The sequence below is a fragment of the Mycobacterium sp. Root265 genome, assembly GCF_001428895.1.
GTDB lineage: Bacteria > Actinomycetota > Actinomycetes > Mycobacteriales > Mycobacteriaceae > Mycobacterium.
Genome location: NZ_LMJA01000015.1, coordinates 1 through 56,923 on the forward strand (window position 1 = coordinate 1; position 56,923 = coordinate 56,923).

Here is a 56,923-nt window from a genome sequence, read left to right on the forward strand (position 1 = left end):
CACGGTGCCGCGCCGCGACAGCGGGACCAACGCCAGGGTGTCGCTGTCACAGGCCGGGTTGGGGCAGTTGTTCTCCCGCGGCGGGAACACATAGGTCGCGCACGCGGTGCATTTGCCGCCGATCAGATGGGTGTCACCGTCGTCATCGGTGGCGAACCACCCTTCGAACGCGGGCTCTGTGGTTGCTGCTGGCACGAGGGTCAGACTACCCAGTTCGAGGGCAAAACTGAAACGTGTTGCAGTTTGACCGCGCGCCGCGGTCAGTGAGCGTCGAGCAGGATGCGCAGCAGGTCGTCGGGATTGTCGCGCATCAGGTTGTGCTTGCCGTCGAGTTCGTGGGTCACCCAGGCCGGATCGTTGCGCACCCGGTCATAGGACGGCCGCAGCGGCGACTCACCGGGCCAGTCCAGCGCGTAGACGAAGATGCGCTGACGGAATCTGCTCAGGTCGCCTTGCACGCGCAACGGTTGCAGCACGGTGGCCAACGGGTGCGCGGTGGCGCGCTCGTCGAAGAACGGCATCGGCGGGACCCCGAACCCGGTGTCGTCGACCTCGACGTACCACTGGCGTTCCTCGTCGTTCACCAGATCCCAACAGGCCTCGCCATCGTGGGGTACCACTGCGTCGAGGTAGACCAGCGAGTCCACCCGTTGTGGGATACGGTCGGCGACCCCGGTGATCACCATGCCGCCGTAGCTGTGCCCGACCAGAACCAGATGGTCGTCACCGGCGGCATCGGCGTCGATCGCGGCCAGCACATCGGTGATGTGGGTGTCGAGGTTGACCCCACCGGGCAACAGGTGGGCACGTTCGGCGACGCCGGTCAGTGTCAGTGCGAGAACGCGGTGCCCCTGGGCGCGCAGTGCGGCGGCGAGATCGTCGAAGCACCAAGCGCCGTGGCACATTCCGGGAATCAGGACGTAGGTGGTCATCAGCGGTTGCTCCTTGCGGTGTCGTTGCGGTACTTGGTGGTGACACGGTCGAGATCTGCGGCGGTGCGGGCAGACGTACGGTGCATGTCGCGGTTGGCGGCCACCACCTCGGCGGTCTCGGCCCGGCGCTGGTCCTCGTAGCGGCGAAGCCCGGTCACTCCGCCGGTTGCGTACTCCTCGGCCAGTACCCGGGCATCGACGACAGCCTGCGAACCGCCGTTCGCGCCGACCGGGTACATCGGGTGCGCGGCGTCGCCGAGTAGGGTCACCCGACCGGTTCCCCAGTGCGGCAGCGGGTCTCGATCCACCATCGGATAGCAGAAGATCTGTCCGGTCTGCTCGATCAGCGCGACCGGATCCAGCCAATCCAGGTTCCACTGCCCGACGTGAGAGCGGATCTCGGGAGCAGTGGCCGGCGCATTCCACCGGGCGTCGCCGTCGAGCACGCCCGCGGTGCCGGTCGGCACCTGCAGCACCCAATTCACCAGGCCATCGCCGATCGGATAGATCACCAGATCGACACCGCCGTCATCCTGCACGATCGCCATGGTGTGCCCGTCCAGGAATGGCGGCATCGGGGTGGCCCCGCGGTACATGGTGATCCCCGACCACATCAGTGGATCGGGTCCGGGATGCAGTGTGGCGCGCACCGTGGAGCCGATACCGTCGGCGCCGATCAGTGCCGCGCCGGTGAACGTGCCTGCGCCGACACGTACTTGCACGCCGTCGGCGTTCTGGTCGAAGCTGTCGACTCCTGCACCGGTACGTACCGCGTGGCCGCCGATGCGGTCGAGGACGTTGTCCAGCAGCAGCATCTGCAGCCGGCCGCGGTGCACCGAGAGTTGCGGATGTGCATCCCCGGCCGCCAGTCCGCGCGGCTCGCGGAACAACAGCTCTCCGCCGGAGGTGTAGAAACAGATCGTGTCCGGCGCGACGGCGATATCGCGCAGCGCCGTACCCAGTCCCAGGGCGGTGAGCTCACGGACCGCGTGCGGCAGCAGGTTGATGCCGACACCGAGCGGGCGCAGCGACGCCGTGCGTTCCAGGTTCGCGGTCTCAATACCCCGCGCATGTAGCGCGAGCGCTGTGGTGAGGCCGCCGATACCTGCGCCGGCGATCAGAACGGTTGATGACTCCATTCCTCCACCGTGTTCGAACTGCATGAATAAGTCCAATATCATCTGTGTCTGAGATCTATAATCAACCCTTATGGAGGTACGTCAGCTGGAGTATTTCGTCGCAGTCGTCGAAGAATGCAGTTTCACCAAGGCGGCGCAGCGGGAGCGGGTGGCGCAACCGGCGGTGAGTGCGCAGATCCGGCGCCTCGAGCGCCAGGTCGGGCAGTCCTTGCTGACGCGATCGAGTCGCGAGGTGCGGTTGACGCAGGCCGGTGCCGCGTTTCTGCCTCATGCCCGTGCCGCGCTCGCCGCCATTCGGGACGCACAACGTGCCGTCGACGAGGTCGCCGATCTGGTCCGGGGTTCGGTCGCCATCGGCACGGTGACTCTGCACCCGGTCGATGTGGCCGGATTGATGGCCGATTTCCACGCCGACCACCCGTCCGTCGAGATCACCTTGGGCACAGACAATTCCGATGTCCTGCTGGACAAGCTCGCCGACGGCCGGCTTGATATCGCCATCGTGTCGATCGGCGCGGACGAAGAACCGGCTGATCTCGACGTGCACGTGATCACCGATGAGGCCATCGAGGCAGCCGTGGCGCTCGATCACCCGCTGGCGCGTCGTCGGTCACTTCCGCTGGACGTGCTGTGTACGCATCCGCTGATCTCACTCCCGGTGGGCACCGGACTGCGGACCCGCCTCGATACCGCCTGTGCGGCAATCGGTGTGACCCCGCGAATCGCCTTCGAGGCGACCAGCCCGCGCGAGCTCGCGGAGTTGGCCGGGCATGGTCTGGGGGTCGCGATCCTGCCCACGTCGATGGCACGCAACGATCCGAAACTGCACGTCCTGCGTCTGGTGCCGGCGCTGCGCGGGCGGCTGGTGTGGGCCTGGCGGCGGGATATCACCAGCCCGGCCGCTCGGCTGCTGCGCGAGCGGGCGACCGCGCGGCTCCCGGGTCAGACGGCCGGCGGGACCGTCACCCTGACGTAATGCTGGGCGCGGGCGTAGCCGTACGCGTCGTACTTCGGGTACTGGAACCTGTTCTGCGGCACCAAATAGTTCATCAACTGCAGCAGCGGGTCGAAGAGCTTGGCGGTGAACTCGTTGAGCCCGTGCAGATGCGTGCCGACGTTGGCTTCCGTGGCGTGGATGTAGAAGGTGACCGTGCCGCCGCCGGCGGCCAGTTCGGCGTCGGGAATGTAGGTGTAGTTGCCGGCCGCGTCGACGCTGGCGGTACCGCGCGCCGGCGCGGTGCCGATCGAGTACGTCAACGGATCGTCGTCGACATCGGCCCCGATCACCTGCCCGGTGAAGCTGCCGTCGCTGTTGCGGATCGGACCGGATGACCCGGCGATCGTCGGGGCCGTGTTGATGAACGACTTCCGGAAGGCCTTCTCCAGCGCGGCGAACGGGTTGAAGCCTGCGGAGGCGGTGGTGCTCGCTTGCGCGGCCGTCAGGCTTCGTGCCGACGGGGTCAGATCGGTCGTGTCCGGCTTCGGTGATGAGGTGCCGTGGGTCCGGGCCGTGGCCACGGTGCGCGGGGCGGTGCGTCGGGCGGTCGGTCCGGCCGCGTTACCCGTGGACTGCGACGAACTCTTCGTCCCGCCCGCGTCGCCGGTGTCGGCGTTTGCCACCGCGGTGCCGGTGGTCAGCGCGGCGCCGATGCCCAGCGCGACGGCACCGGTGCCCAGCCAGACCGTCACCGCGGGCGCAGGTGTCTTGGCACGATGCTGTCCGGGCATGGAGGTTCCCCTTTGTCTGGACCATACGACTGAATTGTCGCCAGTGATAGTTAGCATGCGAAAGCCAGGCTTGCGCTGCTCCGCGCGCGAAATCTCGCCGAAGCAGCGGATATCCGTACGATCGGCCGACAGCGTGGCCCACCTGTCGGGGTGGGTGCCTAGAGTTGGGTGCGTGAGCCCCGCCAAGACTGCCGCCGCGGCACCCGAGAAGAAGCCCGGCACTGACGAGAAACCCACGTTGATGCTGCTGGACGGCAACTCGCTGGCCTTCCGCGCGTTCTACGCGCTGCCCGCCGAGAACTTCAAGACCCAGGGCGGGCTGACCACCAACGCCGTGTACGGCTTCACCGCCATGCTGATCAACCTGCTGCGCGATGAGCAGCCCAGCCACATTGCCGCCGCCTTCGACGTCTCGCGGCAGACCTTCCGCAAGGAGAAGTACCCCGAGTACAAGGAAGGCCGGTCCGCGACGCCGGACGAGTTCCGCGGCCAGATCGACATCACCAAAGAGGTGCTGGTTGCGCTGGGCATCACCGTGCTCGCCGAGGACGGTTTCGAGGCCGACGACATCATCGCCACGTTGGCGACCCAGGCCGAGGACGCCGGCTACCGCGTGCTCGTGGTGACCGGTGACCGGGATTCGCTGCAGTTGGTCAGCGATGACGTCACCGTGCTGTATCCCGTCAAGGGGGTCAGCGAGCTGACCCGCTTCACCCCGGAGGCCGTGCAGGCCAAGTATGGCCTCACGCCGGAGCAGTACCCGGATTTCGCGGCCCTGCGGGGGGACCCCAGTGACAACCTGCCGGGCATCCCGGGGGTGGGGGAGAAGACCGCCACCAAGTGGATCGTCGAGCACGGCTCGCTGCAGGCGCTGGTCGACAATGTCGACACCGTCAAGGGCAAGGTCGGAGATGCCTTGCGCGCCAACCTGTCCTCGGTGGTGCTCAACCGCGAACTCACCGAGTTGGTGAAGAACGTGCCGCTGCCGCAGACGCCCGACACGCTGCGCATGCTGCCCTGGGATCGCGACCACATCCACCGGCTGTTCGACGACCTCGAGTTCCGGGTGCTGCGCGACCGGCTGTTCGACACCCTCGCCTCGGCCGACCCCGAGGTGGATCAGGGTTTCGATGTGCGCGGCGGTGCACTGCAACCCGGTGAACTCGCGGCCTGGCTGTCCGAACACAGCCTGGGCAACCGGTTCGGCATCGCGGTCGTCGGTACCCACCTGGCCTTCGACGGCGACGCGACGGCACTGGCCATCGTCGCCAACGACGGTGACGGCCGCTATATCGACACCACCACCCTGCACCCCGATGACGAGGCTGCGCTGGCGTCCTGGCTGGCCGATCCCGGCCCGCCCAAGGCGCTGCATGAGGCCAAGCTGGCCATGCATGATCTGGAGGGCCGCGGCTGGAAGCTGGCCGGCGTCACCTCCGACACTGCGCTGGCGGCGTACCTGGTGCGGCCGGGGCAGCGCAGCTTCGCCCTCGACGACCTGTCCCTGCGGTACCTCAAGCGTGAACTGCGAGCGGACAATCCCGAGCAGCAACAGCTTTCACTGCTGGATGACAACGACGGGGTCGATGAACAGGCCGTGCAGGCGGTGCTGCTGCGGGCCGGCGCGGTGATGGACCTCGCCGACGCGCTGGATGAGGAACTGGCCCGCATCGACTCCTCCTCGCTGCTCGGCCGGATGGAACTTCCGGTGCAGCGGGTGCTCGCCGAACTCGAAAGCACCGGTATCGCGGTCGATGTGGCGTTCCTGCAGGAGCTGCAGAGCGAATTCGGGGATCTGATCCGCGACGCCGCCGAGGCCGCGTACGGCGTCATCGGCAAGCAGATCAACCTCGGCTCGCCCAAGCAGCTGCAGGTGGTGCTCTTCGACGAGTTGGAGATGCCGAAGACCAAGAAGACCAAGACCGGCTACACCACCGATGCCGATGCGCTGCAAGGTCTTTTCGACAAGACCGGGCACCCGTTCCTGCAGCACATGCTGGCCCACCGCGATGCCACTCGCCTGAAGGTCACCGTCGACGGCCTGCTGAACTCGGTGGCCTCCGATGGCCGTATCCATACCACCTTCAATCAGACCATCGCCGCGACCGGGCGACTCTCGTCGACCGAGCCCAACCTGCAGAACATCCCGATCCGCACCGAGGCCGGCCGCCGCATCCGCGACGGATTTGTGGTCGGCGCGGGTTACGCAGAACTGATGACGGCGGACTACAGCCAGATCGAGATGCGCATCATGGCGCACCTGTCCCGCGACGAGGGCCTGATCGAGGCCTTCAACACCGGTGAGGATCTGCACTCGTTCGTGGCGTCGCGGGCGTTCGACGTGCCCATCGACGAGGTCAACGCCGAACTGCGCCGCCGGGTCAAGGCGATGTCCTACGGCCTGGCCTACGGTCTGAGCGCCTACGGTCTGTCGGCTCAGCTGAAGATCAGCACCGAAGAGGCCAAGAACCAGATGGAGCAGTACTTCGACCGTTTCGGCGGAATCCGTGACTACCTGCGTGATGTCGTGGACCAGGCCCGCAAAGACGGTTACACCTCAACGGTTCTCGGTCGCCGGCGCTATCTGCCCGAGCTGGACAGCAGCAACCGTAACGTCCGTGAGGCCGCCGAGCGCGCCGCCCTCAATGCCCCCATCCAGGGCAGTGCCGCCGACATCATCAAGGTCGCGATGATCAACGTCGACGACGCGATCAAAGCCGCCGGCCTGAGATCGCGGATGCTGCTGCAGGTGCATGATGAACTGCTGTTCGAGGTGGCCGAGGGGGAGCGCGACACCCTCGAGGCGTTGGTGCGCGAGCACATGGGCAATGCCTACCCGCTCGACGTGCCGTTGGAGGTGTCGGTCGGGTACGGGCGCAGCTGGGACGCCGCGGCGCACTAGCGACGCGGATGATCCCGGACGCACTGACCTCATGACCGAAACCAGCGATCAGCAGATCCGGTTTCTGGCTCGGCTGGGTGCCGCCATGTGCGCGGCCAACTATCCGGTGACCCTGGTGCGGCAGATGCTGGACCGGACGGCAGCGCATTACGGCGTCCGGAACGACGGCATCGCCCTGCCGAACCACGTGCAGGTGGTGGGACCCGCCACCGCCGACGGCACCGTGGTGCGCGGCGCCCGCGTCGACGCCGACCTGCGGTTCGACCAGATCTTCCCGCTTGCGCGGCTGGTGTCCGCCGCGATGGCCGGGCGGATATCGGCGCAGGACGGCGAAAGCAGCCTGGATGACATCCAAGGCGCCGCCCGCCGCTACCCGGCCTGGGTGACGGTCATCGGCTACGGAATCCAAAGTGCCGGACTGTCACTGGTGCTGGAGCCGACCCTGTTGAACGTGCTGGCGGCGCTGTTGCTGGGCGCGATGGTCGGCGGATTCCTGGTAGCGAGCCAGCGCGTACCGGCGCTCGCCCAGTTGGTGCCCGCGATCAGCGCCTTCGCGGTCGCCTCGATCTGCATCGTGGCGGCATTGAGGCTGGACCTCGATCACGTCGGGCTGCGTGCGCTGATACCGCCGTTGGCCGTCTTCCTGCCGGGCGCGGCGATCACGCTGGCCGTCATCGAATTGACCTCACGCGACGTGATCGCCGGGACCAGCCGCCTGATCGCGGGGTTCGTGCAGATCATCCAGTTGGCATTCGGGATCCTGATCGCGTCCCAGCTGCTCGGCCTCAGCGAGGATCAGCTCAGCTCGGAGGCGGTCAATCGCATCGGGCCGTGGGCACCCTGGTTGGGCGTTGCGGTGTACGCCGTCGGAGTGATGCTCTTCCTGGCGCCGCCGGTGTCGTTTCTGCCGTGGCTGGTGCTGATCACCTTCACCGCGTACACGGCGCAGTATCTGGGCGACCTGGTGCTGGGCAGCTATGCCAGCGGTTTCTGTGGCGGGTTGGCACTGACGCTGGTGGCGCTGGCTGCGTCGCGCATGCGCACCGCCCCGCCTGCGATCACCATGATCCTGCCGGGGTTCTGGCTACTGGTCCCGGGATCGATGGGGTTGATCGGTGTCACCGAATTGTTCGGGGCAGACGGTGATTCGGCGTTGCCGGCGACCTTGATCTCGATGATCTCGGTCGCGTTCGGGCTGCAGGCAGGCCTGGTGCTCTGGCAGGTGATCAGACGGAGGCCCGCCCGGTGACCGCCGAGCATCTGGGCCAGATCGCCGATGCCGTGGTCCTGCTGGCCGACGGTCAGCCCGGGATCCGGTAACCGGCCAGGTACTGCAAGGTCGGCGCGGCCGCTTCCCGCGCCGCGTACACCCGGTAGGACTCCTCGGTCAGTAGCGCCTGCACCCGGTCGTCGCCGAAGCCGCGGTCGATGCGATCACGGATGAAGGCCAGCTCGACCACCTGGGTCGCGAACGCCTTGACGTTCTTGCCGGCGGCCTTGCCGCCATGCCGGGACGCTTCGCCGATCGCCAGCTTGCGGTTGCGAATGCTGCCCAACCAGCTCGCCTCGTTGGCGGTGATCAGGTTCGCGGCCACCATGGTCGGCAGCTTGGCGGCGACCACCTGCTGCTCCCGACGCCGGCTGCGCACCGCCAGCCAGATCGCCAACCCGAAGATCGGCATCATCCACACCAGGTAGACCAGGAAGTAGGCCTCGATACCGATCACCGAGGACCCGTTCCACAATGCGTGCATGATGACCGCCGCGGCATAGCCGGCGACGATGCAGGCGATCCTGCCGATCAGGTGGCGCTGCTTGAGCGCGAAGTAGACCCCGACCGCGAGCATCGACAGGAACAGCGAGTGGGCGAAGGGCGCCATGATCAGGCGCAGGGCCGCGGTGAACAGGGACGCGGCCAGGTCCTCGCCGTTGGCGATGTAGAGAATGTCCTCGAACCAGGCGAAACCCGCGCCGACGAGGCCCGCGTACACCAGGCAGTCGGTCAGGGAGTTCAGTTCATAGCGGCGCCTGCCGGTCATCATGATCAGCAGGAACAGCCCCTTGGCCGCCTCCTCGATCAGCGGGGCCCGCAGCGCGGTCGATTCGAAGCCCTCCGGCAGCCCCGGGGTGGGCAGGAAGACCGCGTCGGCCCACAGCTCGAGGGCCAGCGAGAGAATGATCGCGACGGACGCGCCCCACAGGAAGGCCAGGATCAGCAGCCGGGGAGGTTCGGGCTCCCAGCGGTCCAGCCACAGATAACAGGCCACGACCACCGCGATCGCGACGCTGGAGAGCACGAATCCGATGGTGGTGCCGACCGGATTCGTCGCGGTCAGCAGGATCATCAGCAGGCCGACAATGACGCTGAGACCGATGATCACCGCCAGGGGCGCCCCGACCTTGCGGACGGTCGGCGGCCAGGTCGGCAGCTGGGGGTGCGGAGGTGGCGGCATCGCGGACACCTGAGGAGGGTAACCAGGGACGGGCTTCGGGGACCGGGTTTGTCCAGCGTGTACCCGTTCTAGTACCCTTGAGCAGTACCTGTGTGCCCAGTCTTGATCCGGGCCCCGCGGGCACACCGCACTTCGGGGCACTCATGCTGAACAGCCCTGTGTGCAGCACAAATACACACTCTGTCCCTACGATTAAAACTGTCCGGAGCAACCCACCACATGCCAAGTCCCTCCGTTACGTCCCCGCAAGTTGCCGTCAACGACATCGGCTCTGCGGAGGATTTCCTCGCCGCCATCGACAAGACGATCAAGTACTTCAACGATGGCGACATCGTCGAAGGGACCATCGTCAAGGTGGACCGCGATGAGGTCCTGCTCGACATCGGCTACAAGACCGAAGGTGTCATTCCTTCGCGCGAACTCTCCATCAAACACGACGTCGACCCCAATGAGGTCGTTTCCGTGGGCGATGAGGTCGAGGCCCTCGTTCTCACCAAGGAGGACAAAGAAGGCCGCTTGATCCTGTCCAAGAAGCGCGCTCAGTACGAGCGCGCCTGGGGCACCATCGAGGAGCTCAAGGAGAAGGACGAGGCCGTCAAGGGCACCGTCATCGAGGTCGTCAAGGGCGGCCTGATCCTGGACATCGGCCTGCGCGGCTTCCTGCCCGCGTCGCTGGTCGAGATGCGCCGGGTCCGCGATCTGCAGCCGTACATCGGCAAGGAGATCGAGGCCAAGATCATCGAGCTCGACAAGAACCGCAACAACGTGGTGCTCTCGCGCCGCGCGTGGCTGGAGCAGACCCAGTCCGAGGTTCGCAGCGAGTTCCTCAACCAGCTCACCAAGGGTGCCATCCGCAAGGGTGTCGTGTCCTCGATCGTCAACTTCGGCGCCTTCGTCGATCTCGGCGGCGTCGACGGCCTGGTGCACGTCTCCGAGCTGTCCTGGAAGCACATCGACCACCCGTCCGAGGTCGTCACCGTCGGCGACGAGGTCACCGTCGAGGTGCTCGACGTCGACATGGATCGCGAGCGGGTTTCGCTGTCGCTCAAGGCGACTCAGGAAGATCCGTGGCGCCACTTCGCCCGCACCCACGCCATCGGCCAGATCGTGCCGGGCAAGGTCACCAAGCTGGTGCCGTTCGGTGCGTTCGTGCGCGTCGAAGAGGGCATCGAGGGTCTGGTGCACATCTCGGAGCTGTCCGAGCGCCACGTCGAGGTCCCGGACCAGGTGGTCCAGGTCGGCGACGACGCCATGGTCAAGGTCATCGACATCGACCTCGAGCGCCGCCGCATCTCGCTGAGCCTCAAGCAGGCCAACGAGGATTACACCGAGGAATTCGATCCCTCGAAGTACGGCATGGCCGACAGCTACGACGACGCGGGGAACTACATCTTCCCCGAGGGCTTCGACGCCGACACCAACGAATGGCTCGAGGGCTTCGACAAGCAGCGCACCGAATGGGAGGCCCGGTACGCCGAGGCCGAGCGTCGGCACAAGATGCACACCGCGCAGATGGAGAAGTTCGCCGCAGCCGAGGCAGAGGAAGCGGCCCGTCCGTCGACCTCCAGCAGCTCGTCTCGCCCGGAGGGTGAGTCCGCTGGTGGCTCGCTGGCCAGCGACGCTCAGCTCGCCGCACTGCGCGAGAAGCTCGCGGGCAACGCGTAACAAAGACACTCAAACGCCCGAGTGAAGCCGCGCAGCACGTCCTCACGGATGTGCTGCGCGGTTCTTTTGGTACCTGCTAGGGGAGCGGCATGCTGAGGATCGGACTGACCGGAGGAATCGGGGCAGGCAAGTCGACGGTGTCGTCGACGTTCAGTGACCTCGGCGGCATCGTCGTCGACGGCGACGTCATCGCCCGCGAGGTGGTCGAACCAGGTACCGAAGGCCTGGCCAAACTCGTCGACGCGTTCGGGCGGGACATCCTGCAGGAAGACGGTGCGCTCAACCGCCCCGCGCTGGCGGCCGTCGCGTTCAGCGACGACGAGAAGCGCCAGACGCTGAACGGCATCGTGCATCCCCTGGTCGCGCACCGTCGTTCCGAACTGATCGAACGCGCGGCCATGGACCAGGAAAGTCCAGTGATCATCGAGGACATCCCGCTGCTGGTCGAGTCGCAGATGGCGCCGATGTTCCCGCTGGTCATCGTCGTCAACGCTGATGCCGAACTGCGCGTCAAGCGGCTCATCGAGTACCGCGGTTTCACCGAGCAGGATGCCCGGGCCCGTATCGCCGCGCAGGCCACCGAGGAACAGCGCCGCGCCGTCGCCGATGTGTGGCTGGACAACTCGGGCAGCGCCGGCGCGCTGGTGGAGCAGGCCCGCGGCCTGTGGCACGACCGCATTCTGCCGTTCGCGCACAACGTCCGGCTCGAGCGACCGGTGCATGTCGCCCCCGCCGTGGTGCCGTCCGATCCCAGCTGGCCGGATCAGGCCCGCCGGATCGTGGCCCGGCTGCAGACCACCTGCGGGCACCGGGCCGTCCGCGTCGACCACATCGGTTCCACCGCGGTGCCCGGATTGGACGCCAAAGATGTCATCGATGTCCAGGTGACCGTCGCGTCGCTGGAGGTTGCCGACGAACTCGCCGACGGGTTACTGGCCGCGGGGTATCCGCGGGTGGCCGCCATCACCGCGGACAACCCCCATTCGGCCGACACCGCCGTGTGGCACAAGAGGTTCCACGCTTCGGCTGATCCCGGTCGACCGACCAACGTGCACATCCGGGTCGACGGCTGGCCGAATCAGCAATTCGCGTTGTTGTGCGTGGACTGGCTGAAAGCCAATCCCGGTGTGCGGCAAGACTATCTGGCGGTCAAGCGGGCCGCCCTGGGCACGCCCGATTATGCCGACGCCAAGGAACCGTGGTTCCTCGATGCGTATCACCGCGCCTGGGAATGGGCCGAAACCACCGGTTGGCGTCCCTGACGCCGACCCGTCACGTCGCGGGCACGGCCTCAGAGGCGGGCTGCGGCGGGTAGTCGGGCGTGCCGGTCTCCGGCACCGGCAGGCCGCTCGCCGGATTGTCCAGTGGCGCACCGCATTGCAGCACTCCATACAGCGGGTCATCCTTGGCGCGGAACAGCCGTGGCGCGATGAACTGGTCGGCCTGCGCGACGATCTGATCGTCGACCAGGATCTCGCAGTGCAGGTTCGAACCGTACGGCCACTGGATGGAGAGCTCCATCCCGGCCAGATTCGGATCGGACATCACCGTGTTCACCTCGAATGTCTGACCGGGCAACATCGTCGGCTGTTCGCTGTTGACGTTGTGATCATCGGCCTTGTAGGCGACGATGGCGCCGCGTGAGGTGCCGTCCGCGCGCGCCCGGTAGGTGACGTTGTGCAGCAAGCCGGGTGCCTGCTCGGACACTTCGGGCTGAGCGGGTTCGACATCGGGTTCGGCGTAAGCGGGTGCGGCGACCGTCTGGGCCGCGAACAGCAATGCGGCTGCCACGGCAGCCGTCACCCCTGCGCGCCTGGCGACACTCATGATCGTGACTTTACGCCCGCCAGGTCAGCGCCACATCATGCACGGTCAGCCAGCGATCAAGGTCATAGTCGTGCCGGGCCAGGCCGTCCACTGTGGCAACGGCCGTCGCGACGGCCCGTTCGGCGCTGGCGGCATCCAGCAGACCCTCCGAGACCGCGGCGAACAGTTCGTCGACATCGGTGAGTTCCACGTCGCGGCCGGTGCGCAGCACCAGATCCAGGTAGTGGTCCTCGGAGTGCCAGCGTTCGGCACCCGCGGTGTAGCGCCCGATGTCGAGGTAGAAGTCCTGATCACGCTCGTAGCCCGGGTTGAAGTGGAAGACCGTGGCCCGCAGGTTCAGCGTGGGCAGCAGCCAGGTCTCCAGATAGTGGAACTGCGCCCGCCCGGGTGCCGGCCGGGCCATATAGAGGCCCCAGGGATACACGGTGAATTCCTCGACATCGCGCACGACGCCCTTGGGGTCGGTGTTGGTGCGGGCTCCGAGATCGAATGTCTCGCGTTTCGGTGGGTGCATGTCACCGCTGCCTGCGCAGGTCGAGCACCCGCGGCCCCTTGCCGGCCGGCCGCGTCATCAATCGCAGCACGGCGCCGATTACGATGCTCACCCAGCAGCCGGTCCACATCAGGTCGGCGGCCTCGAACCAACTGCATTGATGCGAAGGCCTCAGTCCGCCGTCGCCACACGTGGCGCCCATCCGTGCGGCGATCTCGGCGGGACCCGGCCACACCAGCAGGACCGCGCACGCCAGCCCCGCGACCAGCAGGATCAGCCCCAGCAGGCGTAATGCGATGCGCGCGGGTTCGGGCACGGCGTCACCGTAACGTGCCCGCGGCGCCGGCGGGGAATGAACTTGTCGGACCACGCGCTTAATCTGGAGACCATGGCTTTCGCGACCGAACACCCCGTGCTGGCGCAGTCGGAGTATCGACCTGCCGCCGATGCCGTCGACGGCGTGGTGCGTGCCGGTGGGCACTTCGAGGTGGTCAGCGAGTACCAGCCGGCCGGGGACCAGCCCGCCGCCATCGCCGACCTGGAACGCCGGGTACGTGCCGGGGAGCGGGACGTCGTGCTGCTGGGCGCCACCGGTACCGGTAAGTCGGCCACCACGGCCTGGCTCATCGAGAAGCTGCAGCGCCCAACCCTGGTGATGGCCCCCAACAAGACACTTGCCGCGCAGCTGGCCAACGAACTGCGGGAGATGTTGCCGCACAACGCCGTCGAATACTTCGTGTCCTACTACGACTACTACCAGCCGGAAGCGTACATCGCGCAGACCGACACCTATATCGAGAAGGACAGCTCGATCAACGACGATGTCGAGCGGCTGCGGCACTCGGCGACCTCGAGTCTGCTGTCCCGCCGCGACGTCGTGGTGGTCGCCTCGGTGTCGTGCATCTACGGCCTGGGCACCCCGCAGTCGTACCTGGACCGGTCAGTCGAGCTGAAGGTGGGCGACGACGTGCCGCGCGACGGGCTGCTGCGCCTGCTGGTGGACGTCCAGTACGACCGCAACGACATCTCGTTCACCCGCGGCTCCTTCCGGGTGCGCGGCGACACCGTGGAGATCATCCCTGCCTACGAGGAACTGGCCATACGCATCGAGTTCTTCGGCGACGAGGTCGAAGCGCTGTACTACCTGCACCCGCTCACCGGCGATGTGGTGCGCCAGGTGGATTCGGTGCGGATCTTCCCGGCCACCCACTACGTGGCCGGGCCGGACCGGATGGCGACGGCAATCTCCAGCATCGAAGCCGAGCTCGAGGGCCGACTGGCCGAGCTGGAAGGCCAGGGCAAGCTGCTGGAGGCCCAGCGGCTGCGGATGCGCACCAACTACGACCTGGAGATGATGAAGCAGGTCGGGTTCTGTTCGGGCATCGAGAACTACTCCCGCCACATCGACGGTCGCGGCGCCGGAACGGCGCCCGCCACGCTGATCGACTACTTCCCGGAGGACTTCCTGCTCGTCATCGACGAGTCACACGTCACGGTGCCGCAGATCGGCGGCATGTATGAGGGCGACATGTCCCGCAAGCGCAACCTGGTGGACTTCGGCTTCCGGCTGCCGTCGGCCGTCGACAACCGCCCGCTGACCTGGGAGGAGTTCGCGTCCAGGATCGGTCAGACGGTCTACCTGTCGGCGACGCCCGGCAATTACGAGATGGCCCAGGCCGGCGGCGAGTTCGTCGAGCAGGTGATCCGCCCGACCGGGCTGGTCGATCCCCAGGTGCACGTGAAGCCCACCAAGGGCCAGATCGACGATCTGATCGGCGAGATCAGGCTGCGTACCGAACGTGACGAGCGGGTGCTGGTCACCACGCTGACCAAGAAGATGGCCGAGGACCTCACCGACTACCTGCTGGAGATGGGTATCCGGGTGCGCTACCTGCACTCGGAGGTGGACACGCTGCGCCGCGTGGAGTTGCTCCGGCAGCTGCGCCTGGGCGAGTACGACGTGCTGGTCGGCATCAACCTGCTGCGCGAGGGGCTCGACCTGCCGGAGGTGTCGCTGGTCGCCATCCTGGACGCCGACAAGGAAGGCTTCCTGCGCTCCCCGCGCAGCCTGATCCAGACCATCGGTCGCGCGGCCCGAAATGTGTCCGGCGAGGTTCACATGTACGCCGACAAGATCACCGACTCGATGCGTGAGGCGATCGACGAGACCGATCGTCGCCGCGCCAAGCAGATCGCCTACAACAAAGCGCATGGCGTCGATCCACAGCCGCTGCGCAAGAAGATCGCCGACATCCTCGATCAGGTGTACCGCGAAGCCGATGACACCGACGCCACCGTGGACGTCGGCGGGTCGGGACGCAACTCGTCTCGTGGCCGCCGGGCCCAGGGTGAGCCGGGCCGCGCGGTCAGCGCCGGAATCGTCGAGGGACGTGATACCGCGAACATGCCACGCGCTGAACTGGCGGACCTGATCAAGGATCTCACCGAGCAGATGATGACGGCCGCCCGCGACCTGCAGTTCGAGCTCGCCGCGCGTATTCGCGACGAGATCCAGGATCTGAAGAAGGAACTGCGCGGTATGGATGCCGCCGGCCTGAAATAGGTCCTTGAACTCAACAGCGGTTGAGCTTCTAGGTTGAGGGTGTGACCGACACTCAAGCGTTGACCGGCGGCAGCTGGCGTGAGCTCCTGGGAGCCAAACACCTTGGCGCCGCGACGGTTCTGGCCGGTGGCGTCGCGCTCTACGCCACCAATGAGTTCCTCACGATCAGCCTGATGCCCAGTGCGGTCGCCGAGATCGGCGGGCAGCGCTACTACGCGTGGGTGACGACGGTCTACCTGGTCGCCTCGGTGGCCGCTGCGACCACCGTCAGCGCCACCCTGGCGCGGGTGGGCCCGCGATCGGCGTACCTGGGCGCGCTGACGGTGTTCGCCGCGGGCAGTGTGCTGTGCGCGGTCGCGCCGACCATGGAACTGCTGCTGGTGGGCCGCATGGTGCAGGGCGCCGCCGGGGGATTGCTCGCCGGTCTGGGCTACGCCGTCATCAATACCGCCCTTCCCCGCGCCGTGTGGACCAGGGCGTCGGCCCTGGTGTCGGCGATGTGGGGAGTGGGCACCCTGCTGGGACCCGCCGCCGGTGGGCTGTTCGCCCAGTTCGCCTCGTGGCGTTGGGCGTTCGGGGCGCTGGTCATCCTGACCGTGGCGATGACCGTGCTGGTGCCGCTGGCGCTGCCCGGACGTTCGGGGACTGTCGGCACGAGCGTCATTCGCATCCCGGTGTGGTCGCTGGCGCTCCTCGGCGCGGCTGCGCTGCTGGTCAGTGTGGCCGCGATCCCGTCCGACCTGGTGCTCACCGGGGCACTGCTGGCGGCGGCAGTGGCCCTGGTGGTGGTCTTCCTGGTGGTCGACCGTCGCCACGCCGCCGGGGCGAGCGTGCTGCCGCCCACGGCGTTTCGGCCGGGACCACTCAAATGGGTGTATCTGACGCTCGGCCTGCTGATGGCGGCGACCATGGTCGATATGTACGTGCCGCTGTTCGGGCAGCGGCTGGCTCACCTGGCACCGCTGACCGCAGGATTTCTCGGTGTCGCCCTCGCCGTCGGCTGGACGGTAAGCGAGATCGTCAGTGCGTCCGTGGACCGGCGCAGCGCGGTGGTGCGCATCGTGTTCGCGGCGCCGTTGGTGATGGCGGTCGGGCTGGGTGGCGGCGCGCTGCTGGTGCGGGACGGCATGCCGGGCTGGCTGGCACTGCTCTGGGCGCTCACGCTGGCGGTGACCGGGATCGGGATCGGGATGGCGTGGCCGCACCTGTCGGTGTGGGCGATGAGCGGTGTCGACGATCCGGCTGAGGGACCGGTGGCGGCCGCCGCGATCAACACGGTTCAGTTGATCTGTGGGGCGTTCGGAGCCGGCGTGGCCGGCGTCATCGTCAACCAGGCAGCCAGCGATGCCGCGGCCGCACGCTGGCTTTTCTCCGGTTTCGCGGCACTCGCGGTGATCGGCGTCATCGCCTCGTGGCGTGCGGGCGGTCGAAGCCAGCGATGAGTCTGGGGGACACCCGCGGTCTGCACATCAGGGTCCCTACGACTTCCCTGAGGAGCATCAATGTCGCCGAGCGCCGGATATCCCGACGTCGTATCCCGAGAGCACTGGTTGCAGGCGCGCCTGGAGTTACTGGCGGCCGAACGGGCGGCCACCCATCTGCGTGACGCCGCCAACGCAGAGCGCCGGCGACTTCCCATGGTCAGGGTGGACAAGGACTACGTCTTCGAGGGCGCGGGCGGCCCGGCCCGGCTCATCGATCTCTTCGAGGGCCGTCGGCAGCTCTACGTCCATCACTTCATGTGGCTCGATGAGATCGACCAGGGGTGCCCCAGCTGCACCGCTGCCGCCGATCTGACCTTCACCGCATCCGACCGGACTCTGCTGAACGCGAAAGACGTCACCTTCGTGTGTATTTCGCGCGCCCCGTACACCAGCATCGTGCGTTACCGGGATGCGCACGGTTGGACATTTCCGTGGTACTCGACCTGTGATGGTGATTTCAGCTATGACTTCCACGTCACGCTGGATCCGGAACGTGCTGAGGTGCAGTACAACTACAAATCGCACGACGAATTGCGCCGGGACGGCTGGACCGAGTTCGACCTACGCGGTGACTGGCCCGGCGTGAGCGTGTTCCTGCGCCGCGGAGACGAGGTCTTTCACACCTATTCCACCTATGCACGGGGTCTCGACCACACGGCGGTCGGTTACCCGTTCCTGGACCTGACGCCCTATGGCCGCCAGGAGCCGTGGGAGGACTCGCCGTCGGGGTGGCCGCAGGGCGGGATCGCCGCGGGGATGCCGCACCAGTAGCGGCCCAGCGAACTTTCCCACATTTCAGGACGACGCCTCGTGGAGGTAGTCGAACCTCTCAGTTGACACCTGTTGTCTGCCGCGGATAGCGAGACGGCTGTCCGTTGATCGGCGGACCCGCACAGAATTTGCTAGACGGTCAAAGCAATGAGCCGGCATGGGCTGCTGGGATTCGGGTCAACCGGTGTTGCGCACGAGGGCAATGAGCGCTAGCTGGACTGTTGCGGTGGCAGGGGCTGGCGGGGAAGTCGCCGGCGCGCGCTCGCCCCGCTTTCACGTGTTTGCTACAACTGCAATTTCGGGAGCATTTTCCGATATTACGGGTTGGTAAATTGTTTGCCTCGAATTCGATTTGCGCGACCATTCTGAGAATGGTTATCTTACCGGCAGGTAAGTTACGCAAATATCCACCGCAAGCGCTAATTTCCTAGCAGTGTCAGCCCTGACATTGTCCGGTGTCACAGCGCGAGAATTGGGTGATCAATATGTGGAGATGCGTCCCACTGTCGGTGCGGGGTATCGCGAACAGGGCGGTAATCGGTGTGACCGCCGCAGCGCTGGTCGCGGCCACCGGTAGCCATTTCGTGATGCCTGAGGTGAAACACGTCGTCTCGTACGACGTGATGAACGTGGCAGCGATCGACGAATCTCCCACCACGATCGGCATCGCCGACTCGAACATCTATTTCACCGACAGTCTCGACGAGGTCAAGCACCGACTCGACCTGATCGAGTCGCTCGGCGTGGGCAATGTCCGACTCCTGGTCCCGTGGATGTTCATCCAGACCCAGGACCCGCTGGGCGGTCCGGTCGATTGGCAACAGGATCTGGACTGGGCGAAACTCGACCAGATCGTCCAGGAAGTCGAGAGCCGGGGATTGGGCATTCTCGGAGTTCTCCAGTGGTCGCCGGACTGGGCCACGTCGGGCGACACGGGAGTCGGTCATCCCGACAATGTGCAGGACTACGCCGATTTCGCCACGGCCGTCGCACAGCGGTACGGCAGCGCAATCACCTCTTATGAGGTGTGGAACGAGCCGAACGCATCGTTCTTCTTCAATCCCGTTGATCCGGTGGCCTACACCAATCTGCTGAAGGCGACCTACACCGCACTGAAACTGGTCGACCCGAACATCACGGTCATCGGCGGTGTGGTGGGCGCCGGCCTCACCTGGGGCGACATCACAATGAACCCGGTCGATTTCGTGCAGGCGATGTATGACGCAGGCGCCGACGGGTTCTTCGATGCGCTGTCATTCCATCCGTACAACTTCGCGACGCCCTTCTCTGAGCAGGACGACCTCGACTGGCGCGAATTGATGCCGCTGTTCCAGGTCACGAAGATCCGCGAGCTGATGGATCAGCACCTCGCCCCGGGTGAGGAACAACTCAAGATCTGGATCACCGAGTACGGGCTGCCCACGAGTGTCGTGCCGGCCGAGACGCAGCGCGCGTTCCTGACCGATCTGATCAACGCATGGCAATCGTTCTCCGGTGCCGGACCCATTTTCCTTTACTCCATCAAAGACGATTTGAATGCAATCGGTGACGATCGATTCTTCGGCATTTTCGATGCGGAAGGGAATTTCAAAGGCAGTGCACAGGCATTCGAGGAATTCAAGAAGCTGATCGACTGCCTCGACGGTTGCTCACCGACGAACCCGTCCAACCCGCTGGCGGGGCTGGTTCAGTTCCTGCAACAGGTCATCACACAGGTGCTGAGTTTTGTGCCGAATCTGGTTGCTGGGGTCGTATCGGCGGTATCGAACCTGATCACATCGATCTTGAACGGGCTGTCCGGGCTCGTGGGTGGATCGGCCGCGCCCGCCGGTCTGGTGGGTGCTTCGCTGCGGTCCGCATCGGCAACCACCGACGGCAATGTGGTGACCGCCGATGATCTTGAACAGGCCCAGGCGGACTCCGAAACTCCTGCTGCCGAGGCGGCGGTGGAAGAGGTCGCGGTCGCCGAGGACGTAGTCGCTGTCGAACAGGTGGTGACCGAGGAGGTGCCCGTCGCCGAAACCGAGGTGCCGCTGGCCGAGGAGGTCGTCACCGAGGAGCCCGTCACGGAGGAGCCTGTCACCGAGGTGCCGGTGACGGAAGAGCCCGTCGTCGAGGAGCCCGTCGTCGAGGAGCCCGTCGCCGTGGAGCCCGTCGTCGAGGTGCCGGTGACGGAAGAACCCGTCGTCGAGGAGCCCGTCACGGAAGAACCGGTGGTTCAGGAACCGGTGGCCGAGACCCCCGCCGTCACCGAACCGATCACCACCGATGCAGGGACGGACACGTCCGTGGACTCAGCCGGGGCCTTCGAGGGGTCGGCGCCGAAGCTGAGCGATGATTCTGCATCGAAGTCCGCGGATGGCGAGGGGAAGGGCGCCGGCCTGAAGGTGGGCCGTACGGCGCCGAAGACCGGTGTGAGCAGCGGTGCGCCCAAGCAGCGGGAGGCACGCAGCGGCGCGCAGGCGCCGGCGGCGTCGCGTGAACGCGCCGGCGCGTCGGGCTGACGCCCTACGTCGATATCAGCACTGGTGGGGGTCTCGGCAGCTGCCGAGACCACCCCACCGGGCCGACGGTCGCGTCAGGCTTGACGACCGGACCTCCCGAGCGCACTGTGATACACATCACGATCGCGTGGCGTGAGGAGGGCGTGGCAGATGTCGACCCGAGATAAATACACCCACATCCCTGAGCCGTTCTCGTGGCAGGTGCCCAGCGTCGGCGATGCGCGCTTCACGTGGGAGTACGACGACGGACGTGCCCGGCTGCTTTCCCTGTATCAGAAGGGCAAGGAGAAGCAGTGGGATGCCCAGTCGCGGATCGACTGGAGCCAGGACGTCGATCCGCTGAACCCGATCGGGCTGCCCGACGAGTTCCACCCGCTGTTCGGCAGCCCGATGTGGGACGCCGCCGATGACGCCCGCCGCGCCGAGTTCCGCAGGCACTCCCAGTCCTGGCAATTCTCGCAATTCCTGCACGGCGAGCAGGGGGCCATGGTGTGCGCGGCCAAGATCGTCGAGGTGGTGCCGGACATGGACGCCAAGTTCTACGCGGCCACCCAGACCATGGACGAGGCCCGCCATGTCGAAACGTTCGCAAAGTTCCTGCAGGACAAGGTCGGAATGGTCTACCCGGTCAATACCAACCTGACCGCACTGCTTGGGGACACTCTGCGCGACTCCCGTTGGGACATGCCGTATCTGGGCATGCAGGTCCTCATCGAAGGGCTCGCGCTGGCCGCTTTCGGGGTGCTGCGTGATCTGACGCCGCCGTCGTCGCTGGCCAAACAGCTACTGGCCTATGTCATGCAGGACGAAGCCCGGCACGTGGCCTTCGGCCGAATCTCGCTGAAGGACTACTACGCCGCGCTCACCACCGCCGAACGTGAGGAGCGCGAGGAGTTCGTGGTGCAGGCGTGCTATCTGATGCGCGACAGGTTCCGCGGCGAGGAGGTGTTCGAAACGCTGGGACTCGATGTCAAGGAATGTTCCGAATGGGTCGAGCATTCGCCGCTGATGATCCAGTTCCGCTCGCACCTGTTCAGCCGAATCGTGCCGATCGTGAAGGACATCGGTCTCTGGGGCGACAAGGTGCAGAAGGCATTCGCGGACATGGGGGTGCTCGACATGGCCACCTTCGACATCGATGCACTGATGAAGGCCGACGAGGATCAGGCCGACGCGTTGGAGAAGGCGCACGCCGAGATGGCGGTCCGGGTCGATGAGGTGAACCAGGCGATCGCGGCGGGCGCGAACTGAGCAGTTCGACGAATAGCAATCAGCGCGATTGCAAGGCTGTACCCGCAGGTACGCCGGTGGCAGATTGTCAGGTGCTGCGGGTGTGGCTGAGTGGCTAGGCACCGGCCTGCAAAGCCGTTTACACGGGTTCGAATCCCGTCACTCGCTCCAGCAATCAGGCCTACGGGCCGACCACCACGAGGTCGTCCCAGATGGCCGTGATCTCGGCGGAACTGTCGCCGATGGCCTCGCGCAGCACGAGCGCGGCGTCCGCGCGCAGCGCGTCCCCGTCCTGCAGATAGGTCCGGTCGCGCTCGTCGGCGCCGATACCGATGAGGTGGATGTGGACCGCCGACAGTGTGCGGTCGGTGACCGTCAGCTGCACGTCGGCGACAGCGGCCGCCACCGACGCCGCCGGCTCGGCCAGTGCCGACGTCAGCAGCTTGGCCAGTGCGATGTGGCTGACGCTGATGCCCGGTCGCGAAGTGTGGATCAACTTGCCCTGCCGTGGCAGCGCCGAAATGCGTTGCGCGATACCGGCGCGCAGCCGGCTCAGTGCGGAACCTGTTTCGGCCCAACGCGGGTCGTCGTCGGCATCCGCCTCGGCAAGTCCGGCGAAACGCCGGGTGGCATCGGCAATCCACGCCGCCGACTCGGCGGTGGCTTCGTAGTCGTCCTCGGCTGCCGTGCTCATGTGTCCTCCAGTCTTACGCACGTGGCTGCTGGTGTACAGCCGGGCGGTTCTCATGGACGAAACTCCTCGAGGGTTGTGGCCAAGCGTTTTCGGGTGCGCTGCAACAGACCTCGCACCGACCCCTCCGTCGTGTGCAGCACCGTGGCGATCTCGGCCAGCGGCAGGTCGTACACCTCACGTAACCACCACGCGGCGCGGGCCGGATACGGCAATCCGGCGAGCTCGCGGTGCAGCGCCGACAGGAAGGCGGCGTGCTCGGCCTGTTGGCCGGGACCCGGCCGGGAATCGACGCTCTCCGGCGCCGAGTCCAGATCGTTCTGGGGTCGCCTCCGCCGCAGGGCGTCGATCGTCTTGCGTGACGCCAGCGAGTACAGCCAGGTACGAAACTTCGACCGGAACGCGAACGTCGGTAATGCCTTCCATGCCGCTATGAAGGTCTCCTGGACGATGTCATCGCAGTCACTCGACTCAGGATAGGTTTGCCTGACAAATTTCAGCAATGCCGGCGCGTGCCGAACTACCAGCACATCGAACGCAGCGGAATCACCACGTTGAGCGCGTCGGGCAAGCGTCTCATCGGGCAGCGAGTCCAGCACTCCGGCATGTTGTCCACAAAACGAAGATTCCAAACCAGATGTGTTTTACGTCTCGTGGGCGTGCGCATCGCGCTCCGGCGGCGTCTAACCCTATGAGCCGGATGAACGCATCCGAGCTGGAAAACGATTGAAGGAGACGCTGATGACCGCCGCAACCCAGTCCCGTGAGGTCAGCTCCGCCGTGCAGTCAGATACCGCAGGCAAGGAACTGGAGAAGCTCGTATCCGACCACGGCGTGACGACGATTGCCGACGTGGTGGTGTCCAAGATCGCCGGCATCGCCACCCGTGAGGTGGACGGTGTGCACGATCTCGGTGGGCAGGCTGCGCGCGTCGTCGGGAAACTTCGCGAGACTTTGCCGGGAAGCACCAGTCTTACCCAGGGTGTCAGCGTCGAGGTGGGCGAGCGGCAGGCCGCCGTCGACATCGGCATCGTCGCCGAGTACGGCGTGGCCATCCACGATCTGGCCGAAGGCATCCGCAACAACGTCATCTCCGCGGTCGAGAACATGACCGGCCTCGAAGTGACCGAGGTGAACATCACCGTCCACGACGTGCATTTCGCCGAAGACGAGGATGGCGCGGCGATCACGGCCGATGCGCAGCCCCGGGTCCAGTGACACCGGGTGAGCGGATCGATCGCGTCATCGCGGCGGTATCTGCCGTCGACGGCGTGATCGGTCTGCATTCCGGACCGGGCGTGCCCGCCACGTACCTGCCGGGACGCATCGTCGGAGGAGTCCGACTGGACGGCACCAGCGGCAAGGTGCACGTGATCCTCGAACTCAGATCCGCCCTGCTGGAAACCGCGGAGCGGGTACGGGACGCCGCCAGCACCGCCGCCGGAGTGCCCGTCGATGTCGTCGTCGGAGATGTCGCGGCACCCCCATCAACCTCACCCACGATCAACACATAGGAGAAGCAATGACCGGAAAGTTTCTGCTACCAGGAGTTTTCGCCGGGTTACTGCTGGCCATCGCCGCCGTCACCGGCGGACTGATCGGATTCCTGCTGGCACTCGTCCTGGGTGCCGCAGGTGCGGCGGTAGGTGCGCACCTCGATGGAACGGTCGACCTGACCGCCCTCGGCCGTCGGTCCGGGCGCTGACGTGACCAGCGATGTGGTGGCGCCGCTGCCGGCCGCACGCGGGCGCACCGTCATCGACGACCGCGTCCGACGGCAGCTCATCGAGCGCGCCGCACTCTCGGTGCCCGGGGTGCTGGCCCGGCGCACCATGGTTCCCGGGCGCACACTGCCCGCCGTCACCCTCGGCGGCGACCGGGGAGCCGGGACCGTCGACGTCCAGATAGCCGCCGCCTGGCCGGTCGAAGGGGCCGCGGTGCTGGACGCGGTGCGCGCGGCGGTGGCCGGCGAGCTCGCGGCCACCCTGGCCGAGCACCCCGACCGTGTCGAGGTCACCATCACCCGCGTCGAATCCGATCGCACGCCGGCCCAGGTCGCCGACGCGTACGACGACGATCCGGGCGCCGGCCCGATCGAGGTCCGGCACCGCCGGTTCGCGCCCCGCCGCGCCGCCACCGCCACCTACAGCGGGGTGCTCATTGCTGTCGGACTCATCGCCGCGGGTGCGGTGGCGATCCGGGAAGCGCTCACCTCCGCCGATCCGTGGATCGCTCCGGCGCTCCGGTGGGCCGCCGATCTGCAGTGGCAATGGTGGGTCTGGCCGCTCGCGGTGGCCGCCGCGGTGGTGGGGTTGGTGCTGCTCGTCGCCTCGGTGACACCTCGGCGCCGTACGCACGTCTCCGTCGGTGACCACATCTGGGTACCGCGGAGCAAGGCCCGCGACTGGGCGTTCCCCGACGGCGAGACCGTTGACCTCGACAGCGCAGGAGAAGCTCGATGACACCTTGGATGCGGGCGACAGACCGGGTCATCACCGCAGCGTTCGCTCTGATTCTGCTGGCCGGATCGGCGGTGGTGATCGGCTACGGCCTCGATGTGACATTCGCACGCGAGGTCGCGGCCCGGATCGACGTGGCGGCAGTGGGGCGGGCCGCCGAATGGCCGTGGTGGTCCCTCGCGCTGGGCACCGGCGGCGCGGTCGCCGTACTCATCGGTGCATGGTTGTCGCTCATGCACTTCCGGCCACGGTCGGTGCGAGCGATGGAGACCGAGCACGTCGGCGCGGTGGATCTGGCGCGCGTCGCCGATGCCGCGGCCGAGGATCTCGCCCGGCACCCTGCGGTGCAGTCGGCCAAGGCAGCGACCCGGACGGCGAATGGGCGGCCGACAGTACGTATCACGACAGATGTGCCGCCGACCACGACACCCGCGCAGGTTCGCCGGCTGGCACGGCACTGCGCCGAGGACGTGCGGCGGGCAGCGGACACCGATATCGAGTTCCAACTGCTGGTGCGTCCGGTGCCGGCCGACAAGGTGAAACCGAAGCCGGCCTGAACAACAGCGGAGGCAACATCTTTCGGTGCCGGTACTGCGGCCCGGCCACCGTCCGCTGCGGTCAGGCCTCCGGCGTGCCCCGGGCGAAGCGCCACAGGTAGCGCGGGAGCACGCGTGCCGGTACCCCCCGCGGCCAATCGTCGGTGCGGAAGAACGCATCCGTCCCGCCGTCGACGAAAATGACGCTGCCGCAGAGAAAGTCGGCGGAGTCCGACAACATGAACGTGATCCAGTCCGCCAGCTGGTCGGCTGCACCGAACCCGCCGACGGGAATCGGGAACCTGCGCACGGCCTTGCCCTCCATGGGTTCGGCGAGCTGAGCTTCCAGCAGTGGCGTCATGATGGCGCCCGGTGCGAGCGCATTCAGCCGGATCCCGGCGCCCGCCCATGGCGGCGTCACCGCATTTCGGCGCACCCACCGGCTGACCGCGATCTTGGAAGCCGCGTACATCAGCGCCGAACCGCGTCCGCCGAGTAGGCGAAGGCTGCGGACCGCCTTGTCCGGGTCGTGCGCGAGCAGGGCGTTGATGGTGCGGCGAGGCACCATCGGCACCGTGGTGGTGGAGTTGCTGGCGATCACGACCACTTTCGCCCGGTTCGCCGCGGCCAGCGCCGGACGCCACGCCATGAGGGGCTCGACGACGCCGAGGAAGTTCACCTGCGCGATCAGCCGATTGCGATCGGCGCCGGACCCGGGACCCAGGCCTGCCGCGAGCACGGCCCCGTCGAGCACGCCACCTGCCGCCGCGAGCACCTCGTCTGCCGCGGCACGTCGCCCTGCGGGTTCGGAGAGGTCTGCGATGATGTCGGCATCCCTGAGATCGACGCCGATGACCCGATGACCCCGTGCGGTGAGCTGACGAGCCGCCTGTGATCCCATGCCGGAAGCCGATCCGGTGATCGCGTAAGTACCGATACCTCACAACATAAGTGACATCCGTCGCGTCATCCGTATCGGGTTGACCCGGCTCACTCCCAGGCCCGCATGCGGCCCGCAAACACCGGCGACGGGACCGTCACGTTGCTCACTGATCGCCCGCGGGTGCGCACTTTCGGTCTAGCATCAACAGTCGAACAGCGCCGACGAGACAGCGCCGGACGCGCCGCGTGTGGTGAATCGACCCCATGGCCGTCCAGCAACGCGTTAATGTCTCGGGTGGCTTAGCAATCGACACTGGGAGGGCATGAATGAGCGCCTATCGGACCGTGGTGGTCGGCACGGACGGATCTGATTCGTCGCTGCGTGCGGTGGACCGGGCCGGGGAGATTGCCGGAGGGTCGGGTGCGCGCGTAGTCATCGCGACCGCCTACTTCCCGCAGAGCGAGGATCATCACGCAGCCGATGTCCTCAAGGATGAGGGCTACAAGGCGACCGGCAACGCACCGATCTACGCGATCCTGCGCGAGGCGACCGATCGGGCGAAGGCCGCCGGTGCCACCGAAGTGGTGGAAAAGGCTGTCGTCGGCGCCCCCGTCGACGCGCTCGTCGAGCTCGCCGAGGCCGAGAAGGCCGACCTGCTGGTGGTCGGCAACGTCGGTCTGAGCACCATCGCGGGCCGCCTGCTCGGGTCGGTGCCCGCCAATGTGGCCCGCCGATCGAAGATCGACGTGCTCATCGTGCACACGTCCTGACCTTCGTCAGACTCACCCGCCGAGGCCCGGCGTCACCCTCACCGGTGGCGCCGGGCCTCGGTTTTTGGCGCGTGCGGGTTGATCTTTACAAATAGGCGCTCAAGTGTCACGGTGGTCGGGTGGACTTCTCCCGGGTCGAGCTGTCAGCCGAGGATGACGCATTCCGGCAGGAGTTGCGCGGCTTCCTTGCCGGGGTCGTCACCGAGGAGGTGCGGCGCCGAGACCGGGAGACCGGCGAGAACTTCGACGAGACAGTGCATCTGGCGCTCGGGGCGGCAGGCTATCTGGCCGCCGATTACCGGTCCGAGGTCGACGGTGGCTTCAGCGCCGTGCGCCGGCGCATCTGGGAACTGGAGATCGGCCGCGCCCGCACCCCGTGGTTCCATTGGGGCACAACGGCGATGGTCGCGAAGTCGGTGCAGGCCTTCGGTGCGCCAGAACTGGTGGCCCGGATACTGCCCGGAGTGCTCTCCGGCGAGCTGCGGCTCTGTCTGGGCTACACCGAGCCCGATGGCGGCTCGGACGTGGCAACCTGCAAGACACGTGCGACGCGAGAAGCGGATGGATCAGCGTGGATTGTCAATGGCTCCAAGATGTTCACCTCGAATGCCCAGAACGCCCAGTACGTCTTCCTGATCACCAACACCGACCCGGCCGCGCCGAAACATCAGAGCCTCACCATGTTCCTGGTGCCCATGGATGCGCCCGGCGTCGAGATCCAGCCCATCCGCACGGTCGACGGTGACCGCACCAACATCACCTTCTACACCGACGTGCGGGTCGACGACGAGTACCGCATCGGGGAAGTGAACGGAGGCTGGTCGGTGCTGCGCGAGGCGCTCAACGCCGAACACGGCACCATCGAGCGCGAGGCCGGCGGCCTGCAGAAGATCGCCACCATGACCGAGCACATCCTATTGACCGCCGATGCCGTCGACGGTGTTGCCCGCATCGTCGCGCCCGATCACCGGTTGGGCCGTGCGGTGGCGCGCCTGGAGGCGGCCATGAGTGCATCCGACATGTACGGCCGGGTCGCCATCGCACAGACCATGCGTGACATCGCGCCCGATCTGATGGACCTGCTCGGCCCCGCGGGTGCGTTGCCGGTCGACACCCTGAGGGCCGCCGACAACGGGGGAGCCGAGCACATCTTCAGGCTGGCCGGCCCGACCGGTATCTACGGCGGAACCCTGGAAGTCTTCCGCAACATGATCGCGCAGCACGCTCTCGGCCTGCAGCGGCCGATTTACGCTCCGCCGAAAGGAGTTCGATGAAGTTCGCGTTCACCCATCCGATGCACAGCCATCCCTACAACCCGGAACTGGTCAACGGCGCCGGTGTGGCGGCGGTGGCCGCCGCCGCCGAAGCCGCGGGGTTCGGTGGGTTCGGTTTCACCGATCATCCCGCGCCGACCCAGCGATGGCTGGACGCCGGCGGACACGACGCCCTGGATCCCTTCGTGGCCATGGGATTCGCTGCGGCGCACACCACCACGCTGCGGCTCATCCCGAACGTGGTGGTACTGCCCTACCGGAACCCGTTCGTCGTCGCCAAGGCCGGTGCGACGCTGGATCTGCTCTCGGGCGGCCGATTCACCCTCGCCGTCGGAGTGGGCTATCTCAAGCGCGAATTTGCTTCGCTCGGTGTTGATTTCGACGAACGCAGCGCATTGGTCGAAGAGGCGCTGCAGGTCATCAGGGCGGTCTGGAGCGCAGATGACATCAGCTTCGAGGGCAGGCATTTCACCGCCGCAGGCATCACCGCGCACCCCCGGCCCACCTCGCCGCCGCCGATCTGGATCGGCGGCAACACCGCCGCGGCACGTCGCCGCGTCGCCGAATACGGTGACGGCTGGTGTCCGTTCCCGGCGGCCGGCGTGCTGGCCCAGACCGCGCGGACCGACCCGATGGATTCGCTGGAGACCTTGACCGCGGGAATCGAGGATCTGCGCCGGCGCCTCGACGGGGCGGGCCGGGACCCGGCGACGGTGGACATCACCTTCAGCAACGCCGTCGGTGGGGTGCCCGGTACCGAGTCCTTCGACGCCTCCGCGTATCTGGGCGGTGTTCAGCAGCTCGCCGATCTGGGGGTGACCTGGATTCAGGTCCAGGTGCCCGGCGACAGCCTGGCGCACGCGACCGACGTCATCGCCCAGTTCGGTGAGCAGGTCATCGCGAAGCTCTGACGCTCACCAGCCCATCGATCCGGGAATGCCCTTGAACGGCCCGGTGACCCAGCTGGTGATCCAGCCGCCATAAAAACCACCCGGCTGGGGAAGGACGTCTTCGCCGTTGACCGTGCAGCGATCAACCGCGGCGGCCATCACCGCGAGAGCCCCGGTCAGCGGCGCGAACCCGGCGGTCGGTGACAGGTACGTCCACGCCGCCCGTGGCGCCACGGTGTCCCCGGCGACCAGGTCGAAGTAGGCGGCCTGACCCTTCCATTCACACCACGACGAGCCGGGGGCGTCCCGCAGCGCGCCGGGAAGGAAGGCCGCCCGCGGCAGGTAGTACGTGGGCGGATGGCTGGTTTCCAGCACCCGCCAGCCACGGTCCGTCGACGCGATCCGTTCGCCGCCGAGGTCGATGGTGATCGAGCCGCGGAACTCCTCGAGTCGCGGCGGGCGCGGGTAGTCCCAGACAGACTCCTGGCCGGGGCCGGGTTTGTCGGGCGCGGGTCTCACCATCCGCGTTGTTTCCACTCGGCCAGGTGCGGTCGTTCGGCGCCCAGGGTGGTGTCATCGCCATGGCCGGGGTAGACCACGGTGGAATCCGGGTATACGTCGAACACCTTGCTCGACACGTCGCCGAGCAGCCGGTCGAAGTCACCGTCCTTCCAGGTCTTGCCGACCCCGCCGGGGAACAGGCAATCCCCGGTGAACAGATGGGTGACCTCACCGTCGGCGCCCTTGAGGGCGAGAGCGACCGAGCCCTCGGTATGACCTTGGAGGTGAATGACGTCGAACGTGAGTTCGCCGACGGTGACGGTGTCGCCATCGGCGAGGATGCGGTCCGGTGCGACGGGCAGCGGCTCGGCGTCCAGCGCATGGGCCGCGGTCGGTGCGCCGGTGGCCTCGGTCACAGCCTGCAGGGCCTGCCAGTGGTCGTAGTGCTGGTGGCTGGTCACGATCAGCGCGACGTCGGGGGCGTGTTCCCCGATCAGCTCGACGAGCTGGTCGGCGTCATTGGCGGCGTCGATGAGCAGGGTTTTTCCGGTCGAGGAACACGAGATGAGGTAAGCGTTGTTGTCCATCGGGCCGACCGAAGCTTTGACGATGGTCGCTGCGGGCAGGGTGCGCCGTGCCGCGGTACCGGGCTCGACATGGCCGGTGTAGTTCTCGACGAGGGCTGTCATTCGTCCCACGCTATCCGGCTCGACTCCGGCTTGTCGGTGGGTGCACCTAGCATTGGCCGTGAGTTCTTGTGCCTTGGGCAGGACTGAAAAGGGGAAGTGTGTCTGACCGTCTGATCGTCAAGGGTGCGCGCGAGCACAACCTGCGCGGAGTTGACCTTGATCTGCCGCGCGACGCCTTGATCGTGTTCACCGGCCTGTCCGGCTCGGGGAAGTCCTCGCTGGCCTTCGACACGATCTTCGCCGAGGGCCAGCGCCGCTACGTCGAATCGCTGTCGGCGTATGCGCGCCAGTTCCTGGGGCAGATGGACAAGCCCGACGTCGACTTCATCGAGGGCCTGTCCCCGGCGGTGTCGATCGACCAGAAGTCCACCAACCGCAACCCGCGCTCCACCGTCGGCACCATCACCGAGGTCTACGACTACCTGCGTCTGCTCTATGCCCGCGCCGGTACCCCGCACTGCCCGGTCTGTGGGGAGCGCATCGCCCGGCAGACCCCGCAGCAGATCGTCGACCAGGTGCTGGCCATGGAGGAGGGCGCCAAGTTCCAGGTGCTGGCCCCGGTGGTGCGCACCCGTAAGGGTGAGTTCGTCGACCTCTTCGACAAGCTCAATTCGCAGGGTTACAGCCGGGTGCGCGTCGACGGCGTGGTCTACCCGCTGACCGACCCGCCGAAGCTCAAGAAGCAGGAGAAACACGATATCGAGGTGGTCGTCGACCGCCTCACCGTCAAGGCGAGCAGCAAGCAGCGCCTCACCGACTCGGTGGAGACCGCGCTGGGGCTGGCCGACGGCATCCTCGTGCTCGAATTCGTCGACCGCGAGGAGGGCCACCCGCACCGCGAACAGCGCTTCTCGGAGAAGCTGGCCTGCCCGAACGGGCACCCGCTGGCCGTCGACGATCTCGAACCGCGGTCGTTCTCCTTCAACTCGCCCTACGGCGCCTGCCCCGAATGCACCGGCCTGGGCATCAAGAAGGAGGTCGACCCCGACCTGGTGGTGCCCGACCCGGAGATGACACTCGCCGAGGGTGCCGTCGCCCCGTGGTCGATGGGTCACACCGCCGAGTACTTCACCCGGATGATGTCGGGCCTGGGCGACGAGCTCGGCTTCGATGTCAACACCCCGTGGAAGAAACTGCCCGCCAAGGCGCGCAAGGCCATCCTGGAGGGCTCCGACCATCAGGTGCACGTGCGCTACAAGAACCGCTACGGACGCACCCGGTCCTACTACGCGGACTTCGAGGGCGTGCTGGCGTTCCTGCAGCGCCGCATGGAGCAGACCGACTCCGAGCAGATGAAGGAACGCTACGAGGGCTTCATGCGGGACATCCCGTGCCCCGAATGTTCCGGGACCCGGCTCAAGCCCGAGATCCTCGCGGTCACGCTGGCCGCAGGCACGCACGGCGCCAAGTCGATCGCCGAGGTCGCCGAGCTGTCCATCGCCGACTGCGCCGAGTTCCTCAACGCCCTCACCCTGGGTACCCGCGAGCAGGCCATCGCCGGTCAGGTGCTCAAGGAGATCCAGTCCCGGCTGGGCTTCCTGCTCGACGTCGGTCTGGAATACCTGTCGCTGTCGCGGGCGGCGGCGACGCTGTCCGGCGGTGAGGCGCAACGGATCCGGCTGGCCACCCAGATCGGCTCCGGCCTGGTCGGGGTGCTCTACGTGCTCGACGAGCCGTCGATCGGCCTGCATCAGCGCGACAACCGCAAGCTCATCGAGACGCTGGTGCGGCTGCGCAATCTGGGCAACACGCTCATCGTGGTGGAACACGATCTGGACACCATCGCGCACGCCGACTGGGTGGTCGACATCGGCCCGTACGCCGGCGAACACGGCGGGCGCATCGTGCACAGCGGAACCTACAAGGACCTGCTGAAGAACCCGGAATCCCTCACCGGCGCTTACCTTTCCGGCAAGGAGAGCATCGAGGTGCCCGCGATCCGCCGCCCGGTGGACCGCAAGCGCCAGCTCACCGTCGTCGGAGCGCGGGAGCACAACCTCAGGGAGGTCGACGTGACCTTCCCGCTCGGGGTGCTCACCTCGGTCACCGGTGTGTCCGGCTCGGGCAAGTCGACGCTGGTCAACGACATCCTGGCGACCGTGCTGGCCAACAAGCTCAACGGCGCCCGGCAGGTGCCGGGGCGGCACACCCGCATCAACGGCATCGATCAACTCGACAAGCTGGTGCGCGTCGACCAGTCGCCGATCGGGCGGACCCCGCGGTCCAACCCGGCCACCTACACCGGGGTGTTCGACAAGATCCGCACCCTGTTCGCCGCCACCACCGAGGCGAAGGTGCGCGGCTACCAGCCGGGCCGATTCTCGTTCAACGTCAAGGGCGGTCGCTGCGAGGCCTGTTCCGGTGACGGCACGCTGAAGATCGAGATGAACTTCCTGCCGGACGTGTACGTGCCTTGCGAGGTGTGCCACGGCGCCCGGTACAACCGGGAGACCCTCGAAGTGCACTACAAGGGCAAGACCATCTCCGAGGTGCTGGACATGCCGATCGAGGAGGCCACCGAGTTCTTCGAGCCGATCACCTCGATCCACCGCTACCTCAAGACGCTGGTCGACGTCGGGCTCGGTTACGTCCGGCTGGGACAGCCCGCCCCGACGCTGTCCGGTGGTGAGGCGCAGCGGGTGAAGCTGGCCGCCGAATTGCAGAAGCGCTCCACCGGCCGCACCGTCTACATCCTGGACGAGCCGACCACCGGCCTGCATTTCGAGGACATCCGCAAGCTGCTCAAGGTCATCAACGGCCTTGTCGACAAGGGCAACACGGTGATCGTCATCGAGCACAACCTCGACGTCATCAAGACCTCGGACTGGATCGTGGACATGGGCCCCGAAGGCGGTGCCGGCGGTGGCACGGTGGTGGCGCAAGGCACTCCCGAGGATGTCGCGGCGACGCCGGAGAGTTACACCGGGCAGTTCCTCGTCGACATGCTGGATGGGGCGACCGAAGAGGTCGTGCCGGCACCGAAAACACGTCGGCGCCGCGCCAAGGTCAGTGCCTGATCCCTACCGCTGAGGACAGCAGCCGGGCGGCTGCCAGGCCGCTCGGCTGGGCCCCGTCGGACAGCACGCTGAAATAGACGTGGTCGGCGCCGGCCGCCAGGTGCTGCCGGGCGCGGGCCGCGATGCCGGAAGCACTGCCCCAGGCGATCACCCTGTCCACCAGGGCATCGCTGAGCGTCTCGATATCACGTTCGGTAAAGCCTTGTCGGCGTGCCGAATCGGCGTAACTACGCATACCCATCAGAAACCGCAGGGGTGTGCGGGCCGTCTCCCTGGCCGTGTCGGGATCGGTGTCGAGGACCGCGTACAGGCCGACGATCAGCTGCGCGCCGTCGCCGAGCCGCTGCCGCGTCCGCATGGTGTAGTCCGGAGTGATCATCCCCGGCATGGCGCCGGCGAAACGATCCCGGGCGACGGCCAGTGTGCGCGGGCCGAATGCCGCCAGCAGGCGCCGGTTTCGGGGTATCGGATCCAGGTCGTCCAGGTACTCGGACAGTGCTGCCAGCGGTTTGTGTTGCGATGAGCCCAGTCCGATCATCAGCCGGCCCGGTGCCGTCACCTCGGCGCGGCGGTACAGCGCGATCACCGCGTCGGTGCCGTACACGTCAGGCGGGATGATGGCGGGCGCGATCACCGCACGCGCGGTGGCGGCCAGCAGATCGGTCAGGACATCGAGACGGTCGATCTGGCCGCCGTTGACCCACAGCGTACGAAACCCGAGATCCTCGATCTCGCGGGCATGGGCAGATGTGGGGTCGACGGTGAATCCATAGCGGCCGAGTTCCATGCCGCCACGGTAGAACCGCAACGTTGGTTGAGGTCAAGAGCTGTGGCTTGGCACTAAACTGGCACCAGTCGGATCATGTGGTACGAGACGGGGATCGTGGTGGCGGTAGCGGGCGACTGGACGGTATTTCCGCGAAAAGGATTGGGAAAGCTGGAATTCGGCATGTCTACGGCGCAGGTGGACGCGCTGTCCGGTACATACGGAGCCGTAACAGGTCGCGGCGACGATCGGATTCCGGATGACCTGCTCCGCGACACGCTGGAGAAATTCGGCGACGCGATGAGCGAGGAAGAGAAACAGGCCCTGATCGCCGTCTATGCGGAAAGCGGCCCATCCGGTGACAGCGTGACCGAAACGCGTGGCAATCCGGGCCTCGTCCTCGGTTACCGGGCCGACCGCCTCGTCGAGATCATGCCGGCAACGAATCAGCGCCCGCTGGTTCTCGAGGGCAAGGACATCCTGTCGCTCAGCGGACTGGAGTCGCTGGCACTGTTGGAGCGGCTCAATCGCGGCCCCGGCCGCTACGCCGATACCGAGGCGGCGTTCGACAACCTCGCCATCTCGGCGGATGGCTTCTGTGTCACCGACCGGGCAGCAGCCCAGGTGCGCGCGCTGGACGACTCCGACGAGCGGTTCGTGGGGCGCACCGTGACCTTGCGGCTGGAACCCTATCTACCCGAGGGCGAGATGGACCGTTTCATCTATCGGGCTCTGGGTTAGTCCCGATCAGCTCTTCGACAGCGGCGAGGGGAACCGTGGTTTGATCACCGCTCCGCCGAGCCATTCGGTCAGCTCATCGGCCTTGCGCTGCAACGCCTTCTGGGTCCTGCGGCTGACATCGGTGACGATCTGCAGTTCGACCCGTCCATCGCCGGATTGCCGCCAGCCACCGACCACCCGGCCGTCCGCCCACGCCGTGGGCCCGGCGTTGCCGCGGTTGTCGAACACCTGATCGCGCAGCCCCTCCAGGTACCAGTCGCGGTCGACCCAGCCCATGGTCGTGACATCCAGACCGGGCAGCAGCGCGCACCACGGCTCGGCAGCCGGTTCCGGGTCCAGGTCATCGGGCAGCGCCACCGCCGGCGTGCCGTGCAGGTCCACCTCGACCGCACCGATGTCGGCCAGCGCACGCCGGGTCCAGGTCAGGGTATGGCCGAACCACCACTTGATGTCGGCGACGGTGGCGGGGCCGAAAGCGCGCAGCCAGATGCGCACCAACTCCGCGCTGGCGGCGTCGGGCTCGGCGGCATCCGATGTCTCGAGCCAGGACGCGGCAGATACCCACAGCGGACGCGATGATGTCCAGCCGCCCTGGTTCGGTCCGCGGACCACCTGGCCCCGGACTGCGAGCACGGTGATGACCCGCGGCGACAGGGGAGTGTCTCCGCCCCAAGGCTTCCCGGGTGCCGGATCATACGTCCCCGCCAGTTCCGGCAACGCCGTGCGCAGCTGGGTCGCGCCGGTCGGACCGTTGGCCTCCAGATACGCCAGCACCGCCGCGCATGCGGTGCGCAACCACTCGGCGCCGTCGGTGGCCACCCCGGCCTTCTCGACGTCGGCGATCAACTTGCGGCTCTCGCTGTCGGCCACCCGGTCACTGGATGCTGCCTGCACCGCCGAAATACCGTCGGCCCGCACCACCCACAGCGTGCGGCGCATCGCGAGATGTTTGACCAGCGTCCGCTCCCGGTAGAGCGTGGCATCCAGATCGGCACGGTCGAAACCCGGAATCCTGGCCCACAGCGACAGATACGGGGTGGCCGGATCGGTGGCGTGCAGACCCACCAATGCCGATGTCACCGTCGCCGCATCGGTTCCTTGATCGCCGAGAAAGTGCCGCCGGGCCAACCGGGCGCGCCTCTCGGCAAGGGTGAACGAACGCACTAGTCGCGGTTCATCGATTCGCGGATCTGCTTGAGCCGCTCGGCGGCTGCCTGCTGCCGCGCCTCGTACTGCTCGGCCACCGACCGGCCCTCGGGGGTGTCCTCGGCCAGTTCCACCGCACCGATGGCGGTGCCGAAGCGGTTCTCGATCTTCTCGCGCACCGAATCGAAGGTCGGCACGCCGGCAGCGGTGTAGCCGGTATCGACCGGGACGGCAGTGAGTTCCACCGGGGCCTGCGTGGCGGGCACGTCCTCCGCCGGAACGACCTCGGCATCGATCGGGTCACCCGCAGAAGGCTGCTGGTCATCGGGCATGACGCCACCGTACCTCCTGGAGAAGTTTGGGATCGGTAGCGATTCGGCGCGGATGTACTTGCCCCACGACGGCGCCACAGGGGCGGCGGCGAATGAAAAGGACATAGACATGACGAAGAATCGCGTTCTGGCCGCCGGGATCGGGATGCTCGCCACCGCGGCGGTACTGGTGGGTTGCTCGGATGACAAGGCCGGCGAACCCGCCGCGTCGAGTTCCGGCAACGGCAGCAGCGCCGCGCAGGTCGCCAGCGGCGGCAGCACCGAGGTCAAGGTGGAGGGCCAGGACCTGGCCGGCCTGGACCTCAAGTCGGTGACCTGCGTCAAGGCCGGCGGCAAGATCAACGTGGCCAGCGCCGCCATCGGTGGCCAGCAGGGCCTCGGCGTCGTGATGACCGACGATGCCGCTCCCAAGGTCGAGTCGATCGGACTGGTGGTCGACGGTAACGCCCTCGCCGTCGCCTCGATGGCCGGCGCGAGCAGCGGAACGGCCGACGTCAAGGTCGACGGCAGTACCTACACCATCACCGGTGAGGCTGTCGGTGCCGACATGAAGAACCCGATGGCGGGGATGATCACCAAGAAGTTCGAGATCAAGGTCGACTGCAGCTGACCGGCGCCTCCCGGGGCGGGCCAGGCGACGGGAACACCGTCGGGCGGCGGGCGCGGAGCCGCGTCCGCCGCCTTCGCCCGTCCTATGATGACGCGGTGTCGATCACCGGTGACCTGGAGCGGGCCCGCCGGCTTGCCTGGGCCGCCGACGAGCCGGGTGCCAAGGAGCTGCTGCTGTCACTGTTGCCGGCCATCGAGCAAGCCGACCGTGACGACCTGGCCTTGGAGGCTTTCGCCCAGCTCGGCGAGATCTATCTGGTGCGTACCGCCTACGACGGTGTGGGCGAGTGTATTCGGCGCATCCGGGACTGCATCGCGGCCTACGCCGCCCTACCGGAGCGCAACCCCGACATTCGGCACATGATGCAGCGTTACACCCGCCGTGCCGACTTCCTGCAAGCCGGCCTGCACGCCGCCCGCGGCGAACACGACGAGGCCGCGACATCGGTGTCGGCGCTGATCGCCGCCGACGGGCCGCCGGACCTGGCCGAAGAGCACCGGTATCTGGTCGGTTTCGCCCGGCTGCTCTGCGCGATCGCGCTCTCCGACGACGATCTGCACCACCTGGCGGTCCCGTTGTGGGCACAGGTGCTCGACGTGGTCGACGTCTCCGCAGCCGACGGCAGCCACGACGACCGGCTGCTGGTGCTCGCGGGGATCGGCTACGGCGGATTCTGCGTGCAGACCGGCAGGCTCGACGAAGCAGAACCCTGGCTGCGGCGCGCCGGGGCGCGAGCAGAGAAGCACGGCTGGAAGCTGGACACCGCCCGAACGCAATTGGAACGTGCGATCGCCTGCTGGTCCGTCGGCGACCACAACGGCGTGGATCGACTCATCGATCAGGCCTACCCGGTGATCGCCAAATATGCCCGCGCCCATGATGTGTCCCGCTGCTGGTTCTACCGCGGCTTCACCAAGCTGGCCTCGGCGGCACTGGAAGAGGCCGATCAGTGCTGGGAACACGCCGAACGTCACTGGCGCGAACTCGGCAAACCGCTCCACCTTCATCGCATTCTGTTGCAGCGCAGCTGGATCCCGATCTTCTTCGGCCGCTTCGGCGAAGCGGTGGAGCTGATCGCCCAGGCCCGCACCCTGCTCGACGAATGGCCGCGCAGCACCTGGCTGCAGTACGCCCGACTCGACGATCAACTGGGCACGGTGTGGCGGGCCGACGCGCTGGGAGATCTGGGATTCGACGGCGCCGGTGATCCCGAGGACACCTGGGACGAGGTCGAGGCCAAACATGAAGCCTCCCTGGGCACCACCAATGCCGAGACCGGTAGCCCCGGATTCGTCCGTGCGATGGCCAAGCTGGAGCAGGCCGCAGAACTCAAGGTGCCCGCGGCGCTCGCGGTGGATTCGGTGCGCTACACGATCGTCGACGCCAACGCCCGCGCACAGTGGGCGACCAGGGTGTCGGCGCCCATGCTGGCCGGTGCCTTCGCGGTGTCCTGGGAATGGGAGAACACCGCACTCACCGCCGAGCTGATCGAATACCACAGCGCCCGAGGTAGTTTCAGTACCGATACCGCAGACGAGGCCGAAGCGCCGATCTGGGCCGGAGCCCAGGCCGTGCTCGTCGACGCGGAGTTCGAACTGCCCGACCTCGAGCTCGCCGCAGTCGCCGCCGGGTCCGTCAGTGGAGGGCCGTCGTTGACCAGACTGGGTCCGCTGCCGCCGCTGCAGATGGATCCCGGCGCCGAACCGATCCTCGGGCACTACCGCGCCCTGGCCAAGCAGCGCTACGGCCGCGCCATCACCACCGACGACCCGGCCTGGCCGACATGGTCGTGACCGACCGGCAGACCCTGATTCTGCGATTCGCCGATGTCGGTATCGCGACCTACGCCAGCCTGCGTGTCGTCGGGCAGCCCGGGCGCACCGTCACCTGGGTGGTCGAGGAGACCATTCTGCTTGCGGCGCTGGAGGAGATCGCTGCGGCACTACCGGATCCGCGCGATGCCGAGACCGCGGTGGACGCGTTGCAGCGCGCACTCTCCGATGGCGCATTCACCACCGCGGACACCGAACTGACCCTGGCCTACCGCCTGGGCGTCCTGCTGATCTCGGCCGCGGGCTGGGATCTGCTCCAGGAATGTGTACACGACCCGCGCGCGGTGTTGTTCGTCGCGCCAAGCGCTCGCCTGGGCCGGGTGCCGTGGGGACTGCTCGCGCTGCCCGCGGTGCGACCCGAGGTGATCGCGATGCTGGCGGCCCGACAGGAGGCCATCACCCCGGACGGTCCGCAGCCGGCCGTGATCCCATGGCCGGACGGGGAGATCGGTGCGCTCACCGAAGGCTTCCGGTTGCTGGAGTTCGTGGATGTGCTGATGGCGGTGCCGGCCAACATCGCGCACTCGCGGCGCGTCAACACGGCGCGCCCGGAAGCGGATCCGCTGCTGATCCTCGACCCTCGGGTTCCCGGTCAGCGCCCGGATTCGGCGCTGGGGTCGGTGCTGGGCAGACCGGCGCCGGATACCGTGCTTGCGCGGCACTACGCGGACCTGATGCACCGGCGAACAGTGTTGCCGCGGGTCGACACCCCGATCGAGCTGTTCCGGCGCACCGACACCGACCGGCACTGGCTGGCCGAGGTGCTGGCCGAAATGCCCGGGCGCCTCGTCTATGTCGGGCACGCCAGCACCGGCGACGGCGCGGAACGGGCGGCTCTGCACCTCGCGTGCCGTGCCTCGGCCGAGGGATACAGCAACCCGGTCGGCGATCACCGCCCGCTCACCGCGGCCGACCTGATGTCGGCCCAGCTGCCCATTCCGACTCGTGTTGCGTTGCTGGCCTGTGCATCCGGTGGCGACTACCGATTCGACGAGGCCACCGGGATCGTCGCGGCAATGGTGCTGGGCGGAGCGGAATTGGTGACCGCGACGCTGTGGTCGCTGCCCACCAGCGCCGGGTATCGGCGGTTCGTGTCCGGCGCACCGGCCGACCCGATGGGTACGGTCATCGCCGCGGTCGACGCCGCCCATCAGGCGGATACCGATTTCGAGGCGGCGTGCGCGGTCAACCGTTGGCAACGCGCACAACTGCGGAGCTGGCGGGACGGCGACGAATCCGCGGCACCGGTGTACTGGGCGGCGCTGGTGAGTTTCGCGGTTCTCTAGTCGATCAGGCCGGCGGTACGGCCACCGCGACGGCGGATTCGTCCCCGCGCCGGTAGTACGCGTCGACGACGCTGCCCGGGCAGACCCGATCCAGTGAGGTGGCCGGGATGAGTGTCGTCTCGTGGGCCGGGAACTGCCCGCCTTCGGGCCTGCGGACCATCAGGTCGAGCACCACCTCGCGGTAATCCTCGCGTTCGTTGCCGGTGGACCGGGCGGCCGTCACCACGCCACTGGACCTGGTGCCGTGCCGGATGAGCTCCAGCTGCGCGTCGGTGACCAGGCCCTTGTCCACCAGCATCCGGTCGAACGCGGCCCGGATGGCGACCATGTCGTCGGCGAGGGTCAGCTGTTCGCGTGCATCGGGGTCGAAGGCCACCAGCAGCACCGCGCCCGGCCGGATCTCGGCGACCACCGGGTCGCCCGGGGCACCGCGCAGCCGGCCGGTGAACTTCTGGCCCGACACGCTCTCCACCTCGACGGTGATCCGGTCGGAGACCGCGCTGACGGTGCCGATAGCGACCGCCGGTGTGCCCGCGCACCGCGGGGCCGACCGGCCGCGGGGCAGCACCGTGCCGAGGGTGGTGCCGACCGTGACGATCACGACGGCGACGGCGACGAGGACCAGGAGGATCAGCAGTGAGTCAGGCATGGAGAACACGGTCGCCCCCGTCGGCGGCTACCGAACCCAACTTTTCGCCGGGCGCAGCGACGGGAAAGATCTCGTGCCTATCCTGAGCGGGTGAGTACCGTCCCGGAGGTCGCCGCGCAGGTGGCACGCGCGTTGCCTGCGCAGCCTCGGCGCGCCGTGATCGACCGCGCCTGGCGGGCGCTGGGCCCGGGCGTCCAGGTGCTCAGCAGTGATGACGGCGGACCGCTGAGCCGCACCGTCAAGCGCATCCTGGACCCGCTGGTGTTGCGGTTGCGGTCCAACCCGCAGTATTCGACACCGGTGGTGTCCGGCGAGGTGGCCGCCGAGATGTTCGAACTGATCGTGGCGCACCGCGACCAGCTGTGTGCCACCGCGTCCTGGTTCGCGGTGCTCAAGCTGGCGCGCCGCAAGTTGCGGCTCACCACCGGCAACGCCCAGGAACTCTACTTCCCGGTGTGCTTCGAGCTTGCTGTCACCAAAGGTGAACCGGTACAGGATGATTCGGATACCGCAGAGACAATCCTGCGCGGGATCCACGGGGACCGGGACCGCACCGCCATCGAGGTGCTCAACCGCCACGTCGCCGACGACAAGGTGGTCGGCGCGCTGGCACGTCAGTTGCAGGCCAGTTGGTCCGATGTGCGGCCGACCGCGGCCATCACCGACCCGTTCCTGGCAGGCCTGAGCACCGTGCTGGGTGATGCTGCCGGGCACAACGAGTCGGTGGCCCGCCAGCGGGTGTGGACCGCGCTGGTGGCTGATGCGACGCCCTACAACCTGGGTGCCCGGGCCCGCGGCCCGGCGCCGGACCTGCCGTGGTCGTTCGTCGACATCGGCCTCAGCACGGTGCTGCCGCAACCGCCGCCGCCCGTGCACGGCGGTGCCGACACCGATCGCCCGTTGAATCGCAGCGTCGTCGATCGGGTGCGCGCCACACTGCGCCGCGCCCTGGACCGCGACGAGCTGCCCGATGTTCCGCTGCTGTGCGCCGAGGAGGTGGACCGGGCCTGCGCGCCATGGGGTCTGCTCGCCGAGGACATCCAGGCCGCGATGGTGGCCGGGGTGGAGATCGCCGTCGAACTGGCACCACTGAACGAGGCCGCGACACCGCGTTACCGGTTGGCCGCCCAGGTCCAGGCCCGGCTGCGCAAGGAGGCCTATGTGCTGCACGCGCGGCGCTACCTCGCCGACGGGGAGGCGCTGCACCCGCGCCAGCAGCAGGTGACCAAGGAGCTCGCCGCGTTCGCCCGGCCCTATCTGAGCAGGCTGTGGGCGCGTCTGCACGGCCGCGACGTCTGGCAGGAGTCCTGCGCGGATGTCGACGAGATGCGGGCGCTGCTGGAAGGGGTGGCCCGGTCGGTGAGCCTGGATCACCGGCAGCGGATCAAGGCGATGCTCGAACTGGAGGCGGCCCGATGAAACTGGTTGCCGAATCCGGATTGTGGACCACCGGCGCGCAGGTGGCCGCGCCGCCCGCGGTGGCGGTCCTCGAGGTCGCCGGCGCGGTCTTGGCGTGGACGGTCGACGATCCGGCCGCGACGGCACAGCTCACCTTCACCGATGTGGCTGCCGCGGACTGGTTGTGGCGGGTGGCCGGTGAGCAGGGGCATGTGGCGGTGGTCGAGGCGCTGCGCGGCCGGACCGCCGATCCGCAGTCCAGCATCGACATCGCCGATCTCGAACTGTCCCCCCAGGTGCTGGCGCCGCTGCGCAGGCTGGCGCTCGGCCACTGGCTGCGCCGGTGGTGGCCGGCCAGTGTCCGTGACAGCATCGCCGATCTCGACATCGCGGTGCTGGACGCCGAATTGGCGCTGTTGACTGCCGCAGCGCAGGAGTTCTTCGGTGAGGACACCCTGGACTCCGATATCGAGGCGCTGCTGTCCCCACACCGCGCAGCGCTGTCCGCCCATCTGCGTGATGGAGATCCGCGGGTGGCGGCGCTGATCGAGCCCTGTCTGGAGTGGGCCGATTGGGCGGAGATGGCCGAACCCGAGGCGTTGTCGTCCGACCGGCGGCGAGATGACTATGCGCTGGCTGCCGGCGGGCCGACGGCATCGCAGGCCGACACCATCGGTGCCGGCACCGCGTCGATCAGTTGGAGCGCCGTGCCGCCGGGGGTTTTCGACGCCGCCGAGGACACCGTCGACTGGTCGGTGCGCGGTGACGGTGCCGGGGGAGCCGTGGCCGAGGTGCGTGCCCTGCTCAGCGGCTCCGCCGCCGGGGTGCCGGTGCAGCTGCGCAGCCGCGACGTCACCGCCACCGGTGCGCTCGATGACCGCGGCACCGCGACGCTCACCCTGCCGATCTCGGAATCGGCGGCGTGGAACCATGATTGGACATCCACCACGGTCACCGTCGGGCGGGTGGCATCGGCCGGGGAGGACCGGGCGACCCGGGACCGGCTGCGGGCCTTCGTGCGGTCGCGGTTGGCGGTACCTGCGGCAGACGCGTTCCTGGCGGAGATCCTTGCCGCCGAATCCGATTACTGACTCGGTCGCCGGTCGGCCACCTGCACCGCCGACGGCGCCTTGGCAGGCTGCTGCAACGCGGCCCTCGGCACGTCCGGCGTGCCGATCTGGCCGGCCAGCCACGGGAGCGCCTCGGCGAAAGCGCTTGCCGCGAATGGCCAGTCGTGCTGGCCGGGTCGGCTGACCACCGCGCAGTCGATGCCGTGGGAGGCGCCCAGCGCGCACAGCGACTGGGCGGCCGCAGCGGTCTGCGGCGGCGGTGACACACCCGCCCCGTTCACCGAGAACCAGCCCGACACCCCGGTGTACGGGCCGTGCCGGGTGATGACGGTGGTCGGATCGAAAGCGGCGTAGGCGGCGGCGTCACCGCCGAACAGGCGCTCGATGGTCTGCGCCTTCGTCCCCGAGTTCGGGCTCAGGTCACCGGCGATGTCCTCGAACGCCGAGAACCGGTCGGGGTGCATCACGGTCAGGTCGACCGCGCAGGTGCCGCCCATCGACCATCCGACGACACCCCAGTTCGTCGGATCCGGGCTGACGCCGAACTTCGAGACCATCGCCGGCACGACATCGTTGACGAGATGATCGGCGACCTTGCCGCGGCGGCCGTTCACGCACTCGGTGTCGTTGTTGAACGTGCCGCCCACATCGGCGAACACCAGCACCGGCGCGTTGCCGCCGTGGGTTGCGGCGAAGGCGTCGGCGGTCTGCACGGCGTTGCCCGCGCGCGCCCAGTCCGCCGGAGTGTTCATCTCGCCGCCGATCATCATCAGGGTCGGCAGCCGGGGCGGCGGATCGGAGGCGAACCAGGCCGGCGGCAGATAGACCAACTCGCCACGGTGCTTGAAACCCGAACCGGCGTCCCCGGTGTCCACCGGCACCAGAGAACCGTTGCGCGGCACCGCGTGCCGGACCTGGAATGCGGCGACTGTCGCCATATCGGTCTGATCGGGCAGCGGTCCCGCGGTCAGCTGCACCCATGCGGTCTGCATGGTGGGGAAATAGCCGGTCCACAGATTGACGGCCAGCGCCGCGCACAGGGCGCACAGCGGGACGGCCGCGACGGCCGCGGTGCGTCGCCACCAGCGCGCCCCGCGCCAACCGGAAAACAAAGCCGCGGCGGTGAATCCGGTCAGCCCGATCCAGATCCAGAGCGTGTGCGGGGCGGGTTCGCCGGCCAGCCCCTGGCTCGTCACGTACCAGTGTGCGGCCGCAGCCACCGCGGTGCCGAAGGCGGCGGCGTCTACCAGGCGGCGCCGCACGCGCAGCGCGGCCAACAGAACCAGACCGGTGATCACCTGAACGGTCACCGGCACCCAACCGTGGGTCAAGGAATCGTGGTGCTGCAAGAGCCCGGACATCAGCGTCACGAGATCATCGTGACTCTGCTTCCTGGAAAGCAGCTGTGACCGGGGTCAGCGAGGTTTGGCCAACGGGAACGGCAACGTCTCACGGATGCTGCGCCCGGTGATCAGCATGACCACCCGGTCCACGCCGACGCCGAGACCACCCGTGGGGGGCATGGCGTACTCGAGGGCCTGCAGGAAATCCTCGTCGAGTTCCATCGCCTCCGGGTCACCGCCGGCGGCCAGCAGCGACTGCTCTTGAAGACGCTTGCGCTGCTCCACCGGGTCGGTGAGCTCGCTGTAGGCCGTGCCCAGTTCGACACCCCAGGCGACCAGGTCCCAGCGCTCGGCGACACCGTCGATGCTGCGGTGTGGGCGGGTCAGCGGGGAGACCGAGGTGGGGAAGTCCTTGTAGAACGTCGGGCGCTCCGTCTGCCCCTCGACCAGTCGTTCGTAGAGTTCGAGCACCACCGCGCCGGTGTCCCAGTGCATCAGATAGGGCACCCCGGCACCGTCGCAGAGGCTGCGCAACCGCTCCAGGCCGGTCTCCGGGCCGATCTGTTCGCCGAGCGCCTCGGACACCGCGCCGTGCACCGTCTTCACCGGCCAGTCCCCGGAGATGTCGACCGCGATCAATCCGCCGTCGGGGCCGGGGCGCATCACCACCTGGGCTCCGTTGGCGGCCTCGGCGGCGTTCTGGATGAGCTCGCGGCAGCCGTGCATCCACACGTTGTAATCGGCGTGCGCCTGATACGCCTCCAGCAGTGTGAATTCCGGGTTGTGGCTGAAATCCACCCCCTCGTTGCGGAACGCGCGGCCCAGCTCGAAGACCCGCTCCACGCCACCGACGCAAAGCCGTTTCAGATACAGCTCCGGGGCGATGCGCAGGTACAGGTCGAGGTCGTAGGCGTTGATATGGGTGGTGAACGGCCGTGCGTTGGCGCCGCCGTGGATCTGCTGCAGGATCGGTGTCTCGACTTCGAGGAACCCCTTGCCCACCAACGTTTCCCGAATGGCATGCAGGATCCGGCTGCGGGCGGTGATGAGGTCGCGGGCCTCGGTGTTGATCGCGAGGTCGACGTAGCGGGTCCGGACCCGGGCCTCCGGGTCGGTCAGGCCCTTCCACTTGTCGGGCAGCGGACGCAGGCACTTACCGATCAACCGCCACCGGGTGACCAGCAGGGAGGGGGTGCCGTTGCGGCTGAGCCCCATGGTGCCGGTCACCTCGATCAGGTCGCCGAGGTCGATCGAGGCGGTGAAGTCGGCGTTGGTGCCCTGGGTGAGGCGCGAATTGTCCAGCAGCAGTTGCACGTCGCCGGACCAATCGCGCAGCGCGGCGAACAGCACCCCGCCGTAGTCGCGGAGCCGCAGGATGCGGCCCGCGACGGTGACGGTGACATCGGCGGCGGTGGTGGCCAGCGCCTGCTCGACGGTGTGGCTGGGTGCCTCGCCGACCGGGTAGGCGTCGATGCCGTTGTCCTGCAACGTCTTCAGCTTCGCCATTCGGACTCGCACCTGCTCGGGCAGCCGGTTGCGCTCGTCGGCGGGCAGATCCTGTTGCAGCGCACTGGCATCCGGGGCGCTGCCGTCGCGGTGCAGCAACCCGCTGTCCACCAGGTTCTTCGGCGCGGCCACGTGTTCGCCGGTGTGTTCCTTGCGGCGGGAGAACGGCAGCACCAGGAATCCCTCGGCGATCACCGAAGCCACCCCGACCCGGGGCACCTCCCGGGCGTCCTCATAGCAGGCGAACCGCGGAACCCATTCCGGCTGGTACTTCATGTTGGAGCGGTACAGGGTCTCCAGCTGCCACCACCGGGAGAAGAACACCAGCAGCGCACGCCACAACCGGGCGACCGGGCCGGCACCCAGTTGGGCGCCCTGCTCGAAGGCCGACCGGAACATCGCGAAGTTCAATGAGATCCGGGTGATACCGAGATCCTCTGCCTGCAGGCAGATCTCACTGACCATCAGCTCGATGGTGCCGTTGGGGGACTGGGGTGACCGGCGCATCACATCCAGTGACACCCCATTGGCGCCCCACGGGACCAGCGAGAGCATCGCCACCACGTCGCCGTCGTTGTCATTTTCCCCAGTGCCGCCGGCCGCCACGGCCTCCACCAGCATGCAGTCACCGTCGGCGGGATCACCCAGGCGCCCCAGCGCCATCGAGAATCCACGCTCGGTCTCGGTGTCGCGCCAGGCGTCGGCACGGCCGACGACCGTGGCCATCTCGTCGGCGGTCAGTTCGCGGTGCCTGCGGACACGGACGGTCAGCCCTGCCCGGCGGGCGCGGGTGACGGCCTGCCGGACCGGCTTCATGTCCGGGCCGGACAGCTTGAAGCGGTCGGGGTGCAGGATGGCCTCATCGCCGAGTTCGATGGCGTTGAGGCCGGCATCGCGGAACGCCTGTGCGGCAGGGGCGCTGGCGCCCATCACGCCGGGGGCCCACCCGTAGGACTTGCACAGCTTGAGCCAGGCGTCGATCGCGGCCGGCCAGGAACGCGGGTCACCGACGGGGTCCCCGCTGGCCAGACACACCCCGACCTCGACGCGGTAGGTGACGGCGGCGCGGCCGTTGGGGGCGAACACCACCGATTTGTCGCGGCGGGTGGCGAAGTAGCCCAGCGAATCGTTCTTGCCGAACAACTCCAGCAGCCCGCGGATGGCGGATTCGTCCTGACCCGTCAGCGCGTTGGTGGCCCGTTGGGATCGGAACAGCACGATGGCCGCGACCACCAGTGCCAGCGCGCCGAACAAACCGAGCAGTGCGTTGATCAGCACACCGGGATGCTGACCGTCGAAGACCTTGGAATCGACGCCGGCAAAGGCCACCACGCGGTTGACGGCGTACCCGAACCGGTAGTCGCGCTCCAAGGTCCCTGGGAACAGTTCCAGCAGGCCCCAACCGACCAGGATGCCGACGGCCATGGCGGCCAGCAGCGTGCCGATCGCCTTGAACAGGGCACCGCGGCGCACCCTGGCCCAGAATTCGTGCCGGGCGAGCACCAGGAAGCCGATCGCGGCCAGGTGGAACACCAGGCCGATGACCTCGCCGAACTCCTCGAGCACAGATTCGTCGCCGGCGATCAGGTCGGCGACATTCACCGCGACCGCGGCGACCATGTAGAACACCAGGATCCACCAGGCGATGCTCTTGCGGGCGGCCAGCGCTGCGGCCAGCAGCGCGAGCACCACCGCCCAGGCGAAGCTGGTGTCGGGGAAGTTGAAGATGTAGTCGTTGACGAACTCCCGGGGCACCCGGATGGCAGACCGGACGATCGGGGAGATGCTCGCCACCAAGGACAGCGTGGCGATGACGCCGACGATCCAGCCCGCGGCGGCCGGAACCCACGAGAATCCGGACGGTCGCCGGGTCGTCGACGGATGCGGGACTGTGGTGGCCGTCATAGGCCGCGAGAATATGCCCTAAGCGGGCGAAATGGGTGTTTCTACCGACCCCGGGTGTCGGCCAGGATCACCAGACCGGCCCGGTGTACTTCTCGCCGGGCCCCTGGCCGGGCTCCTCGGGCGCCGCGCTGGCCTCCCGGAACGCCAGCTGCAGACTCTTCAGACCGTCGCGCAGCGGTCCGGCATGCAGGCCCAGGTACTCCGCGGATGCGGTGACCAGGCCGGCGAGTGCGGTGATGAGACGGCGGGCCTCGTCGAGATCGCGGTGCGGGCTGTCCTCGGGATCTTCGGAACCCAGGCCGATCTTCTCCGCCGCCGCGCTCATCAGCATCACGGCCGAGCGGGTGATCACCTCGACGGCGGGAATCTCGGCGAGCTCCCTAACCTGCGGGTCCGCGTCCGAAGGAGTTTTCTGATCATCGGTCATGCCTGTTAGACTTGCACGATCGACCGTCCCGGCGAACGCCAGGGACAGTAAGTGGAGTCCCGCTCCCACCGCTGACCATACCGGTCCAGCGGTCCGATCACAGGCATCCGCGGATGTCCTGTTCTGCGCATGCGCAGGCGGCGAAAGCCGTGATCGGTCGGCATCGGGCCCTGCTATATGCAGGGCCTTTCTGCTCTTCGGAGCGGAATGCCGATGGTGTGGTCTCTCCCTGCTGGCCCGGCGCTCCATCACGGTCGTGGCACGAGCAGACAACGTAGGAGGCCCCATCAGCACTGAGACCCGCATCAACGAGCGCATCCGCGTACCTGAAGTCCGCCTGATCGGACCGAATGGTGAGCAGGTAGGCATTGTTCGCATCGAAGATGCTCTCCGCGTCGCCGTCGACGCCGATCTCGACCTCGTCGAAGTAGCCCCAGACGCCAAACCACCGGTGTGCAAGATCATGGACTACGGCAAGTTCAAGTACGAGACGGCACTCAAGGAGCGCGAGTCTCGCAAGAACCAGCAGCAGACCGTCGTCAAGGAGCAGAAGCTTCGGCCGAAGATCGACGATCACGACTACCAGACGAAGAAGGGCCATGTGGTCCGCTTCCTCGAAGCCGGGTCGAAGGTCAAGGTCACCATCATGTTCCGCGGTCGCGAGCAGTCCCGGCCCGAACTGGGTTACCGACTGTTGCAGCGTCTCGGCGCCGACGTGGCTGACTACGGCTTCGTCGAGACCTCCGCCAAGCAGGACGGCCGCAACATGACGATGGTGCTGGCACCGCACCGTGGCGCGAAGACCCGCGCCAAGGCGGCGCACGACGCCGACGCCCCGACGCCGCGGTCCGGCGGCGAGGCAGCGGCACCCGCAGCCCCGGCAGCACCGGCCGAGCCCACCGAGCCCACGCAGAACTGATCCACCACAAGAACTGAGGACACATGCCCAAGGCAAAGACCCACAGCGGCGCATCCAAGCGCTTCCGCGTCACCGGAAGCGGAAAGGTCGTCCGCCAGAAGGCCGGCAAGCGCCACCTTCTCGAGCACAAGGCGAGCAAGCACACCCGTCGCCTCGACGGCCGCGTCACCGTTGCCGCCAACGACACCGCCCGCGTCAAGAAGATGCTGAACGGCTAATTCGGTTGACCGGCTGAAAAGCCGCTATTCCCTCCAGACTTTCCCCGCAAGAATAGGAACACTCCCATGGCACGCGTGAAGCGCGCAGTCAACGCTCAGAAGAAGCGGCGCACAGTACTCAAGGCTTCCAAGGGCTACCGCGGCCAGCGGTCGCGCCTCTACCGCAAGGCCAAAGAGCAGCAGCTGCACTCCTTGACCTACGCCTACCGGGACCGCAAGGCCCGCAAGGGCGATTTCCGCAAGCTGTGGATCTCCCGGATCAACGCTGCGGCCCGCGCCAACGGCGTCACCTACAACCGCCTGATCCAGGGTCTGAAGCTGGCCGGCGTCGAGGTGGACCGCAAGAACCTGTCGGAGATCGCGATCAGCGATCCCGCCGCGTTCACCGCTCTGGTCGAGGTTGCCAAGGCAGCACTGCCCGAGGATGTCAACGCGCCGTCGGGCGAAGCCGCCTGACACCCCTCACCGAGAAGTCCAATCGGGTAGCTGCGGCCATCAAACTGCAGCGTCCCGCCGGACGTCGTCACGCCGCACGCTTCCTCGCCGAAGGTCCCAACCTGGTCGAGGCAGCGTTGCGGCGTGGTCTCGTTGAAGAGGTCTTCGTCACCGAGGACGCACACGCCCGTTTCGCGGATCTGCTCGCGGACACCCCGGTGCACGAAGTAACGGTGCGAGCCGCGGAGGCATTGTCGGACACCGTGACTCCGGTCGGGCTGATCGCGGTCTGCGAGATTCCCGAGGTGTCGCTGTCCGAGGTGCTGGACGCACCGCGGCTGGTGGCCGTCGCGGTCGAGACCTCCGATCCCGGCAATGCGGGCACGCTGATCCGGCTCGCGGACGCCATGGGTGCCGATGCGCTGATCCTTGCCGGCGACAGCGTCGACCCCTATAACCCGAAATGCCTGCGGGCCTCCGCGGGCAGCATCTTCGGGCTGCCGGTCGTCCAGGTCCCGGACACTCTCGCACTCCTTGCCACCCTGCGGGATGCGGGTCTGCAGGTGCTGGCGACCACGCTGGACGGCTCGACACCGCTACCGTCGGTCGACCTGAGTGTGCCCACCGCATGGCTGTTGGGTTCGGAGGCGCACGGTCTGGCGCCCGATACCGCCGCGGCCGCCGACGCGCAGGTGACCATCCCCATGCGCGGCAGCGCCGAGAGCCTCAATGTGGCTGCTGCGGCAGCCATCTGCCTCTATGCGAGCGCTCGGGCCCAGTCAGGCCAGTAGTCCCCGCGCCACGTGCGTGATCTGCACCTCGTTGCTTCCGGCGTAGATCATCAGCGATTTGGCGTCGCGGGCCAGCTGCTCCACCCGGTATTCGGTCATATAGCCGTTGCCGCCGAAGAGTTGCACGGCCTCCATGGCCACATCGGTGGCCGCCTGGGAGCAGTACCACTTGATCGCCGAGGCTTCGGCCAGCGAGATCGCCGACCCGGTCTGCGAGGACTCGATGACCCGGAACAGCATGTTGCGCACGTTCATCCGGGCCACTTCCATGTTGGCCAACTTGAGCTGGATCAACTGGAACTGACCGATCTCCTTGCCCCACAGCACCCGGGTCTTGGCGTAGTCGACCGATAACCGCAGACATTCCTCGATGACACCGAGGGACATCGCGGCCACCCCGATCCGTTCGGCGGAGAAGCTCGACCGGGCGCTGTCCCGTCCGTCCCCGGAGGCGTTGTTCTCGGTCTCGCCTAGCAGCCGGTCACGGCCCAGCCGGACGTTGTTGAAGAACAGTTCGCCGGTGCGTGAACTGTGAATGCCCATCTTGTGGAACGGTTTCGACTGCACGAAGCCGTCCATGCCGCGGTCCAGGACGAACGTCAGCACCTTGCGGTCGCGCTTGTCGACACCTGGCTCATCGAGTTTGGCGTACACGACCACCACGTCCGCGTCGGGTCCGTTGGTGATGAACGTCTTCTGCCCGTTGAGCAGGTAGTCATCTCCGTCACGGGTGACATAGGACTTCATGCCACCGAATGCATCCGAACCGGAATCCGGTTCGGTGATCGCCCAGGCGCCGATCTTCTCGTAGGTCACCAGGCCGGGCAGCCAACGTTCCTGCTGAGCCAGGGTGCCGCGGCTCTGGATGGTGGGGACCGTGAGGCCCAGGCTGACACCCATTCCGGTGACCAGACCCATCGACACCCGGCACAGCTCGCTGATCAGGACGAAGCCCATCCCGGCCTGGTCGGGCCCGCCGCCGAACATGCCGCCGGAAGACTTGGATTCCTTGGCCGGTGCACCGTCGCGCAGCTTGGACAGCCTGCGCTCCAATGACTCTCGCGCCATGGCGTCGATACCGAACGCGCTGAACAGCTTGCGCACGATGGGGTAGGGCTCCATATCGCCGCTCTCCAGCGCGTCGATGTGCGGCCGGATCTCCTTGTCGACGAACTCGCGCACGGCGTCGCGGACGGCGATGTCGACGTCAGACCATTCCAGCATCGTGTCAGGCGACCTTTCGTTTGGCTGCTGCCGGCCGCAGTCCGGCCAGCGAGAAGGTGGTGTGGACCAGGGAGCCCGCACGGTCCAGCAGCGATTTCTGTCTGGGCTGATAGTGCATCGGCAGGCCCTTGCGGTCCGGCGGTGGGGCCATGAAACCGGGCGCCTCGACCAGCGGCGCGTCCTCGGGGATGCTCCCGGAGGCGCGACGATAGGCCGAGACCGCCCGCGGGTGCAGCCGGATCTCGTCGGGCACCACGGTGAACGCCAGCTCGACGGCCTTGCCGAACAGCCGCAGCAGGATCTCGTCGCCGGGTGTCCAGCGCATCCCGGCCTTCTCGCGCACCGGTGCGTCGAAGATTCCGGCGGCCACCCAGCGCTGTGCGCCGACCATCGGCTTGAACAGCTGATCCCACACGCCGGTCGGCATCAGCACGAACCACGGCTTCGGGATACGGATGGTGAAGATGTCCAGGGTGGCGCGATTGATCTCCAACTCCTCGCGGCACGTGTGATCCCAGTAGACCAGGAACTCCTCCCAGCTGTCCGGCACCGGTCGCATGCTCATGCCGTACATCCGGTACCACTGCACATGCTCGTCGAACAGCTGATGCTTTTCGGCCTCGGTGAGCCCGCCGCAAAAATAGTCGGCCGTCTTGATGATCAGCATGAAGAAGGTGGCGTGGGCCCAGTAGAAGGTCTCGGGATTGAGCGCGTGGTAGCGCCGGCCCTGCCCGTCGACACCCTTGATGCCGTGGTGGAAACCCTTGATCTGGGCGCCGGTGTCGGCGGCACGATCACCGTCGTAGACAACACCCATGATCGGATAGACCGACCGGGCCACCCGCTGCAGCGGCTCGCGCAGCAGGATCGAGTGGTCCTCGACGCCGGCGCCGAGCTCCGGATACATGTTCTGGATCGCGCCGATCCAGACGCCCAGCAGGCCGGTGCGCAGATCGCCGAAATACTTCCAGGTCAGCGAATCGGGCCCGAGGGGGATCGCCGCCCGCTCGATCGACGGCGGGGGATCGTTTGATGCAGCAGTCATGGCGTCCTCGTCGAGCCTTGAAAACTACGGATGTCTGGCCACCATATGCGTGACAACATGTGTTGTCTATACAGCCCGGCGGTGTGGCGCGGCGCCGTTACGTGTCGGCGATGAAGCCTCCATGCGCGCGTGACCTGCATCTTCATTCAGCCAGTGGCGATGTGAGCAACGTCTAGGGCGGACGTCGTTGCCGGGGTCAGAACAGCCGCTTAGGGTTGCGTTGTGGATGTCGAATCGTTCGAAGAACGATCCGGCGGTACCGGGGAAATCGAGCGCTCCGAGGCGCCGTACCGTCAACCAGGACCCCTGGGGTGGCTCACCGCCACAAATCACAACGCCAACGTCATCGCCATGATCAGACGCGCGCGGCGAGCCCTGCCCGGCGACCCGGAGTTCGGGGACCCGCTGTCGGCCGCCGGCGAGGGCGGTCCGCGCGCTGCCGCCCGGGCCGCCGATCGGCTGCTCGAGCGGGAAGCCGTGTCCCGCGAAGTCAGTCTCGGCGCCCTGCAGGTCTGGCAGGCGCTCACCGAACGCGTCTCGGGCCGGCCCGCGAACCGGGAGATGACCTTGGTGTTCACCGACCTGGTCGGCTTCTCCGCCTGGTCCCTGAACGCCGGTGACGATGCCACCCTGCGGCTCCTGCGTCGTGTCGCGCAGGTGATGGAACCTCCGCTGCTGGCCGAGGGTGGCCACATCGTCAAGCGGATGGGTGACGGCGCCATGGCGGTGTTCCGTGACCCGGAGACCGCGGTGCGCGCAGTGCTGACCGCCCTGGAGGCGGTCGGCACGGTCGAGGTGGACGGGTACACCCCACGCATGCGGGCCGGTATCCACACCGGCCACCCCCAGCGGATCGGCTCGGACTGGCTCGGCGTCGACGTCAACATCGCCGCCCGGGTGATGGAACGCGCCACCAGGGGCGGCCTGGTCATCTCCCACCCGACCTTGGAGCGCATCACCGAGAACGGTGATCTGGCAGCGCTCGGGGTGACGGTGAAGAAGGTGCGCAAGCAGCTGTTCGCGGCCAAGCCCAGTGGGGTGCCCGAAGATCTGCAGATGTTCTGGGTCAAGCCGATTCCGCAGGTCGGTGGCGCCGGCCGGTTCGACGAGGATGCCGAGGGTGCGTGACGTCGCTCTCATCCGGGCATCGCCTATGATCGCCGGGTGGCGGAGCTCTCAGAAGAAGGCCTGATCAACGCGGTGAGCGCGGCCCGGCAGGCCTTCGAAGCGGCCGCCGACCTGGATGCGCTGGCCCGGGCCAAGACCGAACACCTCGGCGATCGGTCGCCGATCGCGCTGGCGCGTCAGGCGCTGGGCTCGCTGCCCAAGTCCGAGCGCGCCGATGCCGGCAAGCGGGTGAACGTGGCGCGCACCGAGGCCCAGCAGGCCTACGACGACCGGCTGGCGGCGCTGCGCATCGAACGCGACGCGGCCGTGCTGGTGGCCGAGCGTATCGACGTCACGCTGCCCTCGACCCGGCAGCCGATCGGGGCCCGTCATCCGATCACCCTGTTGACCGAGCGCATCGCCGACACCTTCGTCGCGATGGGCTGGGAATTGGCCGAAGGGCCCGAGGTCGAAACAGAGCAGTTCAATTTCGACGCACTGAACTTCCCGCCGGATCACCCGGCCCGCAGCGAGCAGGACACCTTCCAGATCGCGCCCGACGGTTCGCGGCAGGTGTTGCGCACGCACACCTCGCCGGTGCAGATCCGGGCCCTGCTGGAACGCGAACTGCCGGTGTACATCATCTCGCTGGGCCGCACCTTCCGCACCGACGAACTCGACGCCACCCACACGCCGGTCTTCCATCAGGTGGAGGGGCTCGCCGTGGACAAGGGACTGACGATGGCCAACCTGCGTGGCACGCTGGATGCGTTGGCCCGCGCCGAATTCGGCCCTGCTGGACGGACTCGGTTCCGTCCGCACTTCTTCCCGTTCACCGAACCCTCGGCCGAGGTCGATGTCTGGTTCGAGAACAAGAAGGGCGGACCGGGCTGGGTGGAATGGGGTGGTTGCGGCATGGTCAATCCAAATGTGCTGCGCGCCTGTGGAATCGACCCCGCCGAGTACTCGGGCTTCGCGTTCGGGATGGGACTGGAGCGGACTCTGCAGTTCCGCAACGGCATCCCCGATATGCGGGACATGGTCGAGGGTGACGTGCGGTTCTCCCTGCCGTTCGGAGTGGGTGCCTGATGCGCGTTCCCTACAGCTGGTTGCGCGACACCGTCCGGGCGGGTGCGCCGGGCTGGGATATGTCGGTCTCCGACCTCGAACAGACGCTCATCCGCATCGGCCACGAGGTCGAGGAGATCATCCCGGTCGGTCCCGTCACCGGCCCGTTGACTGTCGGCCGGGTCGCCGAGATCGAGGAACTCACCGAGTTCAAGAAGCCCATCCGGGCCTGCAAGGTCGACGTGGGCGAGTCGGAGCCTCGCGATATCGTCTGCGGCGCAAGCAACTTCGCCGTCGGCGATCTCGTCGTGGTGGCCTTGCCCGGCACCGTCCTGCCCGGTGATTTCACCATCGCCAAGCGCAAGACCTACGGTCGCACCTCGGACGGGATGATCTGTTCGGCATCCGAACTGAACCTCGGTGGCGACCATTCCGGGATCCTGGTGCTGCCGCCGGGCACCGCCGAACCGGGTGCCTCGGCCATCGACGTCGTCGGCCTCGACGATGTGGTGTTCAACCTCGCGATCACCCCGGACCGTGGTTACTGCCTGTCGATGCGCGGTATGGCGCGCGAGATCGCCTGTGCCACCGACCTGGAGTTCGTCGATCCCGCCGATATCCCGCCGCTGCCCGTCGAGGGTGAGGCGTGGCCAGTGGTCGTGCAGCCCGGTACCGGTGTGCTGCGATTCGGGCTGCGTCCGGTCACGGGTATCGACCCGTCCGCGGTCTCACCGTGGTGGCTGCAGCGTCGGCTGCTGCTGTCCGGTATCCGTGCCATCTCGCCCGCGGTCGACGTCACCAACTATGTGATGCTCGAGCTCGGTCACCCCATGCACGCACACGATCGGTCGCTGATCACCGGCCCGTTCAACGTGCGGTTCGCCGAGGCGGGGGAGAAGGTCACCACTCTCGACGACGTCACCCGCACCCTCAACGACGGCGACGTGCTGATCGTCGACGATGTCGCGACCGCGGCGATCGGCGGCGTCATGGGCGCGGGCACCACCGAGGTCCGCGATTCCACCACCGACGTGCTGCTGGAGGCCGCGGTATGGGATCCGGCGGCAGTGTCACGCACCCAGCGCAGGCTGCGGCTGGCCAGCGAGGCCGGTCGCCGCTACGAGCGCACCGTCGACCCGGCCATCTCGGTGGCCGCCCTGGATTACTGCGCCACCCTGCTCGCCGAGATCGCCGGTGGCACCGTCGATCCCACCCTGACCGACTGGCGGGGTGACCCGCCGCGCGAGGACTGGTCCCCGCCGGCGGTGAGCATGCCCGTGGATCTGCCGGATCGCGTTGCGGGCGTGAGCTACCCGGCCGGCGTCGCGGCGCGACGGCTCGCCCAGATCGGCGCTGTGGTCACCGAGACCGACGCCCAGATCACCGCCGTACCGCCGAGTTGGCGCACCGACCTTCGTGAACCCGCGGATCTGGTCGAAGAGGTGCTGCGCCTGGAGGGCCTGGACGCCATTCCGTCGGTGCTGCCGCTGGCGCCCCCCGGGCGCGGCCTGACTCCGGTGCAGAAGCGCCGCCGTGCCCTCGGCAAATCGTTGGCGCTCAACGGTTATGTCGAGGTGCTGCCGACGCCGTTCCTGCCGGCCGGGGTGTTCGACACCTGGGGGCTGCCCGCCGATGACCCGCGTCGCTCCGTCGTGACGGTGCTCAACCCGCTGGAGAACGACCGGCCGCACCTGGCCAGCACCC

At 67.5% G+C, this 56,923-nt stretch carries 54 protein-coding genes and 1 tRNA gene (1 of these 55 cut by a window edge); 33 read left to right on the top strand and 22 right to left on the bottom strand.

Annotated features, from left to right (window positions below; translation table 11 throughout):
• The 3 genes from ASE48_RS15235 to ASE48_RS15245 form a co-directional block, all read right to left on the bottom strand.
• Positions 1-195 (bottom strand): zinc ribbon domain-containing protein (locus ASE48_RS15235; protein ID WP_235571222.1); only part of this gene is annotated, 195 nt, incomplete at its 3' end.
• 65 nt (positions 196-260) lie between these two features.
• Positions 261-932 carry an alpha/beta fold hydrolase gene (locus tag ASE48_RS15240; RefSeq protein WP_057167958.1) on the bottom strand — a complete coding sequence of 224 codons (672 nt, stop codon included), beginning with the start codon at positions 930-932 and terminating at the stop codon, positions 261-263.
• Complete coding sequence (locus ASE48_RS15245) at positions 932-2,071, bottom strand: FAD-dependent monooxygenase (protein WP_057167959.1); 1,140 nt, start codon at positions 2,069-2,071, stop codon at positions 932-934. The genes ASE48_RS15240 and ASE48_RS15245 overlap by 1 nt, the downstream gene beginning before the upstream one ends.
• A gap of 70 nt (positions 2,072-2,141) precedes the next feature.
• Between ASE48_RS15245 and ASE48_RS15250 the strand changes: the two genes are divergently transcribed.
• Positions 2,142-3,047, top strand: coding sequence for a LysR family transcriptional regulator (locus ASE48_RS15250; RefSeq protein ID WP_057167960.1), 906 nt, complete (start codon positions 2,142-2,144; stop codon positions 3,045-3,047).
• Here ASE48_RS15250 and ASE48_RS15255 read toward each other — a convergent pair.
• Complete coding sequence (locus ASE48_RS15255) at positions 3,014-3,799, bottom strand: Ig-like domain-containing protein (protein WP_057167961.1); 786 nt, start codon at positions 3,797-3,799, stop codon at positions 3,014-3,016. The genes ASE48_RS15250 and ASE48_RS15255 overlap by 34 nt on opposite strands.
• Before the next feature lie 241 nt (positions 3,800-4,040).
• Here ASE48_RS15255 and polA point away from each other — a divergent pair, with 241 nt between their 5' ends.
• Together polA and ASE48_RS15265 are read left to right on the top strand one after the other, a co-directional pair.
• Entirely contained in the window at positions 4,041-6,701 is a 2,661-nt protein-coding gene (gene polA / locus ASE48_RS15260; protein WP_200962171.1) for a DNA polymerase I, read from the top strand.
• A 31-nt stretch (positions 6,702-6,732) separates the two neighbouring features.
• Complete coding sequence (locus ASE48_RS15265; protein WP_057167963.1) at positions 6,733-7,950, top strand: threonine/serine ThrE exporter family protein; 1,218 nt, start codon at positions 6,733-6,735, stop codon at positions 7,948-7,950.
• A 52-nt stretch (positions 7,951-8,002) separates the two neighbouring features.
• On the opposite strand, the gene ASE48_RS15270 is transcribed toward ASE48_RS15265, so the two are convergent.
• Entirely contained in the window at positions 8,003-9,154 is a 1,152-nt protein-coding gene (locus tag ASE48_RS15270) for a PrsW family intramembrane metalloprotease (RefSeq protein ID WP_057167964.1), read from the bottom strand.
• 219 nt (positions 9,155-9,373) lie between these two features.
• On the opposite strand from ASE48_RS15270, the gene rpsA reads away from it, so the two are divergent.
• Both rpsA and coaE read left to right on the top strand, forming a co-directional pair.
• The gene (gene rpsA / locus ASE48_RS15275) at positions 9,374-10,819 is read left to right on the top strand and encodes a 30S ribosomal protein S1 (RefSeq protein ID WP_057167965.1); all 1,446 of its coding nucleotides are present in this window, start codon (positions 9,374-9,376) and stop codon (positions 10,817-10,819) included.
• Between the two features lie 89 nt (positions 10,820-10,908).
• On the top strand, positions 10,909-12,081 hold the full coding sequence (gene coaE, locus ASE48_RS15280) for a dephospho-CoA kinase (RefSeq protein WP_057167966.1): 1,173 nt from the start codon (positions 10,909-10,911) through the stop codon (positions 12,079-12,081).
• 10 nt (positions 12,082-12,091) lie between these two features.
• Here the strand turns inward: coaE and ASE48_RS15285 are convergent, their stop codons facing one another.
• The 3 genes from ASE48_RS15285 to ASE48_RS15295 are packed head-to-tail and all read right to left on the bottom strand — an operon-like array spanning position 12,092 to position 13,455.
• Positions 12,092-12,646 carry a hypothetical protein gene (locus tag ASE48_RS15285; RefSeq protein ID WP_057167967.1) on the bottom strand — a complete coding sequence of 185 codons (555 nt, stop codon included), beginning with the start codon at positions 12,644-12,646 and terminating at the stop codon, positions 12,092-12,094.
• A 10-nt stretch (positions 12,647-12,656) separates the two neighbouring features.
• Positions 12,657-13,160, bottom strand: a complete 504-nt coding sequence (locus ASE48_RS15290; RefSeq protein ID WP_082614212.1) for a DUF402 domain-containing protein — start codon at positions 13,158-13,160, stop codon at positions 12,657-12,659.
• Between the two features lies 1 nt (position 13,161).
• Complete coding sequence (locus tag ASE48_RS15295; RefSeq protein WP_057167968.1) at positions 13,162-13,455, bottom strand: hypothetical protein; 294 nt, start codon at positions 13,453-13,455, stop codon at positions 13,162-13,164.
• A gap of 72 nt (positions 13,456-13,527) precedes the next feature.
• On the opposite strand from ASE48_RS15295, the gene uvrB reads away from it, so the two are divergent.
• From uvrB to ASE48_RS15325, 6 genes are all read left to right on the top strand, one after another.
• Complete coding sequence (gene uvrB / locus ASE48_RS15300; RefSeq protein ID WP_057168024.1) at positions 13,528-15,702, top strand: excinuclease ABC subunit UvrB; 2,175 nt, start codon at positions 13,528-13,530, stop codon at positions 15,700-15,702.
• 41 nt (positions 15,703-15,743) lie between these two features.
• Positions 15,744-17,144, top strand: a complete 1,401-nt coding sequence (locus tag ASE48_RS15305; RefSeq protein ID WP_057167969.1) for an MFS transporter — start codon at positions 15,744-15,746, stop codon at positions 17,142-17,144.
• A gap of 60 nt (positions 17,145-17,204) precedes the next feature.
• Positions 17,205-17,957, top strand: a complete 753-nt coding sequence (locus tag ASE48_RS15310) for a DUF899 domain-containing protein (RefSeq protein WP_057167970.1) — start codon at positions 17,205-17,207, stop codon at positions 17,955-17,957.
• Between the two features lie 542 nt (positions 17,958-18,499).
• Complete coding sequence (locus tag ASE48_RS32710) at positions 18,500-20,461, top strand: cellulase family glycosylhydrolase (RefSeq protein ID WP_057167971.1); 1,962 nt, start codon at positions 18,500-18,502, stop codon at positions 20,459-20,461.
• A 150-nt stretch (positions 20,462-20,611) separates the two neighbouring features.
• Positions 20,612-21,712, top strand: a complete 1,101-nt coding sequence (locus tag ASE48_RS15320) for a ferritin-like domain-containing protein (RefSeq protein ID WP_057167972.1) — start codon at positions 20,612-20,614, stop codon at positions 21,710-21,712.
• A 76-nt stretch (positions 21,713-21,788) separates the two neighbouring features.
• Positions 21,789-21,862: transfer RNA gene (locus ASE48_RS15325), tRNA-Cys, on the top strand.
• 10 nt (positions 21,863-21,872) lie between these two features.
• On the opposite strand, the gene ASE48_RS15330 is transcribed toward ASE48_RS15325, so the two are convergent.
• Positions 21,873-22,385: a hypothetical protein gene (locus tag ASE48_RS15330; RefSeq protein ID WP_057167973.1), complete on the bottom strand. Its 513-nt coding sequence runs from the start codon at positions 22,383-22,385 to the stop codon at positions 21,873-21,875.
• A gap of 50 nt (positions 22,386-22,435) precedes the next feature.
• Positions 22,436-22,981 (bottom strand): RNA polymerase sigma factor, encoded by a 546-nt coding sequence (locus ASE48_RS15335; RefSeq protein ID WP_156409213.1) that lies wholly within the window; start codon positions 22,979-22,981, stop codon positions 22,436-22,438.
• A 142-nt stretch (positions 22,982-23,123) separates the two neighbouring features.
• Between ASE48_RS15335 and ASE48_RS15340 the strand changes: the two genes are divergently transcribed.
• From ASE48_RS15340 to ASE48_RS15360, 5 genes are read left to right on the top strand one after another with little or no spacing between them, the layout of a single operon-like run.
• The gene (locus tag ASE48_RS15340) at positions 23,124-23,600 is read left to right on the top strand and encodes an Asp23/Gls24 family envelope stress response protein (RefSeq protein WP_057167975.1); all 477 of its coding nucleotides are present in this window, start codon (positions 23,124-23,126) and stop codon (positions 23,598-23,600) included.
• The gene (locus tag ASE48_RS15345; protein ID WP_057167976.1) at positions 23,597-23,896 is read left to right on the top strand and encodes a hypothetical protein; all 300 of its coding nucleotides are present in this window, start codon (positions 23,597-23,599) and stop codon (positions 23,894-23,896) included. Before ASE48_RS15340 ends, ASE48_RS15345 begins: the two co-directional genes overlap by 4 nt.
• An 8-nt stretch (positions 23,897-23,904) precedes the next feature.
• Complete coding sequence (locus ASE48_RS15350) at positions 23,905-24,087, top strand: hypothetical protein (protein ID WP_057167977.1); 183 nt, start codon at positions 23,905-23,907, stop codon at positions 24,085-24,087.
• 1 nt (position 24,088) lies between these two features.
• On the top strand, positions 24,089-24,844 hold the full coding sequence (locus tag ASE48_RS15355; RefSeq protein WP_057167978.1) for a hypothetical protein: 756 nt from the start codon (positions 24,089-24,091) through the stop codon (positions 24,842-24,844).
• Positions 24,841-25,398, top strand: a complete 558-nt coding sequence (locus ASE48_RS15360) for a hypothetical protein (protein ID WP_156409214.1) — start codon at positions 24,841-24,843, stop codon at positions 25,396-25,398. Before ASE48_RS15355 ends, ASE48_RS15360 begins: the two co-directional genes overlap by 4 nt.
• Before the next feature lie 61 nt (positions 25,399-25,459).
• Here the strand turns inward: ASE48_RS15360 and ASE48_RS15365 are convergent, their stop codons facing one another.
• The gene (locus ASE48_RS15365; RefSeq protein WP_057167980.1) at positions 25,460-26,314 is read right to left on the bottom strand and encodes an SDR family oxidoreductase; all 855 of its coding nucleotides are present in this window, start codon (positions 26,312-26,314) and stop codon (positions 25,460-25,462) included.
• A 272-nt stretch (positions 26,315-26,586) separates the two neighbouring features.
• Between ASE48_RS15365 and ASE48_RS15370 the strand changes: the two genes are divergently transcribed.
• The 3 genes from ASE48_RS15370 (at position 26,587) to ASE48_RS15380 (ending at position 29,215) form a co-directional block, all read left to right on the top strand.
• The gene (locus ASE48_RS15370) at positions 26,587-27,030 is read left to right on the top strand and encodes a universal stress protein (protein ID WP_057167981.1); all 444 of its coding nucleotides are present in this window, start codon (positions 26,587-26,589) and stop codon (positions 27,028-27,030) included.
• A gap of 119 nt (positions 27,031-27,149) precedes the next feature.
• Complete coding sequence (locus ASE48_RS15375; protein ID WP_057167982.1) at positions 27,150-28,304, top strand: acyl-CoA dehydrogenase family protein; 1,155 nt, start codon at positions 27,150-27,152, stop codon at positions 28,302-28,304.
• Positions 28,301-29,215: an LLM class F420-dependent oxidoreductase gene (locus ASE48_RS15380; RefSeq protein ID WP_057167983.1), complete on the top strand. Its 915-nt coding sequence runs from the start codon at positions 28,301-28,303 to the stop codon at positions 29,213-29,215. Before ASE48_RS15375 ends, ASE48_RS15380 begins: the two co-directional genes overlap by 4 nt.
• A 3-nt stretch (positions 29,216-29,218) precedes the next feature.
• Here the strand turns inward: ASE48_RS15380 and ASE48_RS15385 are convergent, their stop codons facing one another.
• Both ASE48_RS15385 and ASE48_RS15390 read right to left on the bottom strand, forming a co-directional pair.
• A complete protein-coding gene (locus tag ASE48_RS15385; RefSeq protein WP_057167984.1) occupies positions 29,219-29,716 on the bottom strand; it encodes a DUF427 domain-containing protein in 498 nt (165 codons plus the stop codon).
• Positions 29,710-30,384: an MBL fold metallo-hydrolase gene (locus tag ASE48_RS15390; protein WP_057167985.1), complete on the bottom strand. Its 675-nt coding sequence runs from the start codon at positions 30,382-30,384 to the stop codon at positions 29,710-29,712. Before ASE48_RS15390 ends, ASE48_RS15385 begins: the two co-directional genes overlap by 7 nt.
• A gap of 98 nt (positions 30,385-30,482) precedes the next feature.
• Between ASE48_RS15390 and uvrA the strand changes: the two genes are divergently transcribed.
• Entirely contained in the window at positions 30,483-33,401 is a 2,919-nt protein-coding gene (gene uvrA, locus ASE48_RS15395; RefSeq protein WP_057167986.1) for an excinuclease ABC subunit UvrA, read from the top strand.
• Here uvrA and ASE48_RS15400 read toward each other — a convergent pair.
• On the bottom strand, positions 33,391-34,188 hold the full coding sequence (locus tag ASE48_RS15400) for a TIGR03620 family F420-dependent LLM class oxidoreductase (RefSeq protein WP_057167987.1): 798 nt from the start codon (positions 34,186-34,188) through the stop codon (positions 33,391-33,393). The genes uvrA and ASE48_RS15400 overlap by 11 nt on opposite strands.
• 75 nt (positions 34,189-34,263) lie before the next feature.
• Here ASE48_RS15400 and ASE48_RS15405 point away from each other — a divergent pair, with 75 nt between their 5' ends.
• Entirely contained in the window at positions 34,264-34,908 is a 645-nt protein-coding gene (locus tag ASE48_RS15405; protein WP_057167988.1) for a hypothetical protein, read from the top strand.
• Between the two features lie 6 nt (positions 34,909-34,914).
• Here the strand turns inward: ASE48_RS15405 and ASE48_RS15410 are convergent, their stop codons facing one another.
• Positions 34,915-36,072: a winged helix DNA-binding domain-containing protein gene (locus ASE48_RS15410; RefSeq protein ID WP_057167989.1), complete on the bottom strand. Its 1,158-nt coding sequence runs from the start codon at positions 36,070-36,072 to the stop codon at positions 34,915-34,917.
• Positions 36,072-36,386 (bottom strand): hypothetical protein, encoded by a 315-nt coding sequence (locus ASE48_RS15415; protein WP_057167990.1) that lies wholly within the window; start codon positions 36,384-36,386, stop codon positions 36,072-36,074. The genes ASE48_RS15410 and ASE48_RS15415 overlap by 1 nt, the downstream gene beginning before the upstream one ends.
• Positions 36,387-36,495: 109 nt before the next feature.
• On the opposite strand from ASE48_RS15415, the gene ASE48_RS15420 reads away from it, so the two are divergent.
• From ASE48_RS15420 to ASE48_RS15430, 3 genes are all read left to right on the top strand, one after another.
• Positions 36,496-36,996, top strand: coding sequence for a lipoprotein LpqH (locus ASE48_RS15420; protein WP_057168025.1), 501 nt, complete (start codon positions 36,496-36,498; stop codon positions 36,994-36,996).
• 95 nt (positions 36,997-37,091) lie between these two features.
• Positions 37,092-38,789 carry a hypothetical protein gene (locus ASE48_RS15425; protein ID WP_057167991.1) on the top strand — a complete coding sequence of 566 codons (1,698 nt, stop codon included), beginning with the start codon at positions 37,092-37,094 and terminating at the stop codon, positions 38,787-38,789.
• A complete protein-coding gene (locus ASE48_RS15430) occupies positions 38,780-40,114 on the top strand; it encodes a CHAT domain-containing protein (RefSeq protein ID WP_057167992.1) in 1,335 nt (444 codons plus the stop codon). Before ASE48_RS15425 ends, ASE48_RS15430 begins: the two co-directional genes overlap by 10 nt.
• A gap of 4 nt (positions 40,115-40,118) precedes the next feature.
• On the opposite strand, the gene ASE48_RS33130 is transcribed toward ASE48_RS15430, so the two are convergent.
• Positions 40,119-40,763, bottom strand: a complete 645-nt coding sequence (locus ASE48_RS33130; RefSeq protein WP_200962165.1) for a hypothetical protein — start codon at positions 40,761-40,763, stop codon at positions 40,119-40,121.
• Between the two features lie 90 nt (positions 40,764-40,853).
• Here ASE48_RS33130 and ASE48_RS15440 point away from each other — a divergent pair, with 90 nt between their 5' ends.
• Both ASE48_RS15440 and ASE48_RS15445 read left to right on the top strand, forming a co-directional pair.
• On the top strand, positions 40,854-42,182 hold the full coding sequence (locus ASE48_RS15440; RefSeq protein WP_057167993.1) for a hypothetical protein: 1,329 nt from the start codon (positions 40,854-40,856) through the stop codon (positions 42,180-42,182).
• The gene (locus ASE48_RS15445; RefSeq protein WP_057167994.1) at positions 42,179-43,252 is read left to right on the top strand and encodes a hypothetical protein; all 1,074 of its coding nucleotides are present in this window, start codon (positions 42,179-42,181) and stop codon (positions 43,250-43,252) included. The genes ASE48_RS15440 and ASE48_RS15445 overlap by 4 nt, the downstream gene beginning before the upstream one ends.
• Here ASE48_RS15445 and ASE48_RS15450 read toward each other — a convergent pair.
• The 3 genes from ASE48_RS15450 to ASE48_RS15460 form a co-directional block, all read right to left on the bottom strand.
• Positions 43,246-44,592: an alpha/beta hydrolase gene (locus tag ASE48_RS15450; protein ID WP_057168026.1), complete on the bottom strand. Its 1,347-nt coding sequence runs from the start codon at positions 44,590-44,592 to the stop codon at positions 43,246-43,248. The genes ASE48_RS15445 and ASE48_RS15450 overlap by 7 nt on opposite strands.
• Positions 44,593-44,646: 54 nt before the next feature.
• Complete coding sequence (gene lysX / locus ASE48_RS15455) at positions 44,647-47,985, bottom strand: bifunctional lysylphosphatidylglycerol synthetase/lysine--tRNA ligase LysX (RefSeq protein ID WP_057167995.1); 3,339 nt, start codon at positions 47,983-47,985, stop codon at positions 44,647-44,649.
• Between the two features lie 67 nt (positions 47,986-48,052).
• Complete coding sequence (locus tag ASE48_RS15460) at positions 48,053-48,412, bottom strand: DUF1844 domain-containing protein (RefSeq protein ID WP_057167996.1); 360 nt, start codon at positions 48,410-48,412, stop codon at positions 48,053-48,055.
• Positions 48,413-48,698: 286 nt separating this feature from the next.
• Here ASE48_RS15460 and infC point away from each other — a divergent pair, with 286 nt between their 5' ends.
• From infC to ASE48_RS15480, 4 genes are all read left to right on the top strand, one after another.
• Positions 48,699-49,331, top strand: coding sequence for a translation initiation factor IF-3 (infC, locus tag ASE48_RS15465; protein ID WP_156409218.1), 633 nt, complete (start codon positions 48,699-48,701; stop codon positions 49,329-49,331).
• Between the two features lie 23 nt (positions 49,332-49,354).
• Entirely contained in the window at positions 49,355-49,549 is a 195-nt protein-coding gene (gene rpmI / locus ASE48_RS15470) for a 50S ribosomal protein L35 (protein WP_057167997.1), read from the top strand.
• A 66-nt stretch (positions 49,550-49,615) separates the two neighbouring features.
• A complete protein-coding gene (rplT, locus tag ASE48_RS15475) occupies positions 49,616-50,005 on the top strand; it encodes a 50S ribosomal protein L20 (RefSeq protein WP_057167998.1) in 390 nt (129 codons plus the stop codon).
• The gene (locus tag ASE48_RS15480) at positions 50,002-50,775 is read left to right on the top strand and encodes a TrmH family RNA methyltransferase (protein WP_057168028.1); all 774 of its coding nucleotides are present in this window, start codon (positions 50,002-50,004) and stop codon (positions 50,773-50,775) included. The genes rplT and ASE48_RS15480 overlap by 4 nt, the downstream gene beginning before the upstream one ends.
• Here ASE48_RS15480 and ASE48_RS15485 read toward each other — a convergent pair.
• Both ASE48_RS15485 and ASE48_RS15490 read right to left on the bottom strand, forming a co-directional pair.
• Entirely contained in the window at positions 50,764-51,999 is a 1,236-nt protein-coding gene (locus ASE48_RS15485) for an acyl-CoA dehydrogenase family protein (protein WP_057167999.1), read from the bottom strand. The two genes, ASE48_RS15480 and ASE48_RS15485, sit on opposite strands and share 12 nt — an antisense overlap.
• A gap of 4 nt (positions 52,000-52,003) precedes the next feature.
• Entirely contained in the window at positions 52,004-53,044 is a 1,041-nt protein-coding gene (locus ASE48_RS15490) for an oxygenase MpaB family protein (protein WP_057168000.1), read from the bottom strand.
• Positions 53,045-53,266: 222 nt separating this feature from the next.
• Between ASE48_RS15490 and ASE48_RS15495 the strand changes: the two genes are divergently transcribed.
• The 3 genes in view from ASE48_RS15495 to pheT are tightly spaced (at most 36 nt apart) and all read left to right on the top strand, a layout consistent with a single transcriptional unit that may run on beyond the window.
• On the top strand, positions 53,267-54,172 hold the full coding sequence (locus tag ASE48_RS15495) for an adenylate/guanylate cyclase domain-containing protein (RefSeq protein WP_057168001.1): 906 nt from the start codon (positions 53,267-53,269) through the stop codon (positions 54,170-54,172).
• A gap of 36 nt (positions 54,173-54,208) precedes the next feature.
• The gene (gene pheS, locus ASE48_RS15500; protein ID WP_162264236.1) at positions 54,209-55,240 is read left to right on the top strand and encodes a phenylalanine--tRNA ligase subunit alpha; all 1,032 of its coding nucleotides are present in this window, start codon (positions 54,209-54,211) and stop codon (positions 55,238-55,240) included.
• Positions 55,240-56,923, top strand: partial view of a phenylalanine--tRNA ligase subunit beta gene (gene pheT, locus ASE48_RS15505; protein ID WP_057168003.1) — the 5' portion only. It continues 803 nt past the right edge of the window; the window shows 1,684 of its 2,487 coding nt (coding positions 1-1,684); its start codon is at positions 55,240-55,242; its stop codon lies beyond the right edge, outside the window. The genes pheS and pheT overlap by 1 nt, the downstream gene beginning before the upstream one ends.

Coding starts and splice junctions, on each gene's coding strand:
- ASE48_RS15240 (WP_057167958.1), bottom strand. CDS start 932: ATGACCACCTACGTCCTGATTCCCGGAATGTGCCACGGCGCTTGGTGC.
- ASE48_RS15245 (WP_057167959.1), bottom strand. CDS start 2,071: ATGGAGTCATCAACCGTTCTGATCGCCGGCGCAGGTATCGGCGGCCTC.
- ASE48_RS15250 (WP_057167960.1), top strand. CDS start 2,142: ATGGAGGTACGTCAGCTGGAGTATTTCGTCGCAGTCGTCGAAGAATGC.
- ASE48_RS15255 (WP_057167961.1), bottom strand. CDS start 3,799: ATGCCCGGACAGCATCGTGCCAAGACACCTGCGCCCGCGGTGACGGTC.
- polA (WP_200962171.1), top strand. CDS start 4,041: ATGCTGCTGGACGGCAACTCGCTGGCCTTCCGCGCGTTCTACGCGCTG.
- ASE48_RS15265 (WP_057167963.1), top strand. CDS start 6,733: ATGACCGAAACCAGCGATCAGCAGATCCGGTTTCTGGCTCGGCTGGGT.
- ASE48_RS15270 (WP_057167964.1), bottom strand. CDS start 9,154: ATGCCGCCACCTCCGCACCCCCAGCTGCCGACCTGGCCGCCGACCGTC.
- rpsA (WP_057167965.1), top strand. CDS start 9,374: ATGCCAAGTCCCTCCGTTACGTCCCCGCAAGTTGCCGTCAACGACATC.
- coaE (WP_057167966.1), top strand. CDS start 10,909: ATGCTGAGGATCGGACTGACCGGAGGAATCGGGGCAGGCAAGTCGACG.
- ASE48_RS15285 (WP_057167967.1), bottom strand. CDS start 12,646: ATGAGTGTCGCCAGGCGCGCAGGGGTGACGGCTGCCGTGGCAGCCGCA.
- ASE48_RS15290 (WP_082614212.1), bottom strand. CDS start 13,160: ATGCACCCACCGAAACGCGAGACATTCGATCTCGGAGCCCGCACCAAC.
- uvrB (WP_057168024.1), top strand. CDS start 13,528: ATGGCTTTCGCGACCGAACACCCCGTGCTGGCGCAGTCGGAGTATCGA.
- ASE48_RS15310 (WP_057167970.1), top strand. CDS start 17,205: ATGTCGCCGAGCGCCGGATATCCCGACGTCGTATCCCGAGAGCACTGG.
- ASE48_RS15320 (WP_057167972.1), top strand. CDS start 20,612: ATGTCGACCCGAGATAAATACACCCACATCCCTGAGCCGTTCTCGTGG.
- ASE48_RS15330 (WP_057167973.1), bottom strand. CDS start 22,385: ATGAGCACGGCAGCCGAGGACGACTACGAAGCCACCGCCGAGTCGGCG.
- ASE48_RS15340 (WP_057167975.1), top strand. CDS start 23,124: ATGACCGCCGCAACCCAGTCCCGTGAGGTCAGCTCCGCCGTGCAGTCA.
- ASE48_RS15350 (WP_057167977.1), top strand. CDS start 23,905: ATGACCGGAAAGTTTCTGCTACCAGGAGTTTTCGCCGGGTTACTGCTG.
- ASE48_RS15360 (WP_156409214.1), top strand. CDS start 24,841: ATGACACCTTGGATGCGGGCGACAGACCGGGTCATCACCGCAGCGTTC.
- ASE48_RS15370 (WP_057167981.1), top strand. CDS start 26,587: ATGAGCGCCTATCGGACCGTGGTGGTCGGCACGGACGGATCTGATTCG.
- ASE48_RS15380 (WP_057167983.1), top strand. CDS start 28,301: ATGAAGTTCGCGTTCACCCATCCGATGCACAGCCATCCCTACAACCCG.
- ASE48_RS15385 (WP_057167984.1), bottom strand. CDS start 29,716: ATGGTGAGACCCGCGCCCGACAAACCCGGCCCCGGCCAGGAGTCTGTC.
- ASE48_RS15390 (WP_057167985.1), bottom strand. CDS start 30,384: ATGACAGCCCTCGTCGAGAACTACACCGGCCATGTCGAGCCCGGTACC.
- ASE48_RS15400 (WP_057167987.1), bottom strand. CDS start 34,188: ATGGAACTCGGCCGCTATGGATTCACCGTCGACCCCACATCTGCCCAT.
- ASE48_RS15405 (WP_057167988.1), top strand. CDS start 34,264: ATGTGGTACGAGACGGGGATCGTGGTGGCGGTAGCGGGCGACTGGACG.
- ASE48_RS15415 (WP_057167990.1), bottom strand. CDS start 36,386: ATGCCCGATGACCAGCAGCCTTCTGCGGGTGACCCGATCGATGCCGAG.
- ASE48_RS15420 (WP_057168025.1), top strand. CDS start 36,496: ATGACGAAGAATCGCGTTCTGGCCGCCGGGATCGGGATGCTCGCCACC.
- ASE48_RS15430 (WP_057167992.1), top strand. CDS start 38,780: ATGGTCGTGACCGACCGGCAGACCCTGATTCTGCGATTCGCCGATGTC.
- ASE48_RS33130 (WP_200962165.1), bottom strand. CDS start 40,763: ATGCCTGACTCACTGCTGATCCTCCTGGTCCTCGTCGCCGTCGCCGTC.
- ASE48_RS15445 (WP_057167994.1), top strand. CDS start 42,179: ATGAAACTGGTTGCCGAATCCGGATTGTGGACCACCGGCGCGCAGGTG.
- ASE48_RS15450 (WP_057168026.1), bottom strand. CDS start 44,592: ATGTCCGGGCTCTTGCAGCACCACGATTCCTTGACCCACGGTTGGGTG.
- lysX (WP_057167995.1), bottom strand. CDS start 47,985: ATGACGGCCACCACAGTCCCGCATCCGTCGACGACCCGGCGACCGTCC.
- ASE48_RS15460 (WP_057167996.1), bottom strand. CDS start 48,412: ATGACCGATGATCAGAAAACTCCTTCGGACGCGGACCCGCAGGTTAGG.
- rpmI (WP_057167997.1), top strand. CDS start 49,355: ATGCCCAAGGCAAAGACCCACAGCGGCGCATCCAAGCGCTTCCGCGTC.
- rplT (WP_057167998.1), top strand. CDS start 49,616: ATGGCACGCGTGAAGCGCGCAGTCAACGCTCAGAAGAAGCGGCGCACA.
- ASE48_RS15485 (WP_057167999.1), bottom strand. CDS start 51,999: ATGCTGGAATGGTCTGACGTCGACATCGCCGTCCGCGACGCCGTGCGC.
- ASE48_RS15490 (WP_057168000.1), bottom strand. CDS start 53,044: ATGACTGCTGCATCAAACGATCCCCCGCCGTCGATCGAGCGGGCGGCG.